Origin of the sequence: Achromobacter sp. EB05 (assembly GCF_044232075.1) — a bacterium.
GTDB classification, from domain to species: domain Bacteria; phylum Pseudomonadota; class Gammaproteobacteria; order Burkholderiales; family Burkholderiaceae_B; genus Achromobacter; species Achromobacter dolens.
Genome location: NZ_CP155917.1, coordinates 5,200,919 through 5,255,785, shown reverse-complemented (window position 1 = coordinate 5,255,785; position 54,867 = coordinate 5,200,919). Strand labels below are relative to the sequence as shown.

Annotated in this window: 52 protein-coding genes (2 of these 52 only partly in view); 28 read left to right on the top strand and 24 right to left on the bottom strand. The window is 70.3% G+C overall.

The window, feature by feature from the left end; all coding sequences use genetic code 11:
- Positions 1-1,045: the 5' portion of a PIG-L family deacetylase gene (locus AAID08_RS24060; protein ID WP_240806434.1), read on the bottom strand. The gene continues 1,013 nt to the left of window position 1, outside the view; only the first 1,045 of its 2,058 coding nucleotides appear in the window; it begins with the start codon at positions 1,043-1,045; the stop codon falls past the left edge of the window.
- Positions 1,046-1,212: 167 nt separating this feature from the next.
- On the opposite strand from AAID08_RS24060, the gene AAID08_RS24055 reads away from it, so the two are divergent.
- The 5 genes from AAID08_RS24055 to pdeM all read left to right on the top strand — a co-directional run bounded on the left by AAID08_RS24055 (position 1,213) and on the right by pdeM (position 8,708).
- Positions 1,213-2,850, top strand: a complete 1,638-nt coding sequence (locus tag AAID08_RS24055) for an ABC transporter ATP-binding protein (protein WP_144655450.1) — start codon at positions 1,213-1,215, stop codon at positions 2,848-2,850.
- Positions 2,851-2,951: 101 nt separating this feature from the next.
- Positions 2,952-3,956 carry a ligase-associated DNA damage response exonuclease gene (locus AAID08_RS24050; protein WP_054500796.1) on the top strand — a complete coding sequence of 335 codons (1,005 nt, stop codon included), beginning with the start codon at positions 2,952-2,954 and terminating at the stop codon, positions 3,954-3,956.
- A 48-nt stretch (positions 3,957-4,004) separates the two neighbouring features.
- The gene (locus tag AAID08_RS24045) at positions 4,005-5,609 is read left to right on the top strand and encodes an ATP-dependent DNA ligase (protein WP_336234873.1); all 1,605 of its coding nucleotides are present in this window, start codon (positions 4,005-4,007) and stop codon (positions 5,607-5,609) included.
- A complete protein-coding gene (locus tag AAID08_RS24040; RefSeq protein WP_395756976.1) occupies positions 5,606-8,062 on the top strand; it encodes a ligase-associated DNA damage response DEXH box helicase in 2,457 nt (818 codons plus the stop codon). The genes AAID08_RS24045 and AAID08_RS24040 overlap by 4 nt, the downstream gene beginning before the upstream one ends.
- Positions 8,046-8,708 carry a ligase-associated DNA damage response endonuclease PdeM gene (gene pdeM, locus AAID08_RS24035; protein WP_395756975.1) on the top strand — a complete coding sequence of 221 codons (663 nt, stop codon included), beginning with the start codon at positions 8,046-8,048 and terminating at the stop codon, positions 8,706-8,708. Before AAID08_RS24040 ends, pdeM begins: the two co-directional genes overlap by 17 nt.
- Positions 8,709-8,748: 40 nt before the next feature.
- On the opposite strand, the gene AAID08_RS24030 is transcribed toward pdeM, so the two are convergent.
- From AAID08_RS24030 to AAID08_RS24020, 3 genes are read right to left on the bottom strand one after another with little or no spacing between them, the layout of a single operon-like run.
- A complete protein-coding gene (locus AAID08_RS24030) occupies positions 8,749-10,491 on the bottom strand; it encodes an ABC transporter ATP-binding protein (protein ID WP_395756974.1) in 1,743 nt (580 codons plus the stop codon).
- Entirely contained in the window at positions 10,488-12,203 is a 1,716-nt protein-coding gene (locus tag AAID08_RS24025) for an ABC transporter ATP-binding protein (protein WP_395757841.1), read from the bottom strand. The genes AAID08_RS24030 and AAID08_RS24025 overlap by 4 nt, the downstream gene beginning before the upstream one ends.
- A 17-nt stretch (positions 12,204-12,220) precedes the next feature.
- A complete protein-coding gene (locus tag AAID08_RS24020; protein WP_175144950.1) occupies positions 12,221-13,411 on the bottom strand; it encodes an MFS transporter in 1,191 nt (396 codons plus the stop codon).
- A gap of 343 nt (positions 13,412-13,754) precedes the next feature.
- Between AAID08_RS24020 and AAID08_RS24015 the strand changes: the two genes are divergently transcribed.
- Positions 13,755-14,027 carry a metal/formaldehyde-sensitive transcriptional repressor gene (locus AAID08_RS24015; protein WP_054415202.1) on the top strand — a complete coding sequence of 91 codons (273 nt, stop codon included), beginning with the start codon at positions 13,755-13,757 and terminating at the stop codon, positions 14,025-14,027.
- Positions 14,028-14,084: 57 nt separating this feature from the next.
- Entirely contained in the window at positions 14,085-15,116 is a 1,032-nt protein-coding gene (dmeF, locus tag AAID08_RS24010) for a CDF family Co(II)/Ni(II) efflux transporter DmeF (RefSeq protein ID WP_175142642.1), read from the top strand.
- A gap of 18 nt (positions 15,117-15,134) precedes the next feature.
- On the opposite strand, the gene AAID08_RS24005 is transcribed toward dmeF, so the two are convergent.
- Both AAID08_RS24005 and AAID08_RS24000 read right to left on the bottom strand, forming a co-directional pair.
- On the bottom strand, positions 15,135-16,244 hold the full coding sequence (locus AAID08_RS24005; protein ID WP_395756973.1) for a hypothetical protein: 1,110 nt from the start codon (positions 16,242-16,244) through the stop codon (positions 15,135-15,137).
- Positions 16,237-16,836 (bottom strand): hypothetical protein, encoded by a 600-nt coding sequence (locus AAID08_RS24000; protein WP_395756972.1) that lies wholly within the window; start codon positions 16,834-16,836, stop codon positions 16,237-16,239. The genes AAID08_RS24005 and AAID08_RS24000 overlap by 8 nt, the downstream gene beginning before the upstream one ends.
- Before the next feature lie 340 nt (positions 16,837-17,176).
- Between AAID08_RS24000 and AAID08_RS23995 the strand changes: the two genes are divergently transcribed.
- The 4 genes from AAID08_RS23995 to AAID08_RS23980 all read left to right on the top strand — a co-directional run bounded on the left by AAID08_RS23995 (position 17,177) and on the right by AAID08_RS23980 (position 20,488).
- Positions 17,177-17,656 (top strand): VOC family protein, encoded by a 480-nt coding sequence (locus tag AAID08_RS23995; RefSeq protein ID WP_054501211.1) that lies wholly within the window; start codon positions 17,177-17,179, stop codon positions 17,654-17,656.
- Positions 17,657-17,859: 203 nt separating this feature from the next.
- The gene (locus tag AAID08_RS23990; protein ID WP_395756971.1) at positions 17,860-19,629 is read left to right on the top strand and encodes a thiamine pyrophosphate-requiring protein; all 1,770 of its coding nucleotides are present in this window, start codon (positions 17,860-17,862) and stop codon (positions 19,627-19,629) included.
- Positions 19,630-19,721: 92 nt separating this feature from the next.
- Positions 19,722-20,027 (top strand): YqjD family protein, encoded by a 306-nt coding sequence (locus AAID08_RS23985; protein WP_054500807.1) that lies wholly within the window; start codon positions 19,722-19,724, stop codon positions 20,025-20,027.
- 62 nt (positions 20,028-20,089) lie between these two features.
- Positions 20,090-20,488: a PRC-barrel domain-containing protein gene (locus AAID08_RS23980; RefSeq protein WP_054500808.1), complete on the top strand. Its 399-nt coding sequence runs from the start codon at positions 20,090-20,092 to the stop codon at positions 20,486-20,488.
- Here AAID08_RS23980 and AAID08_RS23975 read toward each other — a convergent pair.
- Positions 20,479-20,919 (bottom strand): MarR family winged helix-turn-helix transcriptional regulator, encoded by a 441-nt coding sequence (locus tag AAID08_RS23975; RefSeq protein ID WP_240806433.1) that lies wholly within the window; start codon positions 20,917-20,919, stop codon positions 20,479-20,481. The two genes, AAID08_RS23980 and AAID08_RS23975, sit on opposite strands and share 10 nt — an antisense overlap.
- A 72-nt stretch (positions 20,920-20,991) precedes the next feature.
- Between AAID08_RS23975 and AAID08_RS23970 the strand changes: the two genes are divergently transcribed.
- Complete coding sequence (locus tag AAID08_RS23970; protein WP_064525895.1) at positions 20,992-22,146, top strand: NAD(P)/FAD-dependent oxidoreductase; 1,155 nt, start codon at positions 20,992-20,994, stop codon at positions 22,144-22,146.
- A gap of 4 nt (positions 22,147-22,150) precedes the next feature.
- Here the strand turns inward: AAID08_RS23970 and AAID08_RS23965 are convergent, their stop codons facing one another.
- The 3 genes from AAID08_RS23965 to AAID08_RS23955 all read right to left on the bottom strand — a co-directional run bounded on the left by AAID08_RS23965 (position 22,151) and on the right by AAID08_RS23955 (position 24,606).
- Entirely contained in the window at positions 22,151-22,867 is a 717-nt protein-coding gene (locus tag AAID08_RS23965; protein ID WP_175188971.1) for a hypothetical protein, read from the bottom strand.
- A gap of 30 nt (positions 22,868-22,897) precedes the next feature.
- Positions 22,898-23,767, bottom strand: a complete 870-nt coding sequence (locus AAID08_RS23960) for a hypothetical protein (protein ID WP_064525898.1) — start codon at positions 23,765-23,767, stop codon at positions 22,898-22,900.
- A 110-nt stretch (positions 23,768-23,877) separates the two neighbouring features.
- Positions 23,878-24,606, bottom strand: coding sequence for a sulfite exporter TauE/SafE family protein (locus AAID08_RS23955; protein WP_395756970.1), 729 nt, complete (start codon positions 24,604-24,606; stop codon positions 23,878-23,880).
- Positions 24,607-24,769: 163 nt separating this feature from the next.
- On the opposite strand from AAID08_RS23955, the gene AAID08_RS23950 reads away from it, so the two are divergent.
- Together AAID08_RS23950 and AAID08_RS23945 are read left to right on the top strand one after the other, a co-directional pair.
- The gene (locus AAID08_RS23950; protein WP_395756969.1) at positions 24,770-26,188 is read left to right on the top strand and encodes a PLP-dependent aminotransferase family protein; all 1,419 of its coding nucleotides are present in this window, start codon (positions 24,770-24,772) and stop codon (positions 26,186-26,188) included.
- Positions 26,189-26,314: 126 nt separating this feature from the next.
- A complete protein-coding gene (locus AAID08_RS23945) occupies positions 26,315-27,079 on the top strand; it encodes a class II aldolase/adducin family protein (protein WP_116793682.1) in 765 nt (254 codons plus the stop codon).
- A 66-nt stretch (positions 27,080-27,145) separates the two neighbouring features.
- Here AAID08_RS23945 and AAID08_RS23940 read toward each other — a convergent pair whose 3' ends face one another.
- Together AAID08_RS23940 and AAID08_RS23935 are read right to left on the bottom strand one after the other, a co-directional pair.
- On the bottom strand, positions 27,146-27,934 hold the full coding sequence (locus AAID08_RS23940) for a hypothetical protein (RefSeq protein WP_064527710.1): 789 nt from the start codon (positions 27,932-27,934) through the stop codon (positions 27,146-27,148).
- Positions 27,935-28,057: 123 nt separating this feature from the next.
- Positions 28,058-28,957, bottom strand: a complete 900-nt coding sequence (locus tag AAID08_RS23935; RefSeq protein WP_006386038.1) for a LysR family transcriptional regulator — start codon at positions 28,955-28,957, stop codon at positions 28,058-28,060.
- A gap of 89 nt (positions 28,958-29,046) precedes the next feature.
- On the opposite strand from AAID08_RS23935, the gene AAID08_RS23930 reads away from it, so the two are divergent.
- Entirely contained in the window at positions 29,047-30,018 is a 972-nt protein-coding gene (locus AAID08_RS23930; RefSeq protein WP_054500817.1) for a D-2-hydroxyacid dehydrogenase family protein, read from the top strand.
- Positions 30,019-30,120: 102 nt separating this feature from the next.
- On the opposite strand, the gene AAID08_RS23925 is transcribed toward AAID08_RS23930, so the two are convergent.
- On the bottom strand, positions 30,121-31,542 hold the full coding sequence (locus AAID08_RS23925) for an MFS transporter (protein ID WP_395756968.1): 1,422 nt from the start codon (positions 31,540-31,542) through the stop codon (positions 30,121-30,123).
- Positions 31,543-31,639: 97 nt separating this feature from the next.
- On the opposite strand from AAID08_RS23925, the gene AAID08_RS23920 reads away from it, so the two are divergent.
- The 4 genes from AAID08_RS23920 to AAID08_RS23905 are packed head-to-tail and all read left to right on the top strand — an operon-like array spanning position 31,640 to position 34,533.
- On the top strand, positions 31,640-32,299 hold the full coding sequence (locus tag AAID08_RS23920; RefSeq protein ID WP_064527745.1) for a metalloregulator ArsR/SmtB family transcription factor: 660 nt from the start codon (positions 31,640-31,642) through the stop codon (positions 32,297-32,299).
- A 23-nt stretch (positions 32,300-32,322) separates the two neighbouring features.
- Positions 32,323-33,198: an NAD(P)-dependent oxidoreductase gene (locus tag AAID08_RS23915; protein ID WP_395756967.1), complete on the top strand. Its 876-nt coding sequence runs from the start codon at positions 32,323-32,325 to the stop codon at positions 33,196-33,198.
- A 37-nt stretch (positions 33,199-33,235) separates the two neighbouring features.
- On the top strand, positions 33,236-33,685 hold the full coding sequence (locus tag AAID08_RS23910) for an acetyltransferase (RefSeq protein ID WP_054500819.1): 450 nt from the start codon (positions 33,236-33,238) through the stop codon (positions 33,683-33,685).
- Positions 33,682-34,533, top strand: coding sequence for an alpha/beta fold hydrolase (locus tag AAID08_RS23905; protein ID WP_372414273.1), 852 nt, complete (start codon positions 33,682-33,684; stop codon positions 34,531-34,533). The genes AAID08_RS23910 and AAID08_RS23905 overlap by 4 nt, the downstream gene beginning before the upstream one ends.
- Before the next feature lie 83 nt (positions 34,534-34,616).
- On the opposite strand, the gene AAID08_RS23900 is transcribed toward AAID08_RS23905, so the two are convergent.
- Positions 34,617-36,935 carry a molybdopterin-dependent oxidoreductase gene (locus AAID08_RS23900; RefSeq protein WP_064527719.1) on the bottom strand — a complete coding sequence of 773 codons (2,319 nt, stop codon included), beginning with the start codon at positions 36,933-36,935 and terminating at the stop codon, positions 34,617-34,619.
- A 235-nt stretch (positions 36,936-37,170) separates the two neighbouring features.
- Here AAID08_RS23900 and AAID08_RS23895 point away from each other — a divergent pair, with 235 nt between their 5' ends.
- Together AAID08_RS23895 and AAID08_RS23890 are read left to right on the top strand one after the other, a co-directional pair.
- Complete coding sequence (locus AAID08_RS23895; RefSeq protein ID WP_054500822.1) at positions 37,171-38,106, top strand: 4-hydroxy-tetrahydrodipicolinate synthase; 936 nt, start codon at positions 37,171-37,173, stop codon at positions 38,104-38,106.
- A 137-nt stretch (positions 38,107-38,243) separates the two neighbouring features.
- Positions 38,244-39,257, top strand: a complete 1,014-nt coding sequence (locus tag AAID08_RS23890) for a tripartite tricarboxylate transporter substrate binding protein (protein ID WP_054500823.1) — start codon at positions 38,244-38,246, stop codon at positions 39,255-39,257.
- Between the two features lie 43 nt (positions 39,258-39,300).
- On the opposite strand, the gene AAID08_RS23885 is transcribed toward AAID08_RS23890, so the two are convergent.
- Positions 39,301-40,503 (bottom strand): MFS transporter, encoded by a 1,203-nt coding sequence (locus AAID08_RS23885; protein ID WP_054500824.1) that lies wholly within the window; start codon positions 40,501-40,503, stop codon positions 39,301-39,303.
- 93 nt (positions 40,504-40,596) lie between these two features.
- On the opposite strand from AAID08_RS23885, the gene AAID08_RS23880 reads away from it, so the two are divergent.
- Together AAID08_RS23880 and AAID08_RS23875 are read left to right on the top strand one after the other, a co-directional pair.
- Positions 40,597-41,550 (top strand): AraC family transcriptional regulator, encoded by a 954-nt coding sequence (locus AAID08_RS23880; protein WP_054500825.1) that lies wholly within the window; start codon positions 40,597-40,599, stop codon positions 41,548-41,550.
- A 119-nt stretch (positions 41,551-41,669) separates the two neighbouring features.
- Positions 41,670-42,926, top strand: coding sequence for an MFS transporter (locus AAID08_RS23875; protein WP_395756966.1), 1,257 nt, complete (start codon positions 41,670-41,672; stop codon positions 42,924-42,926).
- Positions 42,927-42,983: 57 nt separating this feature from the next.
- Here AAID08_RS23875 and AAID08_RS23870 read toward each other — a convergent pair whose 3' ends face one another.
- The 4 genes from AAID08_RS23870 to AAID08_RS23855 form a co-directional block, all read right to left on the bottom strand.
- Positions 42,984-43,589 (bottom strand): ATP-dependent Clp protease proteolytic subunit, encoded by a 606-nt coding sequence (locus AAID08_RS23870; protein WP_054500827.1) that lies wholly within the window; start codon positions 43,587-43,589, stop codon positions 42,984-42,986.
- 39 nt (positions 43,590-43,628) lie between these two features.
- A complete protein-coding gene (locus AAID08_RS23865) occupies positions 43,629-43,988 on the bottom strand; it encodes an SRPBCC domain-containing protein (protein ID WP_144655434.1) in 360 nt (119 codons plus the stop codon).
- A complete protein-coding gene (locus AAID08_RS23860; RefSeq protein WP_054500829.1) occupies positions 43,985-44,299 on the bottom strand; it encodes a helix-turn-helix transcriptional regulator in 315 nt (104 codons plus the stop codon). The genes AAID08_RS23865 and AAID08_RS23860 overlap by 4 nt, the downstream gene beginning before the upstream one ends.
- Before the next feature lie 77 nt (positions 44,300-44,376).
- A complete protein-coding gene (locus AAID08_RS23855; RefSeq protein ID WP_081273626.1) occupies positions 44,377-45,432 on the bottom strand; it encodes a sensor domain-containing diguanylate cyclase in 1,056 nt (351 codons plus the stop codon).
- Between the two features lie 205 nt (positions 45,433-45,637).
- Here AAID08_RS23855 and AAID08_RS23850 point away from each other — a divergent pair, with 205 nt between their 5' ends.
- From AAID08_RS23850 to AAID08_RS23840, 3 genes are all read left to right on the top strand, one after another.
- The gene (locus AAID08_RS23850; protein WP_064527727.1) at positions 45,638-47,482 is read left to right on the top strand and encodes a methyl-accepting chemotaxis protein; all 1,845 of its coding nucleotides are present in this window, start codon (positions 45,638-45,640) and stop codon (positions 47,480-47,482) included.
- Between the two features lie 582 nt (positions 47,483-48,064).
- Entirely contained in the window at positions 48,065-48,454 is a 390-nt protein-coding gene (locus AAID08_RS23845) for a tripartite tricarboxylate transporter TctB family protein (protein WP_231133048.1), read from the top strand.
- A 16-nt stretch (positions 48,455-48,470) separates the two neighbouring features.
- Positions 48,471-49,982, top strand: coding sequence for a tripartite tricarboxylate transporter permease (locus tag AAID08_RS23840; RefSeq protein WP_054415478.1), 1,512 nt, complete (start codon positions 48,471-48,473; stop codon positions 49,980-49,982).
- Between the two features lie 50 nt (positions 49,983-50,032).
- Here the strand turns inward: AAID08_RS23840 and AAID08_RS23835 are convergent, their stop codons facing one another.
- A complete protein-coding gene (locus tag AAID08_RS23835; protein WP_395756965.1) occupies positions 50,033-51,229 on the bottom strand; it encodes an FAD-dependent oxidoreductase in 1,197 nt (398 codons plus the stop codon).
- A 90-nt stretch (positions 51,230-51,319) separates the two neighbouring features.
- On the opposite strand from AAID08_RS23835, the gene AAID08_RS23830 reads away from it, so the two are divergent.
- The gene (locus tag AAID08_RS23830) at positions 51,320-52,153 is read left to right on the top strand and encodes an AraC family transcriptional regulator (RefSeq protein ID WP_395757840.1); all 834 of its coding nucleotides are present in this window, start codon (positions 51,320-51,322) and stop codon (positions 52,151-52,153) included.
- Between the two features lie 12 nt (positions 52,154-52,165).
- Here the strand turns inward: AAID08_RS23830 and AAID08_RS23825 are convergent, their stop codons facing one another.
- The 4 genes from AAID08_RS23825 to AAID08_RS23810 form a co-directional block, all read right to left on the bottom strand.
- Entirely contained in the window at positions 52,166-52,636 is a 471-nt protein-coding gene (locus tag AAID08_RS23825; protein ID WP_395756964.1) for a GNAT family N-acetyltransferase, read from the bottom strand.
- Between the two features lie 115 nt (positions 52,637-52,751).
- On the bottom strand, positions 52,752-53,102 hold the full coding sequence (locus AAID08_RS23820; RefSeq protein WP_064527734.1) for a DOPA 4,5-dioxygenase family protein: 351 nt from the start codon (positions 53,100-53,102) through the stop codon (positions 52,752-52,754).
- Positions 53,103-53,107: 5 nt separating this feature from the next.
- A complete protein-coding gene (locus tag AAID08_RS23815) occupies positions 53,108-53,467 on the bottom strand; it encodes a translation initiation factor Sui1 (protein WP_395756963.1) in 360 nt (119 codons plus the stop codon).
- Between the two features lie 74 nt (positions 53,468-53,541).
- Positions 53,542-54,444, bottom strand: coding sequence for a LysR substrate-binding domain-containing protein (locus AAID08_RS23810; RefSeq protein WP_395756962.1), 903 nt, complete (start codon positions 54,442-54,444; stop codon positions 53,542-53,544).
- Between the two features lie 101 nt (positions 54,445-54,545).
- Here AAID08_RS23810 and dkgB point away from each other — a divergent pair, with 101 nt between their 5' ends.
- Positions 54,546-54,867, top strand: the 5' end (the start) of a protein-coding gene (dkgB, locus tag AAID08_RS23805; protein WP_064527739.1) for a 2,5-didehydrogluconate reductase DkgB. The gene runs 482 nt beyond the window's last position; 322 of the gene's 804 nt are visible here — the first part of the coding sequence; its start codon is at positions 54,546-54,548; the stop codon falls past the right edge of the window.

Genomic DNA, 54,867 nt, shown 5'->3' with positions numbered 1-54,867 from the left:
GCCCGAATGTCACCAGCGGGCCGCTGGTGCGCCCGCCCAGGCTCTGCCAGCGGCGCTGGCCCGCGTCCCAGCGGTTGGCGGCCGCGTTGGTCTCGCCGGCGGCGAATACCACCAGGCCGTTGCGGCCGTCCGGATAGATCTGCGGCGGCATGTCCTGGCGCGAGACGTAATACGCGCGCTGCACCCAGGCGGCCGCGGGCCCGGCGGGCTCCTTGCAGCCGGTGGGGCCTGCGCAATAGTGATAGTCGTTCCAGGCGTAGTGCTGGAAGATCACCGATTTGCTGGCGATCTCGTTGTCGGCGAGGTTGCTGGCGCGTTCCTGGCTGGGGTAGTCGATGTAGCCGGTCTCGGCGTAGTTGCCGGGCGCGCGCAGCATGGCGGCGCGGACCAGCCGCGCGCTGGCGATATGGTCGGGATGCCCGTGGCCGGCGCAGCGCCAGCACAGTTGCGTGTATGGCACGCTGATGGTGTCGTCCAGGTGCCGCACCGTGGTCGGCTGGTACTGGCGGATCAGTTCGGCCAGGGTGTCGATCAGTTGTTCGCGCGAGTAGACCTCCGGATACGGCCCCAGCGTGTCCACCGTCTGTCCCGGTTCCGATTCCGTGCGGCTCAGCGGCGTGAGGCTGCCCCAGCCCTTGCCCAGCCACGGGTCCTTCAGCCGCAGATGCCACAGTTGCACGCGCGGATTGCCGGACAGGGTGAAACGCGCGATCTGGCGCGGGCCCGCATGGCCGGCGCTTTCCTTCCACAGGTCGGGCTGGCGCGCCATGTAGGCATAGGCCGCGCGCACGCCGCGCTCCCGGCCCAGCATGTAGGTGTCGCCCTCGCCGGCATCGCTGGCGGTCAGGTAGACCACCCGCACGCAGCCGCCCGCCGCGATGTTGGAGGCGATGTCCGGATTCATGAACAGCAGGTCGTCATCCAGGTGGGCGACGAAGGCCAGGTCCTTGATGCCATTGCACTGCGCCAGGGTGGGCGGGGCGGCGAACGCGGCGGAGCAGGCCAGGCAGGCGAGCAGCAGCGCCTGGCCGAAAAAGGAAAGCAAGGTCGTGAGGGTCCGCGTCAAAGGGGCGTCGCTCCGATAGGCCGGGGTATGAAACCACCGATTGCGGGCATCTTAGCAAGTTCGGCCCGCAGGATCACGCCTGCGGTCATTTGCTAATCGCCGATCTGTCGTTAGCCATCGCCCCGCGCCGGCTTAGCATCGGCGCCATGACCGAACTCCTGCGCATCCAGAACCTCACCGTCGACCTGCCGGCGGGCGCCGACCGGCGCCACGCGATTCACGACCTGTCCCTGTCCGTCAACGCCGGCGAGATCGTTTGCGTCGTCGGCGAGAGCGGATCCGGGAAATCGCTGACCGCCGGCGCCATCCTGGGCCTGCTGCCGCAGGGCGTGCGCGCCAGCGGCGGGCAGGTGCTGTGGGAAGGCGAGGACCTGCTGCGCCTGTCCCCGGCCGCCATGCGCCGCCTGCGCGGCCAGCGCATCGGCATGATCTTCCAGGAGCCGATGACGGCGCTCAATCCGCTGCGCACCATCGGCGACCAGATCGGCGAGGTCTTCCGCACCCACACGCGCCTGCCAGGCGGCGAAATCCGGCGGCGAACGCTCGGGTTGCTCGACTCGGTGCGCCTGCCTGATCCCGCCCATGCGTTCAGCGCCTATCCGCACGAACTGTCCGGCGGCCAGCGCCAGCGCGCCATGATCGCCATGGCGCTGGCGCTGGAGCCGGCGCTGCTGATCGCCGACGAGCCGACCACGGCGCTCGATGTCACCACGCAGGCGCAGATCCTGAGCCTGATACACGACCTGCAACGCCGCCGCGGCACCGCGGTGCTGTTCATTACCCACGACTTCGGCGTGGTGGCGGAGATCGCCGACCGCGTCGCGGTCATGCAGCGCGGCGAGCTGGTGGAGAGCGGCCGCGCCGAGGAGGTGCTCAGGCATCCGCGCCATCCCTATACCCGGGCCCTGATCGCGGCCGTGCCGCCCTTGGCGCCGGCAGCCGCGCGCGCCCCGGGCGCCCCGGAAAAGCCCGCCATTCTCACCACGGACGGATTGTCCAAGACCTATCGCAAGCGCGGCTGGTTCGGCCAGCCCGGGCGGGTGACCCACGCGCTGGACGGGGTGTCATTGACGTTGCGCGAAGGCGGCACGCTCGGCATCGTCGGCGAAAGCGGTTCGGGCAAATCCACCCTGGCGCGTACCCTGCTGGGGCTCTTGCCGCCGGATGCCGGCGCCATCACGCTGGCCGGGGAACCGCTGGCGTTCAAGGGCGCCGCCGCGCGGCGCGCGCACGCCCGGCGGGTGCAGATGGTGTTCCAGGACCCCTATGGCTCGCTCAACCCGCGCCAGCGCGTCGGCGAGATCGTCGCGCGCGGCCCCATCGTGCATGGCGCGCCTCGGCGCGAGGCCTGGGCCCAGGCGCGGGAGTTGTTCGAACTGGTCGGCCTGTCGCCGGACGCGATCAATCGCTATCCGCACGAGTTCTCGGGCGGACAGCGCCAGCGCGTGGGACTGGCGCGGGCCCTGGCGATGCGGCCGCGCGTACTGATCGCCGACGAGCCGGTGTCGGCGCTGGACGTGTCGGTCCAGGCCCAGGTGCTGGCGCTGCTGGCGCGCCTGCGCGAGCAACTGGGCCTGTCGATCCTGTTCATCACCCACGACCTGCGGGTCGCGGCGCAGGTGTGCGACCACGTCGCGGTGATGAAGGACGGCAAGGTGGTGGAAGCGGGGCCTTGCGCCGAGGTCTTCGGCCAGCCGTCGCATTCCTATACCCAGGCATTGCTGGCGGCGGTGCCGGGCCGGGGTTGGGATCCCGCCGGGGCCGCCGCGCGGCGGGCAGCATAGCGGCTTTGGCCGGATACGGCATTCGCGGTATAACCGACTGATGCCGTGCCGCGTTTCACGCGCCTCGCGCGAGACGCTCCCTCCACGGCGGGAGATTGCCCATGCCCGACATCGTCCAATTGCGTCCGGAGGGTCTGTACTGCGCCGCGGGCCAGTTCTACATCGACCCCTGGCGCCCCGTGGACGTCGCCGTTCTCACGCATGGCCATGGCGACCACGCGCGCGCCGGCATGGGTTGCTACCACACCAGCGCCGAAGGCCTGCCGATCCTGCAATGGCGCCTGCGCGAACAGGATTACCGCGCCCACGCCTACGGCGAGCCGTTCACGCTGGGCCGGGCGCGGGTTTCGCTGCATTCCGCGGGCCACGTGCTGGGCTCCGCGCAAGTGCGCATCGAAGTTGACGGCCAGGTCTGGGTCGTGTCGGGCGACTACAAGCGGCAGCCCGATCCCACCTGTGCGCCGTTCGAGGTGGTGCCGTGCGACACCTTCATCACCGAAGCCACCTTCGGCCTGCCGATCTATCGCTGGCCGGACACCGCGGAAGTGGCGCGCGACATCGTGCAGTGGCGCGACCATTGCGCCGCGCGCGGCGAGGCGGCCATTCTCTACTGCTACGCGCTGGGCAAGGCGCAGCGGGTGCTGGCCGAGTTGATGCCGTTCGTCGACCGGCCCGTCTACCTGCATGGCGCGATTGCCGCGGGCGTGGACGTCTACCGCGAGGCCGGCATCGCGCTGCCCGACACGCGCCTGGTCATCGAGGCGGACGGCGCGCCGGCGGCCGCGGGCACGGGATTTGCTGGCGAGCTGGTGCTGGCGCCGCCGTCGGCGGCCGGCAGCGCGTGGCTGCGGCGCTTCCGCAAGGCGCAGCACGGTTTCGCGTCTGGCTGGATGCGGTTGCGCGGCAACCGGCGCCGGCGCAACATGGACCGGGGCTTCGTCGTTTCTGACCACGCCGACTGGCCCGACCTGCTGCGCACGATCCGCCAGACGGGCGCGCGCCGCGTCATCGCCACGCATGGCGACACCGACGCGCTGGTGCGCACGTTGAATGAATCGGGCATCGCCGCCGAGACGCTGGCCACGCAATATGGCGAAGACGACTAGCACGGCGCGCCGCGCCATTTTCGTAGCGACAGGGGAACGGATCCAGGAATGAAGCGATTCGCGGCGTTGTATCAGGAACTGGACCGCAGCACCGCCACCTTGGACAAGCGCGCGGCGCTGGTGGCGTACTTCCGCGATGCGCCGCCGCGCGACGCGGCCTGGGCCTTGTACCTGCTGGCGGGCGGTAAGATCACCAGCGCGCGCCGCAAGATCGCCGCCGTCGGCGAGTTGCGCGCCTGGGCCGCGACCGCCTCCGATACCGCGCCCTGGCTGGTGGACGCCTGCTACGACCAGGTCGGCGACCTGGCCGAGACGCTGGCGCTGCTGGTGCCCGACCCGCGCACCGCCGCGCCCGAGCGCGGCCTGGCCGATTGGATCGAGGAGATCCTGGTGCCGGTCGCCAACCGCGACGAGGCCGAGCGCCGCGAAGTCATCGTCGCGGCCTGGCTGGGGCTGTCCTACATCGAGCGCCTGGTCTTCAACAAGCTGCTGACCGGCGCGCTGCGCGTCGGCGTGTCGCAACGCATGGTGCAGCAGGCGCTGGCGGAGTTGTCGGGCGTGCCCATCGCCCGCATCGCGCAGCGCATGCTGGGCGCATGGTCGCCCAGCCCCGCGTTCCTGCGCGACCTGCTCAGCGCCGACGAACTGCCCGGCGACCGCCAGCAGCCCTATCCCTTTTTCCTGGCCTCGCCGCTCGAAGGCGACCCGGCGCTGCTGGGGCCGATCGACGACTGGCTGCTGGAGTGGAAGTGGGACGGCATCCGCGCGCAACTGATCCGGCGGCGCGGCGAGGTGGCGCTGTGGTCGCGCGGCGAAGAGCGCCTGGACGGCCGCTTTCCGGAAGTCGAAGCGGCCGCGGCCGCCTTGGCGGTGGACTGCGTCGTCGACGGCGAACTGCTGGCCTGGCAGGAAGACAGCGTCGATCCCATGCCGTTCTCGGCCCTGCAGACACGCATCCAGCGGCTCAAGCCCGGACCCAAGTGGCTGGCTGAGGCGCCGGTGCGGCTGCTCGCCTACGACCTGCTGGAGCTGGACGGCGCCGATCTGCGCGACGAGCCGCAGGCCGCGCGCCGCGCGCGGCTGGAAGCGCTGCTGCGCGAGCGCGCCGACCCGCGCCTGGGACTGTCGCCGCTGGTGGCGCCGGCGAGCTGGGACGAAGCCCACGTGCTGCGCGCGCAATCGCGCGAGCGCGGCGTGGAGGGCTTCATGCTCAAGCGCCGCGGCGCGCCCTACCAGAGCGGCCGGCGGCGCGGCGACTGGTGGAAGTGGAAGATCGATCCGCTCACCATCGACGCGGTGCTGCTGTATGCGCAGTCCGGCCACGGCCGCCGCAGCACGCTCTACACCGATTACACCTTCGGCGTATGGGACGGCGACGCGCTGGTGCCCATCGCCAAGGCCTACTCGGGCCTGGACGACAAGGAGATCCTTGAACTGGACCGCTGGCTGCGCGCCCACACGCGCGAGCGCTTCGGCCCGGTGCGCTCGGTCGACCCGGTGCAGGTGTTCGAGCTGGGCTTCGAGGGCGTCAACCTGTCCAAACGGCACAAGTCCGGCGTGGCGGTGCGCTTTCCGCGCATCCTGCGCTGGCGTCACGACAAGCGCGCCGACCAGGCCGACCGGCTCGATACCCTGAAGGCCCTGGCGCGATGAGCGCCGCGCGGCGGGACGGCCCCTTGCTGGCGTGGTTTGCGGCGCGCGGCTGGAAGCCCGCCGCGTTCCAGCGCGAAACCTGGCGGCGCTATCTGGCCGGCGAATCCGGCCTGCTGCATACGCCCACCGGCAGCGGCAAGACGCTGGCCGCATTCGGCGGCCCGCTGCTGGAGGCGCTGGCCGATCCGGCGCCGGCGCGCGCGGCGGCGGGCGAGGGGCCGCGCGTGCTGTGGGTGACGCCGTTGCGGGCGCTGGCCGCCGACACCACGCGCGCCCTGGCACAGACAGCGGCCGAGCTGGGCCTGGCGTGGACGGTGGCGCTGCGCACCGGCGACGCCAGCGCGCGCGACAAGCGCCTGGCGCGCCAGGGCAAGGCGGATGTGCTGGTCATCACGCCCGAGTCCCTGGCGCTGCTGCTGTCCTACGCCGATGCGTCGCAGCGCTTTCGCGCCCTGCGCGGCATCGTGGTGGACGAATGGCACGAGCTGCTGGGCAACAAGCGCGGCGTGCTGCTGCAGTTGTGCCTGGCGCGCCTGCGCTGCCTGTCGCCCGGCGCCCGCACCTGGGGCCTGTCGGCCACGCTGGGCAACCTGGACCAGGCCCGCGCGGTGCTGCTGCCGCATGCGCCCGACAGCGCCCTGGTGTCGGGCGCGCGGCCGCGCAAGATACAGATATCGACCCTGTTGCCCGAGCGCAGCCGCGCCCTGCCGTGGGCGGGACACCTGGGACTGTCGCAGCTCGAACGGGTCTTCAAGCGCCTGTTCGACGTGCGCGCGACCCTGCTGTTCACCAACACCCGCGCGCAGGCCGAGCTCTGGCATCGCGCGCTGGAATCGATCTGGCCAGAGGCCCCGGGCACCCTGGCGCTGCATCACGGCTCGCTCGATCCCAAGCTGCGCGCGGCGGTGGAGCAGGGCCTGCGCGACGGGACGATGCGCTGCGTGGTGGCCACCTCCAGCCTGGACCTGGGCGTGGATTTTCCGGCGGTGGACCAGGTGCTGCAGATCGGCAGCCCCAAGGGCGTGGCGCGCCTGCTGCAACGCGCCGGCCGCGCCCGCCATCGGCCGGGCGAGTCCGGCAACGTGGTGTGCGTGCCGGCGCAGGCGCTCGAACTGATCGAGTACGCCGCCGCCCGGCAGGCCATCGCGCGCGGCGAGATCGAATCCCGGCCGCCGCCGGTCGGCAGCCTGGACGTGCTGGCCCAGCATGCCGTCACGCTGGCGCTGGGCGGCGGCTTCGACGCCGACGCGCTGTACCAGGAAGTGCGCGGCACGCATGCCTATGCCGCGCTCGATCGCGCCACCTGGCAGGCGGTGCTGGACTTCATCGTGCAGGGCGGCCGCGCGCTGGCCAAGTATCCGGACTATCAACGCGTGGTGCGCGACGACGACGGCCGCTATCGCGTGCACGACCGGCGCGTCGCGTTCCGCCATCGTTTGTCCATCGGCACCATCACCGCCGACGGCGCCGTGGCCGTCAAATACCTGCGCGGGGGCAGCCTGGGCTCGGTGGAGGAAGGCTTCCTGGCGCGCCTGCGGCGTGGCGACCGCTTCCAGTTCGCCGGCCGCACGCTGGAACTGGTGCGGCTGGAAGGCATGGTGGCCTATGTGCGCCGCGCCAAGGGCGGCGATGGCCCGGTGGCCACCTGGCAGGGCGGGCGCATGCCCCTGTCGACGCAACTGGCCAGCGAAGTGGAAAGCCTGTATTCGCATCCCGGCACGCATCCGGAGATGCGCGCCGTCGCGCCGCTGCTGCGGATCCAGGCGCAGGCCAGCGCATTGCCGGACCGGGGGCGGCTGGTGGCAGAACGCATCGGCACGCGGCGCGGCATGCATCTGTTCCTGTTTCCGTTCGCCGGCCGCGCCGTGCACGAAGGCATCGCGGCAATGATCGCGCTGCGCTGGGGCCGGCGGCAGGCCAACACGATCTCCTATACGGTCAACGACTACGGGCTGATGCTGACGCTGGCCGAGCCGGCCGCGCTGGACGCGGCGCTGCTGCGCCAGTTGCTCAGCCCCGAACACATGGCCGAAGACCTGCGCGACGGCGTCAACCTGGGCGAAATGGCGCGCCGCCAGTTCCGCGAGATCGCGCGCGTGGCGGGCCTGTTGACGCCTTCATTGCCCGGCCAGGCGGCACGCTCGCTGCGGCAGGTGCAGGCCTCCAGCGGGCTGCTCTACGATGTGCTGCGCCGCTACGATCCGGACCACCTGCTGCTGGCGCAAGCCGAGCGCGAGGTGTTCGAATTGCAACTGGAGGCGCCGCGCCTGCTGGCGGCGTTGCACGACTGCCAGCGGCGCGAACTGGCGCTGTGCGAACCGCGCGCGCTGACGCCCCTGTCGTTCCCGCTGTGGACCGAAAGCATGCGCGGGCAACTCAGCACCGAAACCTGGCAGGCGCGCGTCAGGCGCGCCGCGCAGCAACTGGAGAAGCGCTATGAGCGCCTTGCCTGACGGCGCGTTGCAGGCGTTGCTGGGCGGCGAGCCCCTGTGGCTGTTGGGAACCCGTGCCCTGTTCTGGCCGGCGCGTTCGCGCCTGGTGATCGCCGACCTGCACCTGGGCAAGAGCCATGTGTTCCGGCGCGCGGGCATCGCGGTGCCCAGCGGCGCCACGCGCGGCGACCTGGATCGCCTGGCGGATGTGATCGCGCGCACCGCTGCCCGCGAGCTGTGGATCGTGGGCGACCTGTTGCACGGGCCCGCCGGGCAGGCGGGGTGGCGCGATACCTGGATGGCGTGGCGGCGTGACCATGCGGCGCTGGATGTCGCGGTGCTGGCGGGCAATCATGACCGCGCCCTGGATGGCCCGGCGTTCGGCGTGCGGCAGTTGGGCGAGACGCACATTGACGGCCCGTTCCTGTTCAGCCATGTCCCGCGGGCGGACCCAGACGGCCGGCACGTCATCGCCGGCCACATGCATCCGAAGACATCCGTGCGCGGCGTGCCGCGCAGTTGGCCGGCGTTCTGGCTGCGTTCCGGTCTCACGATCCTGCCGGCCTTTTCGGACTTCACCGGCGGCTATCCGGCCGATCGCGACGACGGGCGCGTCGTCGCCTGCGTGGAAGGCGTCGCGATCGAGGTCGGCGCACGCGCGCGATGAGGGCGCCGGACAAGGAATCGCCAAGGGGGGCGGCCGCGGGTTACCCCTGCTGCGCCTGCCACATCCGCCGATAACGCCCCGGCTGCGCCAGCAGCTCAGCGTGCGTGCCCCGCTGGATGATGCGGCCGTCCTCGAACACCAGGATGCGATCGGCCGCGACGATGGTCGACAGGCGATGGGCGATGACGATGACGCTGCGCTCGGCCACCAGGGTGTCGATGGCCGCCTGCACCGCCAGTTCGCTTTCGGTGTCGAGCGCGGCGGTGGGTTCGTCCAGGATCACGATCGGCGCATCCTTGAGGATGGCGCGCGCGATCGACAGGCGCTGGCGTTCCCCGCCCGACAGCTTGCCGCCCGCCTCGCCCAGGCGGGTCTGCCAGCCTTGCGGCAGGCGCTCGATGAAGTCCAGGCAATGGGCGGCGCGCGCCGCCGCCCGCACCTCGGCCTCGCCGGCCTCGGGCCGCGCCATGCCGATGTTGCCGATCACGCTGTCGTCGAACAGGTGCACGTCCTGGAACACGGTCGATATCAGGCGGTTCAGGTCCGCGGGCGGCAGGCCGCGGATGTCCACGCCGCCGATCCGGATCGCGCCGCGCTGCGGGTCGGCGTGGCGCATCAGCAGGCGCGTCAGCGTGGTCTTGCCGGAACCGGACGGCCCCACCAGCGCGGTCAGGCCGCGCGCCGGCAGGTCCAGGTCGATGTCGCGCAGCGCCGGGGCAGTGCCGCCGGCGTAGCGGAACTCCAGGCCTTCGATGCGGATGTCCGCCGGCCCGACCGGGCCGCCCTGCGAGGGCCATTGCGGCAGCGGCGCCACCGCGCGCAGCTCCTCGATGCGGGCCAGCGCGGCTTCGATCAGCGCCAGGACCGTGGTGAAGTTCACAAAGGTCGCCAGCGGTTCGGCAAAGCGCGCCACCAGCACCAGCACCGCGCCAAGCGCCGCGGGCGCCAGGCTGCCCTGCGTGACCCACAGCATGCCGCAGCCCAGGATCGCCAGCATGCCGGATTCGACGACGGCGGCCACCATCAGCGACGGCTTGGCGCCGCGCCGGTGGTGTTCGCGCTGCAATTGCTCGAGCTGCTCGAAGCCGGCGCGCAGGCGTTCGTTGGCGGCGCCGGCGCGGCCCGTCGCCAGGCACACGGGCAGCCCTTGCATGTATTCGAGCAGTTCGGCGTTCAGGGCCTCGTTGGCGCGCCCGGTGGCGTCGTGGCCTCGGTCCAGCGCCGGCCGGCGCCAGCGGTAGAGCGGCACGATGGCGGGGAACACCAGCATCAGCGCCACGCCCAGCCGCCAGTCCCAGGCCAGCAGCGCCACGGCGGCCGCGGCCGGCGTGACGATGGCGCCCAGGATCAGGTTGATCACCGTCAGCGCGTAGTTCATCTGTTCGTCGACGCCGCCCAGCAGCTTGGCGGCGATGCCGCCGGTGCGGTGGGCCTGCAGCGCCTCCAGCGGCATGCGCCGCAACTGTTCTCCCAGCAGCACGCGCAGTTCGTGCGTGGCGCGCGCCATGTGGCCGCGATAATCGAAGCCCTGCGCCCGCCAGCGCAGGACGATGGCGGCCGCCGCCAGCAGGGTGAAGCCCGCCAGCCAGACCAGCGCGGCGCGCCAGGGATCGCCGCGGGTCACATGGACGAACAGGGGCACGATGCAGGCCAGTGACAGGCCCTGGCAGACGGCGGCGAGCAGTAGCAGGCACAGGCTGGCGCGCAGGCGGCCGGCCTGGCTGCCGGCGCTGCGGAGAAGGCGTCGATAGGTGTCGCGCCAGGGAGCGGGAGGTGTGGTCATGAGGCTTGCTCGCCCAGGGTCCAGCGACGGGCGCGTTGATGGTTGTGCCACAACTGGGCGTAGAGGCCGCCGGCCGCGACCAGGGTGTCGTGCGTGCCGCATTCGGCCAGCCGGCCACGGTCCAGCACCAGGATCTGGTCGGCGTGGCGGATGCTGGCGAGCCGGTGCGCGACCATGATGACGGTGCGGCCGCGCATCAGCGCGGCCAGCGCCGCGCCGACCGCGCGTTCGTTCTCGGGATCGGTGGCGGCGGTGGCCTCGTCCAGCACCAGGATCGGGCGGTCCATCAGCACGGCGCGGGCGATCGTCAGGCGCTGGCGCTGGCCGCCGGACAGGTCCTTGCCGCCCTCGCGCAGCACGGTGGCGTAGCCGTCGGGCAGCGCCAGGATGAAGTCGTGCGCCTGCGCGGCCCGGGCGGCGGCCTCGATCTCGGCCGGGCTGGCGTCGGGACGGCCCATGGCGATGTTCTCGGCCACGCTGCCGGAGAACAGGAAGTTGTCCTGGAACACGAAGGCGACGTGCTCGAACAGGGTCTCGCGTTCCAGGTCGCGCACGTCGACGCCGCCCACCAGCAGGCGCCCGGCGTCGATGTCCCAGAAGCGCGCGATCAGCCGCGCCACGGTGCTCTTGCCGGCGCCGGAGCGGCCCACCAGCGCCGTCAACTGGCCGGCGTGCGCGGTGAAGCTCAGGCCGTCCAGTGCGGGGGCGCCGCCATAGCCGAAGCGCACGTCCTTGAAGCGCACGCTGGCGTCGGCAGGACGACGCGCCGGCGCGCGCGCCGGCGGCAGCGGCGTGATCGCCAGCACCTGCTGGATGCGCGCCACGCTCAGCTTGGCCTGGTCGATCATGTGCGCCAGCGACATCATCGGGAACATGGCCTCGGCCATGCCCATGCCAAACAGCAGCAAGGCCAGCCAGACGGGAAAATCGAGCTGGCCCTGCGCCGTCCACCAGGCGCCCAGCCACAGCAGCGCCGCCAGCGTCGGCAGCGGGCCCAGCACGGCGATCGCGAAGCGCGAACTGAAGCTGGCGCTGCGATACCAATCGGTCAGCACGACCAGGTAGCGCTCCAGGGCGCGATGGTAGCGGCCGAAGGTGGTCTGGCCGGTATCGAAGGTGCGCACCACCGGCATCGCCTGCACGTATTCGATGACCGCCGCGCTGACCTGTTCGCGCGCCTGGTGGTAGCGCCGCGTCATGGTTTCGCGCCCGCGCATCGCCAGCGACAGCCCGCCGGCGCCCACCGCCAGCACGCCCACGGCGGCCAGCGCCATGCGCCAGTCCAGCGCGAACAGCAGCGCCGCGCTGAATACCGGCATGGCGTAGGCGCGGGCGAACAGCGGCGTGCTGTCGGCCACGAACACGTGCAGCGCCTGCACGTCGTTCTGCACCACCTTGGCCAGCGGACCGCTGCCCAGCGCCTGCAATTCGCCGAACGACAGCCGGGACAAGTGCCGGACCAGGTCGTTGCGCAGGATCACTTCCAGGCGGAAGGCGGCATAGTGCGACTGGTTGAAGGCCTGCAGCCGCAGGAAGCAGGCCAGCAGGGTGCAGGCCAGCGCGCCCAGGAACGCGGGCCAGGGGTAGGCGGCCGAGGCCCGCAGCAGGTCGCGCATGGCCAGGGCCAGGCAGCCCAGGCTCGCCAGGCTGCACAGCACGCCGGCCACCGCCAGGCCCATGGCCAGGCGGATCCGGCCGCGCACCGGCCGCATGATTTCCCAGGGCTTGTTCATGCCGCCTCCCGGGGAACCCAGCGCATGGCGGCGAGCAGGCCGAGCACCGCCAGCGCGATCGCCGCGCCGACCACGCCGCCATAGCCGATGCGGCCGGCCAGCATGGTGCCGGCCGAGGTCAGCAGCATCGCGAAGAAATGGCTCACGCTCATCTGCAGGGTGTAGTCGGTGGCGGGGCTTTGCGGCGACGATTGATCCATGATCAGCGTGCACAGCACCGTGGCGGCCGGCGTGTACAGCATGTAGTACAGCACCACCGCCACGCCCGCCGTGGCATGCGACCCCCAGGCCATGGCGGGCAGCGCCAGGCCGGCGATGCCCGCCACCTGCAACAGCGCCGCCGACAGGGTGGCGCCGCGCCGCGACCAGCGCTTGAGCAGGCGGCCGTAGGCCAGCGCCACGAGCAGGCCGGCGCTGGCGCCGACTACGTTGAGGACCAGCCCGATGTCGGCGAGCGACCAGCCGGTGTCGATCAGCGAGGGCATGATGACGGCATACCCCAGCGACGCGGAGGCCGGATAGAGCACCAGCAACAGCAACCAGCGCTTGCGTTGCGGTCCGCGCCAGAAGGCCAGCAGGCGCGCATGGCTGGCGGGGCCGGCGCTGCGGGGCCATTGCGGTTCGCGGTAACCCAGAAGCTGGATCCACGACACCGCCGTGAGCGCGGCCAGCAACAGGCAGCAGCCGCGCCAACCCAGCCGTGGATACAACATCAGCATCATGCCGCCGCCGACCAGGTTGCCGATCAGGCCGCCGGCGATCTGCAGGCCGTTGCCGAAACCGCGATCGGCCGGACGGGTCAGCAGCCGGCAGGCCAGGCCGTCGAGCGCCACGTCCTGGGCGCCCGAGAACAAGGCGGTGGCCCAGCACAACAGGTAGATCGCCGTGAAGTCGGTCCGCAGGTCAAGCATGCCGATCAGCGCCAGGCACAGCACCAGCCCTGCCTGGGTCACCAGCAGCCAGCCGCGGTAGTGGCCGCGCAGGCCGGTGGCGTGGCGGTCGATCCAGGGGGCGTACAGTGCCTTCAGCGGCCAGGCCATGCCTATCAGGTAGACCAGGCCGAGGGTGTCCAGGCTGGCCCCGCCGTCGCGCAGGATGGCCACCATGGCGATGACGAAGAACATCAGCCCCAGGAACTGGGTGCTGTAGAGGCTGGCCAGCAAGGCCCAGGCGCGGCGCGATGGCACGGGGAAGATTCTCCGGAGGAATGAGCAGGCGGATGCCGGGCGTGCCGCTCGGGGGCGGCGCGGGGCGAACGCGGCAAGCCCGGGAGGGAATGCGCCGCGAATTCATTGATGATAATGATTGTTATTGTTATTTCTACCCGAATCGGGTCATTTCAGCCTGAATCGGATAGACGCACCGTGTCATTGCCGGCCGTCTCGCCCCGCGGCGCCGGGGTATCCGTGGGCTTTCGGGCAGGGGCGGCTTGCCTTCGTCCGCTTTTCGGGAGCGGTGGCAGGGGCATTCCTTTTGCGTCGTGGTATTTATAATATAGTCCCCTAGACTATATTCAGGCATTCATCCGCCATGGCCCACACCATCCGCCAGAAAGAAAAACTCATCGCCCGCGTGCGCCGCATCCGCGGCCAGCTCGATGGCCTGGAGCGCGCGCTGGAGGCCGAGACGCCCTGCGGCGAGGTATTGCGCCAACTGGCTTCCGCGCGCGGCGCGCTCAGCGGCTTGACCGCCGAGGTGATGCAGGGCCATCTGGACGAGCACGTGGTGCACGCGCCGTCCGAATCCGAGCGGGTCCAGGCGGCGCGGGAAATGATGGATGTCATCCGGGCCTACATGAAATAACCGCCCGCCGGCGCCGGGCCGTCGGTCACGGGCCTGGCGGGCAGCAGGAGCAACCCCATGAATCATTCCCCGTCCCACGATCATGTCTTCCTCGGCCAGGACCATCGGCGCAACGAGCGCCAGGTATGGTGGGTCATCGCCCTGACCGCCAGCATGATGGTCGTCGAAATCATCGCCGGCAATCTCTACGGGTCGATGGCCCTGGTGGCCGATGGCTGGCACATGTCGACCCATGCCGGCGCCATGCTGATCACCGCGCTGGCCTACGGCTATGCGCGCCGCCAGGCCCGCAATCCGCGCTTCACCTTCGGCACGGGCAAGCTGGGCGAGCTGGCGGGGTTCGCCAGCGCCATCGTGCTGGCGCTGATCGCCCTGATCATCGGCTGGGACAGCCTGGCGCGGCTGGTCGATCCGGTGCCCATCCGTTTCGACGAGGCCATCGCCATCGCGGTCGCCGGGCTGCTGGTCAACCTGGTATCGGCCTGGCTGCTGAAGGATGACCATGGCCATGCGCACGGCCATGGCGGCCATGGGCATGACCATGATCATGGCCGTCATGTCGATGGCGCCCATGATCGCGGCCATCACGACCACGACCACGACCACGACCACGGCCACGACCACGGCCGCGCGCCAGCCGCCGGTCATGGCCATCCCGCGCGGGTCCGTGACAACAACCTGCGCTCCGCCTACGTCCACGTGCTGGCCGATGCCTTGACCTCGGTTCTCGCCATCGCGGCCTTGCTGCTGGGCCGCAGCTACGGCTGGCTATGGGCCGATCCGGCGATGGGGGTGGTCGGCGCGCTGGTCATCGCGCGCTGGTCGTGGGGTTTGATCCGCGACTCGGGCACCGTGCTGCTCGACGCCGCGCCGCAGAGCGGAAAAATGCGGCGCGACATCGAACAGGCCCTGGATGCCGGCGACGGCGAGATCGCCGACCTGCATGTGTGGCAGGTCGGTCCGGGCCACTATGCCGCGATCGTGTCGCTGGTTACGCGCCATCCGCGCGACAGCGCCTTCTACAAGGCCAAGCTGGCGCATATCGCCGGCCTGTCGCATCTGACGGTCGAGACGCAAGCCAGCCCCTGAACGAGACGGCCCGCGGGCTCAGTCGCAGGCGCCGGCGTCACCCCGGGCCGGGTCGACGCAGCGGCCCCAGGCCTTGGCATCCAGCGCCGTGACGGGCAGTAAGCGGGTCATGTCGTGCACATACAGGAACACCCGGCCCGGGGTCTCGCGCAAGGCCCGGTGGAACGGCGCGATCTGCGCGGACGCCAGCACCACACGGCCCTGGGCATTGCTGACGCCCTTGAGCAGCACCGTCTGCACCTTCGAATCCCACGACGGCAGGCCGTCGCCCTCGACCGTGTCGGCCGGCACGCGCACCACGCGCCAGGGCTCGTCGGGAATCACGGTGATGACGATCGGCGAGGCGCCGGGCGCCACCGGCAGGATCCGGTCCTGCGGATTGGCCGGCAGGGCATAGGCGATCATCGCGCCGTCCCGGTCGGGATCGGGACGCGACCGGTAGACCGCGCGCGTCGTGCCATCGGCGTTCAAGCGCTGCACCCGCGCGCCGAGCGGCCCGGCGCGCAGGTCGATGATGCGCAGCAGGGCGCCGGCATCGTCGCGCACGTAGTACACCGGCCGCGATGGCGTGCCGCCGCAATCGTCCAGGAACACGGCCGTGACGCGGCCCTGGGCGTCGCGGGCGACGCAAGCCTGCTGCAGCGCGCCCTTGCCACTGCGCGCCGACGTGAATTCGGCGTAGGCCGCCAGCCGGCCCTGGGCATCGTAGGCGAGCCGGTAGCCGCCATCCTCGACCTGGCGTCCGCGCACCTGCCGGTAGCGGTCGATGCGGCACAGCCGGCCGTCGGCATCGCGCTGCAACACGGTCGCGCCGGGCTCGCCGGCGCGACTGGCGTAGACGCTCCAGTCCACCGCGTCGGGCCAGAGGCGCGGCGTGAGATCGCCGTCCTCGGCCACGGTGATCAGCCGGGTGTCGGCTTGCACGCGTTCGCCGTGCAGGCCCAGCAGCACGCGCGGGCCGTCCAGCGCCAGCGCCAGCGGCTGGGGGCGCAGCGCGGCGCCCGCCGGCTCGGCGCCGAACGGCGTGTCGATGGGCGCGCAGGCGGCCCAGCCCAGCGTCGGCGCCGCGGCCAGCAGCGCGGCGCCGAGACGGCGCGGCCAGCGGCGGGACATCGTCGCGTCAGCCATGTTGCAGCCCGTCCAGAAAGCGCACCACGTCCCAGTATTCCCGCGTCATGGCGCCCAGTCGCAGGCGTGGCCCGTCGTCGAACACCAGGAAGGGATAGGCGTCGCGCTCGAGCTTGCCGTCGGGCGGCAGGCGATAGGGCTTGTAGGCGTCGGGGTCGTTGAAATGGGGCTCCAGCCGGCCGCCGCCGTCGATATGCAGATACCAGGCGCGCAACTGTAGGGGCGCCTTGCCCGGCGGCGTGTCGGTGTAGGGGCCGCCGTCGCCCGCCACCACCGATTGCCGCAACAGGCCAAGCAGCAGGCGAGTCCGGCCCTGGTAGGCAATCTCTCCCGACACCGTGCCGGCCGGCTGCGCGGCCAATTGGCGCACGAGGGCCAACGCGCGCGATGACGGCACCACGGTGTCGGCGAAAATGCGCTCGACGTCGGCGTCGGTGGGGGTGGGCACGGCGGCCAGCCGGAGCAGGTCGCGCTCGAAATCGGCCAGCCATTGCTGGTAGCGCTGCGTCTGGGCCTGTCGGTCGAAGGCCTGGGCGGGGGCCGCGCAGGCCAGCCACAAGAGTGCGGCGGCGCAGCAAAGCGCGTAGCGCATGCGAAGGACGGCAAGACGCGCAGAAGCCAGCGTAGGGGAGGACATGCCGGTGGGCCCCTGCGGAAGGACGGAATGCCCGGGATTATGCGCAGAGCGGCGACGGTCTGTCACCTCGGTGGGAGGATCGCCGTGGCGGGGCACGGCGAGATTGCCAACGCTTCGTAACGTCTGCGCGCCAGGGCCGGCGTTATGCTCGACCGGGCAGCATTCTTCAGCGCGCGGCGCGCGGACTTCGCCGGCGCGTGTCGAGCTCGCGCGTTGCGCGCGGGTTCGCGCGGCGCGTGTTTCGTTTCGCGCGCGTTTCGTTTCGTGTGTCGCTTCTCATCGCAGGAGACCGATGATGATCAGCAAGAATACGATTTGCCTCTGGTACGACCGTGACGCGCTGGACGCGGCCCGGTTCTACGCGCAGACATTTCCCGACAGCGCCGTGGGCCGCGTGATGCATGCGCCCGCCGACTATCCGTCCGGGCGCGAGGGCGATGTCCTGACGGTGGAGTTCACGGTGGCCGGCATTCCCTGTCTCGGCTTGAATGGCGGCCCCGGCATCCTGCACAACCAGGCTTTCTCGTTCCAGGTCGCCACCGATGACCAGGCGGAGACCGATCGCCTGTGGAACGCGATCGTCGGCAACGGCGGCCAGGAAAACGTGTGCGGCTGGTGCCAGGACCGCTGGGGCTTGTCCTGGCAGATCACCCCGCGGGTGCTGACCGAGGCGCTGGTGTCGCCGGACCGCGCCGCCGCCAGGCGTGCCTTCGAGGCCATGATGCAGATGGGCAAGATCGACGTCGCCGGCATCGAGTCGGCGGTGCGCGGTTGAAGGCCGCGCCAACCTCCCGGTGACGCTCAAGCCGCCGGCAGCCCGAACGAAGCGTTGGTCGGGCCCTGCGCGGGGGCCGTTAATTACCGGTCCTTGTAAGGGATGCCATGGGAGGCGTGTCCGCCGCCACCGCGCCAGGGGGGGGAGGGAACGGCAATTGCGCAGGCGGGTGATTGCATCATCGCAATCGCAAGGAGAACCCCGTGCAAACCGTATCCGACTTCGTGCTGGACCGCCTCGGCCAGTGGGGCGTGCAACGCATCTATGGCTATCCAGGGGACGGCATCAATGGACTGATCGGCGCCTTCGGCCGCAACCAGGCGCTGCAATTCGTGCAGGCCCGGCACGAGGAAGCCGCGGCCTTCATGGCGTGTGCCCACGCCAAGTTCACCGGGCAGGTCGGGGTCTGCATGGCCACCTCCGGACCCGGAGCGATCCACCTGCTCAACGGCCTGTACGACGCCAAGATGGACCATCAGCCGGTGGTGGCGATCGTGGGCCAGCAGGCTCGCAGCGCGCTGGGCGGCGACTACCAGCAGGAGGTGGACCTCGCCAATCTGTTCAAGGACGTGGCGCACGATTTCGTGCACATGGTGACCTCGCCGCTGCAGGCGCGGCACATGGTCGACCGCGCCATGCGCATCGCCATGGAACGGCGCAGCGTCACCTGCCTGATCTTTCCGAACGACGTGCAGGATCTCGAAGCCGTGCCCGCGCCGCCGCGCGAGCACGGCACGGTGCACACCGGCATCGGCGTCACCTCGCACGCGTCCGTGCCCCCGGCTGCCGCGCTCGAGAACGCGGCGGACATCCTCAATCGCGGCGAGCGGGTGGCGATGTTGGTGGGCGCGGGCGCGCTGGCGGCAGGCAACGAAGTCCGGGCGGTGGCCGAGCGCCTGGGCGCGGGCGTGGCCAAGGCGCTGCTGGGCAAGGCGGTGCTGCCGGATGCATTGCCATACGTTACCGGCGCCATCGGCCTGCTGGGCACCCAGCCCAGTTGGGAAATGATGAACGAATGCGACACCCTGCTGATGGTGGGCACCTCGTTTCCCTACGCCGAATTCCTGCCGCGCGAAGGGCAGGCGCGTTGCGTGCAGATCGACCTGGACGGACGCCAGTTGAGCCTGCGCTATCCCGCCGAGGTCGGGCTGGTCGGCGACGCCCGGCTGACGCTGGAAGCGCTGCTGCCCCTGCTGCGGCCCAAGGCCGCCGACCAATGGCGCGGCCACATCGAAAAGCGGGTGGAACGGTGGCGCGAAAAGGTGCACGCGCGCGCGGCGGTCGCGGCCAATCCGGTCAACCCGCAGTTGCCTTTCCTGGAATTGTCCGAGCGTCTGCCAACGGACTGCATTGTCACCTGCGACTCCGGCTCGGCGGCCAATTGGTACGCGCGCGACGTGCAGTTGCGTGAAGGCATGATGGGCTCGGTATCGGGAGGCCTGGCGAGCATGGGCTGCGGCGTGCCATACGCCGTGGCGGCCAAGCTGGCCTATCCCAGCCGTCCGGTGATCGCGCTGGTGGGCGACGGCGCGATGCAGATGCTGGGCATCAACGAGCTCATCACCATCGCCCACCGCTGGCATGAATGGAGCAATCCAACGCTGGTGGTGATGGTGCTCAACAACGGCGATCTCAATCTGGTGACGTGGGAGCAGCGTGTCATGGGCGGAGATCCGCGCTTTGCCGATTCGCAGTGGCTGCCGCAGTTCTCCTATGCCGACTATGGCCGCCTGCTTGGCCTGGAAGGCATTCGCGTGACCGCGCCGGATCAGGTCAGACCGGCCTGGGACCAGGCCCTGGCGGCGGGGCGGCCGGTCGTGCTGGAAGTGGTGACCGATCCGGAGATACCGCCGCTGCCGCCCCACGTGTCGCTCAAGCAGGCGCGCGCCTACCTGGCCGCGCTGGGCAAGGAAAGCGATGGCGCCGGCGCCGCGGCGCTGCGCGCCACGCTCAAGCAATGGTGGGCTGGCTGAGCGCGCGGCACGCGACTTGCTAACGGTTTAGAGGGGCGCGGCCGCCGCCTGAACCGGCCGACGTCCGGCAGTCATTTTTTCAAGGAGAGGTCATGGCTACACAAAATGGCAGCAACACGCTGCGTGAACTGGTATCGGGAACCGAGAATCTGCTGCGCAGCACCGCCAGCTACGGCGGCGCGGAGATCGAAGCGGCGCGTGATCGGCTCAAGCACCAGCTCGACGCCGCGCGCGCCGAGGCCCGCGAGCGGGGCCGGCATGCCTGGCGGCGGGCCCGCGAGGTATCGGCCGCCACCGATGGCTATGTGCATGAAAACGCCTGGAAGACCATCGCCGGCGCCGTGCTGGTGGGCGCGCTGGCCGGCGCCTGCCTGATGGCGGAATCGCGCCGTCGCTGAGCGATCCTTTTTTATCGATTCATTTCACGACATGCCGCGGGAAACCGCGCGGGAGCGACACCATGGAACATCAATCGAATATCGTCGGCGGGCCGAAAACCAAGGCGCTGGGCCCTGGACCGGAAGTCATGGCCGCCAATACCCTGGAAGGCAACGACGTCTACAACGCGGCCGGCGAGAGCCTGGGGGACGTGAAGGCCATCATGATCGACGTGCCGCGCGGCCGGGTGGCTTATGCGGTGCTGGCGCGCGGCGGCGTGCTGGGAATGGGCGAAAAACTGTTCGCCATTCCCTGGAACGCGTTGACGCTGGACACCGACCGCAAGTGCTTCGTGCTCAACGTCGACAAGGAGACGCTCAAGAACGCGCCGGGGTTCGACAAGGACAACTGGCCCAGCATGGCCGACGAGACCTGGGCGCGTGACCTGCACAAGTACTACAACCAGGACATCTACTGGTAGGCGTCTTCCAGGAGCCGCAGCATCATGCCGGCCAGCGCTTCGCGCTCGGCCGGCGTCAGCACGGCGCAGGCCCGCTCGTCGATCCGGCGCAGGATGGCGCGCCCCGGCTCCAGCTTGCGCCGGGCGGCGGCGGTCAGTGACAGCAGGCTGCTGCGGCCATCGGTCGGCGAAGGTTCGCGTTGCACCAGTCCATCGCGTTCCATGCGCGTCAGCAACTGCGCCATGCTGGGTTGCTCCACGTCGCAGGCTTGCGCCAGTTCTTTCTGCGTCAGCCGCGCGCCGTCCTTCAGGGCCACCAGCACCGGCAGTTGCGAGGCGGTGATGCCGATGGGCTTGAGTTCCTCGTCCACCCGCCGAGCCATCAGCCGCGCATAGCGGTGGATCAACAGCGTGGGCATCCGTCCTGGCTGCCAGTCGGGGGGAGTGGCCATACGTCCTCTTTTAAATTAATAGGCACCTATGTACTATGCATAGGTGCCTATTAAATTAAGGGAAAGGCCGTCATGCCGCAAGTCCCCACCATCGCGATCATCGGCGCCGGCCCGGCCGGCCTTACCCTCGCCAATATCCTGCAACGCCATGGCTGGCGCGCCGATGTGTTCGAGGCCGACGCCGCGATCGACGCGCGCGACCAGGGCGGATCGCTCGATCTGCATCCGGGGCAGGGGCAGCGGGCCCTGGCGCAGGCGGGCCTGCTGGATGCGTTCATGGCGGTGGCGCGCCACGAGGACCAGGAAACACGGCTGGTGCATCACGCCACTGGCGCGGTCCTGCGCGAGGAGATTCCAGCAGCGGGGATGGGAGAGCGGCCTGAGATCGACCGCCTGGCGCTGCGCCAGTTGCTGCTGCGGCCGCTGGACGCCGGCACCGTGCGTTGGGGGCGGCGGCTAGAGGACGTCATCCCTCGCGCCGACGGGCGCCATGGCTTGCGCTGCGCCGGCGGCGAGATGGGACCCTATGACCTGGTGATCGGCGCCGATGGGGCCTGGTCGCGGGTGCGCGCGGCGCTGACGCCGGCGCAGCCGGTGTACTGCGGCGTCACTTTCGTCGAGTTGTGGCTGCACGATGTGGACCGCCGCCATCCCGAGGCGGCCGCCCGGGTCGGGCACGGCACGATGTTCTCCCGGCATCGCGGCAACGGCATCGTGGCGCAGCGCAACGGCAACGCGACCGTGCGCGTCTACGCGGCCTTGCGCACCGGGCCGCAGGCGGGCAGCCGTCCGGACCCGGCCCTGGCGGGCATCGGCAAGGACGCGCTGCTGGCGCGCTTTGCCGGCTGGTCGCCGTCATTGTTGGCGCTGATTGCCGAGGCGGACCGGATCGCGGCGGTGCGGCCCATCGTGTCGTTGCCCGCGGGCACGCGCTGGCCCCATCGGACGGGGTTGACCGCGGTGGGCGATGCCGCGCATGTGATGCCGCCTTTAGGGGTCGGCGTGAACCTGGCGATGCAGGATGCGGCGGAGCTGGCCGAGGCGCTGGTCAGTGGCGACGATTGGCGCGCCGCGCAGCGCCGCAGCGAGGCCGCGATGCTGGACCGCGCGGCGGCTGTGGCGACGCAATGCATCGAGTCGCTCGACGAGCTGTTCGACAACCCGCAGGCGCAGGCCCCGTGGCACGGACACGAGGCGCATCACGATGACGCCCGGCCCGGTCCATGATCCGTCAGGCGGCGGCTTCCCAATCGCCGCTGCCGGGCCGCACGGCCAGGCGCGCGCCGCCGCGCCGCACCTGCTCCCCAGCGAGCCCGGCTGCGCCAGCCGGGTCTGTGTCAAAACGGATGTCCAGCGCGGCGGCCACGCGCGGGTCCTCGATGGGCAATTCCCAGGTCAGGAATAGTTGCGACAGGTCTGGTCGCGGCGCGAAGTCGCTTTCGCGGAACGCGCGAGCGCCGCGCGGCACCACGCCATGCGGCTGGCAGGTGTCGAACAGCACGGCGGTGCCGCGGGTCAGCGCGATGCGCTGGCCGGTCTGCGCAAAAAACAGGTCCAGTTCCTTGTCTTCGCTCAGGAAAAGATTGCAGAAGGCCGCGCCGCCGTATTGATTGCCGTCGTGATGGTAGCGGGCGCCGCGGCAGGCCATCAGCGCGATGTCGCAGTCGGCCAGCAGGTCGCCCAGCCCGAGCGCGGCGCTCCAGTCGCGCATGGCCCGCACGCAGGCGCCGTATTCGGGCCAGCGGGCCATGGTGCGCGCCAGCGGCATCTGCTCGACGTCGCCGGGTTCGAGTTCGAGCCGGGTGTCGATTTCCCGCGCCCAGTCGGCGACCAGGCGCGCCGGCGGCGCGGGCAGGGTGAGCGTGGCGGTGCGCACGGCGGCGCCGACGCTGCGGCTGCGCAGCGCGTCGCCGCTCCAGAAATACGAAACGAGGGGGGCGGTGGGCATGGCCCTATTAGAGCCCAAACCCGCCCGGCTTCAACTGCCCAGCGCGCTGGCCCACAGCCGCTGCACCCACGAGCGGCGCGCCGGACGCGGCCGGTTGCCGGTGTAGTTCTTCTGCGAGGCCTTGACCACGTTGCCGAACGGCGCGTCGTTGCGGTAGTCGTCGGGCGAATGGCCGGCGGCCAGCGCTTCCTGGTAGTAGCGATCGAACAGCTCGGCCAGGTCGGCACGGGCGTGCGTCACCACTTCGCCGTCGAACCAGTGCTGGCGGCCCTCTGCGCGCAGGCGCGGCATCGCGTAGCGGTGCGAGAACTGCGTGCCCATGTCGGAATAGTGGAGGATGCCGATCTCGTCGCGCGCCAGGTTTTCGCCATCGATGCTGTTGTAGCGGGCGTCCAGGTGCTGGACCAGGTGCGGCCGGTCGGCGAAGTAATGCTTCATCTCGCGATTGGCGTGGCGCTTGGCGCGCAGGACCTCGAGCGTGGGCAGATGGGCGCGCGCACGGGCGCAGTCCCACAGCGCCACGCATGAGCGCCAGCCGTCGCCGTCGCGACGGCCCGCGACGATGGCTTCGCCGTCCAGCGGCAGGTCCCAGATCTCGGCCAGGTCGCACAGCACCAGCATATCGGCGTCCATGTACAAGGCGCGGCCCTGGAAGCCGGCCGCGGCGGGGACGGCCCAGCGGAAAGCCGAGAATGGCGTCGACCATTTTTCGGTGCGCCAGCCGCGGCCACGCTCCGGATCGCAGTACCAGGGGCTGGCCGGGTCGCGCGACAGGCGCATCCAGGTGATCTCGACGGGGCGCGAGGCATGCTTGCGGGCACTGTAGTCCAGCACCATCATCTGCTCGAGATCGCAATCGTTGGGGTCGCAACCGACAAAGATCCTGATGGGGTCTTGCATGGTGTCTCCGTCTTCACAGGTCGTCGTGGCACGCCGAGCCCCGCTCTTCGGCGAACCTGAATTATTCCTGAATTGTAGACGGACTTGCCCGTGAACAACGGGTTTGCGCGTCAGAACACCTGGATCAGCATGTGGATGCCGGCAACCAGCAACACCAGCAGCACGATGCGGTTGAACACCTCGACATTGACGCGGTGGTACAGGCGCCGGCCGAGCCAGGCGCCCACGAGCGTGCCGGGCAGCGCGCGCCAGACCAGCGACATGACTTCGCCGGTGAGATAGCCCGATACCGCCTGCGACACTAGCGCCACCGCCAGGATCGACAGGTTGAAGGACTGGAACACCGCGCGCCGCTCGTCCTTGCCCCAGCCCTGCAACCCGGCCCACAGGGTCGGCAGCGGGCCGGACAGCCCGGCGATGCCGCCCAGCAGGCCGCCGCCCAGGCCCACCAGGCCGTCGGCGAGGCGGCTGGTGCGTGGCAGGCGATAGTGGCCGTTCAGCAGCAGCACGGTGCACAGCGTCATCAGCAGCAGTCCCAGGCCGCCCTGGAACAACCGCGGCGGCACGTGGGGCAGGATGGCCACGCCGACCGGGACGCCCAGCAGGCCGCCGGCGACGAAGGGCGCGGTCCGGCGCAGGTCGATGGCGTGCCAGATCGACGGCAGGGTCTGTCCCTGCGAGACCACCGAACAGAGGATGACCAGCGGCGAGGCCAGCGCGGGCGGCAGCGTCAGCAGCCAGATCGGCAGGGCCGTCAGGCCGGTGCCGAAGCCGGTCAGGCCGGAGACCAGGCCGCCGGCCAGGGCGCCGCCGGTGATGAGAAGCGGGTCGTAGGACATGCGAAGCGGTGAGGGCGGGGGGGGGGCGCATACTTGTAGCGCCGATCGCCGCCGCCGCAACCGTCCGCTTTGCCGATGTCCGCCCTACCAGTGTGGCGCGCGGGCGGCGCGGCGGGCGCCGATGCCACTAAAATTCCGGCAGACCCGTTCCGCGCTTTCCGCCATGACATCCGCCGCCGTCACCTGGCTGGTGCTGGACCGGCCCCAGGGCGATCTCGAAGGGCAGTTGTGCCGGGCCATTCGCGAACGCGTGCTGGCGGGCCGGCTCGGCGCTGGCGAAAAATTGCCGTCGACCCGCGCCCTGGCGCTGGCGTTGCGGGTCGCCCGATCGACCGTGGTGCAGGCCTATGACCGCCTGCGCGCGGAGGGCTATATCGAGACCGTGCGCGGCTCCGGCACCCGGGTCGCGGCGCGGCAGCCGCGGCCGCTGGCGGGGCCGCTCGACGCCCCGCCGCCGTCACCTCCGGCGCCGGCCGCGCGCAGCCTGCCGTTCCAGCCCGGCATTCCCGACCTCAGGAGCTTTCCGGCGGCGGCCTGGTCGCGCTGCGTCGCCGGCCGCATCAAGTCGCTGCGCGTGCATGACCTGGGCTACGGACCGGTGGCCGGCCTGCCGGCCCTGCGCAGCGCGATCCTGGCGCACGTCGGCGCGGCGCGCGGCGTGGTGGCGCAGGTTGACCAGGTGGTGATCCTGCCCTCGGTGGCGGCCGCGATCGATCTGCTGGCCCGTGTCGCGCTGACGCCGCAGGCGCCCGTGGCGTGGATCGAGGACCCGGGCTACCCGAAAGCGCGCGCCCTGCTGCAGCGGGCCGGGGCGCGGCTGGCGCCGGTGCCTTGCGATGACGCCGGCATCGATCCGGCCCGCGCCGCCGACGGCCCGCCGCGCCTGATCTACGTGACCCCGTCGCACCAGTGTCCCACCGGCGCCAACATGACCCTGCCGCGGCGCCTGGCGCTGCTGGAGGCGGCGCAACGCCACGACGCCTTCATCATCGAGGACGACTACGACAGCGAGTTCCGCTACGCCACGCGGCCGATCGCCGCGCTGCAGGGCATCGACAGCGGCCAGCGCGTGGCCTACATCGGCACGTTCTCCAAGACCCTGGCGCCAGGGTTGCGGGTGGCCTACGCCATCCTGCCGCCGGCGCTGGTGGCGCCGTGCCTGGCCGACATGGCGCTGCGGCAGGGCGAGGTCTCGATCCACATCCAGGCCGGCCTGGCGGATTTCCTGGACGACGGCCATTTCCGCGGCCACATCCGCCGCATGCGCGCCGTCTACGCCGAACGCATGGACAACCTGGTGGGCGCGCTGACGCGCCATTGCGGGCGCTGGCTGCGGGTGGCGGACGGCGTCGGCGGCCTGAAGCTGGCGGTTCGGTTCCGCAACCCCGCCATCGACGACCGCCTGGTGGTGCAGGCGCTGGCGCGGGCCGGCTACGGCGCCCGCACCTATTCGGAATTCTGCATGGTTGCGCCAGAGCCTGGACTGGTCTTCGGCATCGGCCAGGCCACGCCGGCGCGCGCCGACGCGCTGGGGCTTTGCCTGGCCGCCATTCTGCGCCAGGCGGCGGCCGACACCCGCTGACCGGGCAGCGTTGCACGCTGCGGACGCTTGCCGTCGCCGCGCCGCCGCCGGCGCCCAAACCGAATACAGTGCGCAACAGACCCCGCCGCGTCCTTGCGGCGGGAGAACACCACAAAGGGAGACAGCATGGATACGGCAGGGCAGACGGGCGCCAGCGTGCGCGAACGGGTCGGCGAGACGGAATGGCAGGTGCGCAAGGACCTGGCGGCGCTCTACCGGCTGGTGGCGTTGTTCGGTTGGGACGACCTGATCTTCACGCACATCACCGCCAAGGTGCCGGGCACCGAGCATTTCCTCATCAACCCCTACGGCATGATGTTCGACGAGATCACGGCGTCCAGCCTGGTCAAGATCGATCTGCACGGGCGCAAGGTGATGGAATCGGAGTACGACATCAACCCGGCGGGCTTCACCATCCACAGCTGTATCCACGCGGCCCGCAAGGACGCCATGTGCGTGCTGCACACGCACTCGATCAACGGCGTGGCGGTGTCGGCGCAGAAGGAAGGCCTGCTGCCGCTGTCGCAGTTCGCGTTCATCGTGCTGCGTTCGCTCGGCTATCACGACTACGAGGGCCTGGCGCTCAATCCCGAAGAGCAGCCGCGGCTGGTGCGCGACCTGGGCAGCAACAACTACCTGATCCTGCGCAATCACGGCCTGCTGACGGTGGGGCAGAGCATGGCCGAAGCGTTCCAGGCCATGCACCGGCTGGAAGCGGCCTGCATGGTGCAGGTGCGGGCGCAGGCGGGCGGCGAACTGACGTTCATTCCGCCCGAGGTGCTGGCGCGCGCCGCGGTGGAATCCCCGGCCGACCGCGCCCACAAGGCCGCGCTGGCCTGGCCGGGGCTGCTGCGCCGGCTGGACCGGCGCAATCCGGGCTACGCCGACTGAGGCGTCCGCAGCCGGGCGCGTTACGCCCGCGCGGCGGGGCTGCGCCTGGGCGGCCGGGCCCGCGCCTTACTTCTTCCGGGGCTGCGGTTCCAGGAACTCGGCGCAGTCCGGCACCGGCGTGGCCGGCTGGTAGACCGAGCCGTCTTCCTTCCACTTGTAGGTCACCGTGTAGCTGCACTGCTTGTCGGCCAGGGGCTGCAACTGCGCGGCCGTCGGCGCGGGCCGCTTGCTCGCGTCGGCGTAGCGGCTGGCGTCGGCCGGGCTGCGCGTGGCCTGGGTGGTGACCTGCAGGTCCGGGTACGGCTGCTGGCTGGGCAGGGCCTTCACCGTGGCGTCATAGCGGTAATAGTCCATGCAGTTGCCCGCGCGGCGCTTCTCGTCGGCCTCGTTGGCGCAGGCGCGGATGCCGGCCTTGGCGGAGTAGGGCAGCAGGTGCGCCAGGGCCGAGGACTTGTCGCCCAGGTCGACCATGAACAGGTACAGGTCGCGGCGCGAGAAGCTGCCGCCGGGGAACTGGATCTCTTCCTTGTAGTCCGGCTCGTTGGGGCCGATCACGCCGACCAGCGCGCGTTCCTCGCTCAGGCGGATGAGGTGCGGCCAGACCGTGAAGCGCGTGAAGTTCGGGATGTCGGGCAGGTCCCAGAAGCGGTAGTCGGCGCGCAGGGTGCGGCTGGTGGCGAACGGGCCGTTATCCTCGAAGCCGCCGTCGACCTTGATCCCCACGCACCAGTCGGCCTGCTTGTTGCAGTAAAGCTGGTTTTGCGGGTTGAGCGTCAGGGGCTCGACATCTGGCTGCACCGCGGACGCGGCGGCGGGCAGGACGGCGCAGAGCAGCGCCGCAAGGGCTTTGTTCATCGTGGTTCCTAATGGGTCGGGAAAAGCGGTCGGGAAAAGCGCCGACGCATTGTGGCCCGATTCCTCCGGCAAAGCGTCACCAATTGTATAAGGCGGTGCGAAAGTTCCGCGTCGGGCGGCGCGTCAGCGCGGCCCCTGCGCGCGGTGCCGCAGGATCAGGTCGTGCAAGGCCTGGGCGGCCGGCGACAGGTGCGCGCCCTTGCGGCTGATGAGCGAAAAGGTGCGTCTCACCACCGGCGTGTGCAGCGACACCACGCGCAGCCCCGGATACGAACCGGCCTGCCAGGCCAGCCGCGGCGCCACGGCGATGCCGGCGCCGGCCGCCACCAGCCCGACGGCGGTCGAGCTGCGCTGCACTTCATAGAAGGCCGTCAGCCGCGGCGCCAGCTCGGCCAGCGCGTGATCGAGCAGCGGCCGGTTGTTGCTGCTGGCGCCGGGAAAGATCAGCCGGTGGCCCTCCAGCTTTTCCCAGGGCAGCGTGCGGCGGCGCGCCAGCGGATGGTCCTCGCGGCAGATCAGCACGAAGTCGTCCTGCAGCAGCGGGATGCTTCGCAGCGTGGGGGCGTGGGTCTCGGCGATGTTGATGCCGAACTCGGCCTCGCGCGTGAGCACCGCCTGGGCCACCGCGCCGGAAGAATGGTCCAGCACCTTGACGCGGTTCTGCGGATGCTCGGCGCTGTAGCGCTGCAGGATGTGCGGCAGGTAGTGCACGCCGATGGTCGGCACACAGGCCAGCGTCACGTCGCCGCGCTGGGCCTTGCCGGTTTCCCGGATCTCGGTGAGCGCCGCGGCCAGGTCGGCCAGCAGCCGCCGCGCCTGCGGCAGGAAGCTGTCGCCCGGCGGCGTCAGCGCCACCGAGCGGGTGGTGCGTTCCACCAGCCGCACGCCCAGGAACGATTCCAGGTTCTGCAGCCGGCGGCTCAGCGCGGTCTGGGTGATGCTGAGCTCGCCGGCGGCGCGGCGAAAGCTCTTGTGATCCGCGATCGCCACGAAGGCCTGCACGCCGAGCACGTCGATTTTCATGAGAAAAACGCATCAATTGACTAATTAATATCATTTTACGGTCGGCAAGGCGGCGCTCACAATGCCCGCATCCTGGCAGGAGACAGACCATGAACATCACGATTCTGGACGACTATTTCGACACGCTGCGGGGCTTGCCCTGTTTTCGCAAACTCGACGGCCATGCCGTCACGGTCTGGAACGACCATGTGCAGGACGTGGACGCGCTGGCCGAGCGCCTGCGCGACACCGAGGCGCTGGTGCTGATCCGCGAACGCACCCAGATCCGCGCGCCGCTCATCGCGCGCCTGCCCAAGCTGCGGCTGATCAGCCAGCGCAGCGTCTATCCGCACATCGACGTCGACGCCTGCACCGCGCACGGCGTCATCCTGTCCTCGAACCAGCACGCCGGCACGCCGTCGTACGCGGCGGCGGAGCTGACCTGGGGCCTGGTGCTGGCCGGCATGCGGCGCATTCCGCAGGCGGTGCAACTGCTCAAGCAGGGCACCTGGCAGACCGGCATGGGCCGCACGCTGCGCGGCCGCACGCTCGGCATCTACGGCTATGGCCGCATCGGCGCCGAAGTGGCGCGCTACGGCGCCGCCTTTGGCATGAAGGTGCTGGTGTGGGCGCGCGAGGCCTCGCGCCAAAGGGCCCGCGACGACGGCTGGGACGTGGCGCCGGACAAGCAGGCGTTCTTCGAGACCTGTGACGTGCTGTCGCTGCACATGCGGCTGGTGCCGGACACGCGCGGCATCGTCACGGCGCAGGACCTGGCGCGCATGAAGCCGTCGGCATTGCTGGTGAACACCAGCCGCGCCGGCCTGATCGAGCCGGGCGCGCTGGCGCAGGCGCTGGCCGCGGGCCGGCCGGGCGCGGCGGCGGTGGACGTGTTCGAATCGGAACCGATGATCGATCCGCAACATCCGCTGCTGCAGTTGCCCAACGCGATCTGCACGCCGCACATCGGCTACGTCACCGAGGACGAATACGAGACCCAGTTCTCCGACGTCTTCGACCAGATCGTTGCCTACGCCGCCGGCAAGCCGATCCACGTGATCAATCCCGCGGTCCTGGCCTGACAGGCGTTTCGCGGGCGCCGCGGCCGGTCCGCCGCGCGTCCTCGGCGGACCGTCGCTCCTGGCATCACGCACGCCCTCGTCGGCGGCCGGCCGCGCCCGGCCTCACGCACGCCGCAGGCGGCCGGTCAGCACGATGGCCGCGGCCGGCGCGATGGCGAACACGCCGAACAGCGCCAGCGCCGCGTTCCTGGCGCCGTCGATGCCGCCTGGCTGGGTCAGGCCGCCGGCATTGGCGACCACGCCGGCCAGCGCCGCGGTCAGGGCGGTGGCGTACAACTGCACCGTGGTGATCGACGACGACGCCAGCGTTTCCTCGCCCGGCGCGGCGGCCGAGAACACCCGCGTCAGCAGGTGCGGCCAGCCCAGGCCGATGCCGAAGCCCACCGCCGTCAGCGCGATGCCGTGCAGCACCGTGCCCAGCGCCGCCGGCTGCCAGGCGATGACCGGCATGGTGGCCGCCAGCGCCGCCAGCGCGGCCAGCACCACGATGGGGCTGGCCCGGATCAGGCGCCAGGCCCGGGCCGGCTCGCGGCCGGCGCTGTAAATCGAGGCCAGCGTCCAGCCGCCCGCCATCAGCGCGGTCATGTAGCCCGCGGCCAGCGGCGTCATCGCGTGCGCCACCTGCAGGAAGTAGGGCACGAAGATCTCGGTGGTCAGGGCCGCCACCAGCAGGCTCATGACGGCGTACAGCAGGCCCAGCTGCGTGCCGAGCGTATAGGCGCCGGTCGGCAGCAGCTTGGCGCGGGCGCGGGTGTCGATGCGCGCGATGGCGGCGGCGATGGCGATGCCCGCGACGATGCCGGCGGCGTTCCAGGCCAGGCGCTGCGACAGGCCGGCGGCCGAGATCGCCAGCACCGACAGCACCAGCAGCATGATGGTCAGCCAGGGCACCGGCCCCGACGTCGCCTCGCCCGCGGCCCTGCCGCGGAACTGGCTGGCCACGATCAGCGCCAGCAACAAGGCCACCGGCACCAGCACCCAGAACGCCGGCCGCCAGTGGCCGCTCTGCGCGAACACGCCGCCGATGGCCGGGCCGCCCAGGGTCGCCACGCCCCACATGCCGGACACCAGCGCCATCGCCCGCGGCCACAGCCGCGCGTCGAACACCACGCGGATCAAGGCATAGCTCAGCGCGAACAGCACGCCGCCGCCCAGACCCTGCACGGTGCGGCCCAGCAGCAGGGCCGGCATCGACGGCGCCAGCGCGCAGCCGATCGCGCCGGCCGAGAACACCGCCAGCGCCAGCAGGTACGCCAGGCGCGGGCCGAGGCGGTCGATGAGCTTGGCCGACAGCGCCGAGCCGACGATCGAGGCGGCCACGAACAGCGTGGTGTTCCAGGCGTAATAGGCCAGCCCGCCGATCTCGCGGATGATGGTGGGCAGGATGGTGGTGACGATGTAGATGTTGATGGCGTGCAGCGCGACGCCGCCGGCCAGCGCAATGGAGCGCAGCCCGTTCCTGCCGCGCAGCAGGTCGGCCCAGGAGGCGGTGGCGGCGCCGGACGGCGGGGGGCTCGATGACATGGGGTCTTCTCTTTGTAAATTATCAATCCAACAAATGATGGAATGATAGGAAGATGATAAGGTCGCGTCAATGAAGACCCTGCCGCCGTCCCCGCCAATGACCGATGCCGCCGCCGATTCCCTCGATGACCTGGCCGATGCCGCCAAGACGCTAGGCCATCCGCATCGCCTGGCTCTATTGCAGGCCGTACTGCAGCGCGAAAGCACGGTCGAGCAGCTGGCCCTGGGGGCGGGGCTGTCGATCACCAATGCCTCGCAGCACCTGCAGCAGCTCAAGCGCGCCGGCTTCATCCAGTCGCGCCGCGACGGCAAGCACGTGCTGTACCGCGGCGGCGCCGGACCGGTGTCGGAAGTGCTGTCGGCGCTGCAGGACTACCTGTCGCACCAGCGCCAGGAAATGCGGCGCGTGGCCGCCGACAGCGTCAGCCGCCCCGAGCAGCTCGAAGCGGTCTCGATCGAACAACTGGTCGCCAAGCTCGACGAAGGCGCGCTACTGCTGGACGTGCGCTCGCGCGAGGACTACGCCGCCGGCCATATTCCAGGCGCGGTCAACATCCCGACCGAGGAGCTGGAGCCGCACCTGGCGCAGCTGCCGCGCGACCAGAACATCGTGGCCTATTGCGGCGGCCGCTACTGCGTGCTGTCGATGCGCGCCGTGGCGCTGCTGCGCGCCCGCGGCTTCCAGGCGCAGCGGCTGGGCGACGGCTTCCCCGCCTGGAAGGCCGCCGGCCTGCGGGTCGAGGCGCGGCGCCACTGATCACAACCAAGCAGGAGACACACATGGATATCGGATTCATCGGCCTGGGCGTCATGGGCACGCCGATGGCGCTCAACCTGGCCCGCGCCGGCGCGCCGCTGGTGGTCTGGAGCCGTTCCCCCGGCGGCTATGACGCGCTGCGCGCCGCGGGCGCGCGCGTGGCCGACGAGGCCGGCCAGGTCTACGCGCAATGCCGCACCGTCATCCTGATGCTGGCCAACGACGCGGCCATCGACACGGTGCTGGCGCGCGGCACGGACGACTTCGAGACGCGCGTGCGCGACCACGTGATCGTCAACATGGGCACCACCTCGGCCGACTATTCGCGCCAACTGGGCGCGGACATCGAGGCGGCCGGCGGGCGCTACGTCGAGGCGCCGGTGTCGGGCTCGCGCAAGCCGGCCGAAGCCGGGCAACTGGTGGTGATGCTGGCCGGCCATGACGACGACGTCGCCGCCGTGCGCGAACTGGTGCGGCCGCTGTGCCGCGACAGTTTCGTCTGTGGCGCGGTGCCGTCCGCGCTGGTCATGAAGCTGTCGGTCAACCTGTTCCTGATCACCATGGTCACGGGCCTGACCGAGTCGGTGCATTTCGCCGAGCGTCACGGCATCGACCTGGCCCTGTTCGCCGAGGTGCTGAACGCCGGACCGATGGCCAGCGACGTGTCGCGCGTCAAGCTTGGCAAGCTGGTGACGCAGGACTTTTCCGTGCAGGCGGCGATCACCGACGTGCTCAAGAACAGCCGCCTGGTGGCCGAGGCCGCGCGCGGCGCCGGCATCGCTTCGCCGCTGCTGGACGCCAGCCATGCGCTGTACGGCGAGACCGAGGCCCAGGGCCTGGGCGCGTCCGACATGGTGGCGGTGATCCGCGCCATCGAGCGGCGCACCGACGCCGGCTGACGGCCGCCAGCCTTTCTTCTTTTTTTTCCGTAGCACCATGATCACCCTGAGAACCTCCACCCCCGCCGACGGCGAACGCGTCGTCGACATCTGGCGCCGCGCCGTCGATGCCACCCACGATTTCCTCTCGCCGCAGGACCGCCATGACATCGAGGCCGAGGTGGTGGGCTTCCTGCCCGCCGCCACGCTCGATCTGGCCGTGGATGCGAACGACCGCGCGCTGGCGTTCATGCTGCTCGACGGCGGCCACATGGAAGCGCTGTTCGTCGATCCCGCCGCGCGCGGCAAGGGCGTCGGGCGCGCGCTGGTCGAGGACGCGCTGCGGCGCCATCCCGGCCTGAGCACCGACGTCAACGAGCAGAACGCGCAGGCGATCGGCTTCTATGAACGGCTGGGCTTCGAGCGCACCGGGCGTTCCGAGCGCGATGGCCAGGGACGGGCGTATCCGCTGATCCATCTGCGTCATCGCGGCGACGCGCCGGCATGAGCCCGGTCTTCAAGTCCGGGCGCCACGCCGAGGCCGTGCGCCAGGCCTATGCCGCGGCGCTGGCCCATTGGCCGGCCGATGTGCGGCGAGTGACGGTGCCGACGCCGGCCGGCGACACCCATGTGCTGGTGTGCGGCCGCGAGGACGCACCGCCCCTGGTGCTGCTGCATGGCGCGCAGAGCACGGCCGCCAGTTGGCAGCGGCAGGCCGCGGCCTGGGCGCCGCATTTCCGCATTTACGCGATCGACCTGATCGGCGAGGCAGGCCCGAGCGCGCCGGCGCGGCTGCCGCTGGCGAGCGATGCGCACGCGGCCTGGCTGGAGGCCGTGCTCGATGGACTGGGCGTGGCGCGCGCGGCGTGCTTCGGCATTTCGCTGGGCGCGTGGCTGGCGCTGGACTTCGCCGTGCGGCGGCCGGCGCGGGTCGAGCGGCTGGCGCTGTTGTGCCCGTCCGGCATCGGCCGGCAGAAGCACATCCTGCCGTGGGTCCTGCCATTGCTGCTGCTGGGACCCGCGGGCCGCGCGCTGGTGCGCCGCCGCATCATCGGGCCGCTGCCGGCCGATCCGGCGCCCGCTGATCGGGCTCAGTTTGGGTTGATGCACGCTATCAATCGCGGTTTCCGCTCGCGCTTCGGCGCCATTCCCGTCTTTGACGATGAGGCGCTGCGTCAGTTGGCGCAGCCGCTGTACGTGGCGGTGGGCGGGCGCGACGTGATGCTCGATTCGCAAGATACCTGCGAACGCCTGCGCCGCCTGGCGCCGCGCGCGCAGGTGACGCTGCTGCCGCGTGAGCGGCATTTCATCCGGGGACAGGACGACGCGGTGCTGGCGTTCCTGCGGGCGGCCTAGGGCCTGTTCACACGATAAGTAGCCTCGCACAGGCCGGCAATCGGGCGCCAGGCGCGGTCGCCGCACCGGGGGCGACCGCGCCGTCAGCGTGGCGCGCCCGGCGTCTCGGCCCGCAGCGGCGGCGGCTCGAAGGCCCGCACCGCCGGCGCCTCGCCGTGCCAGCGTTCCACCTGCACCAGCACCGACAGCGCGCTCGGGCCCTGCGCCAGCCGCGACGTGCCCACGTCCACCGTCAGCACGTTGGGATTGCCATGACGCTCCAGCGCATCGTCCTGTGGATCGAACCAGGCGCCCGTGGGCATCACCACCACGCCGCGCAGCAGGTCGGCGCTGAGTTGCGCGCCGCCGAGGCAGGCGCCGCGATCATTGAAAAGGCGCACCACATCGCCCTGCGCGATGCCGCGTTCGGCGGCATCGTCGGGATGCAGCAGCACCGCCTCGCGCCCGGCGACCTTGTTGGCGCGGGTGGCCGGCGCCGGGTCGAGCTGCGAGTGCAGCCGGTCGGCGGGCTGGCAGGTGACCAGGTGCAGCGGCCAGCGCGCGGCGCGCTCGGCGCCCAGCCATTCCACCGGCGGCAGCCAGGCCGGATGCGGCGGACAGTCGTCGTAGCCGAATTCGGCGATGGCCGCGCTGTGCAGTTCGAGCCGACCGGAACGGGTCTTGAGCGGATGCGCGGCGGGGTCTGCACGGAACTGCTCGAACAGCACGAAGTCGCGCGCCGGCGGCGGCAGCGCGACGTGGCCGCGTTCCCAGAATTCGTCGAAGGCCGGCAGCGTCAGTTGCGCCGCTTCCCAGGCCGGCCGCATCTGTTCGTAGATGTGGCGGATCCAGGTCATTTCGTCGCGGCCTTCGGTGAAGGCGTGCTCGAAGCCGCCGCGCGCGGCCAGTTCGCGGTAGATGTCGAAGTCGTTGCGGCTGTGGCCCACCGGCGCCAGCGCCTGCCGCATCGCCAGCAGGTAACGGTCGCGCGACGAGCCACCGATGTCGTTGCGTTCCAGCGTGGTGGTGGCCGGCAGCACGATGTCGGCGCGGCGCGCGGTCGGCGTCCACCATGGCTCGTGCACGATGATGGTCTCGGGCCGCGCCCAGGCCCGCATCAGCCGGTTCAGGTCCTGGTGGTGATGGAACGGATTGCCGCCGGCCCAGTAGACCAGGCGGATGTCCGGATAGATGCCGGTCCTGCCGTTGAACTCGTACGGCTCGCCCGGCTGCAGCAGCATGTCGGTCAGGCGCGCCACCGGGATCGACACGCCGGCAGGATTGCGGCCCGCGCGCATCTCCGGCGCGGGCAGGTCGGGGCGCGGATTGCCGGCGCCGTTCATCGAGCCATGGCCGAAGGCGAAACCGCCGCCAGGCAGGCCGATCTGGCCCAGCAGGGCGGCCAGCGCCACGCTGCCCCAGTACGGCTGTTCGCCGCGATGGCCGCGCTGCAGCGACCACGAGCACGACAGCAGCGTGCGGGTGCCGGCCGCGTCCCGCGCCAGCGCGCGGATGGTATCGGCCGGCACGCCGCAGATGCGCGCGGCCCAGGCAGCGTCCTTGGGCTGGCCGTCGGCGCGGCCCAGCAGGTAGTTGGCGTACTGCTCGAAGCCATTGCAGCAGCGGGCCAGGAAGTCGCGGTCGTGGCGGCCCTCGGCCAGCAGGGTGTGGGCCATGCCCAGCATCATCGCGGCATCGGTGTTGGGACGGATGGGGATCCATTCGGCCGCCAGCGCCGCCGGCGCGTCGCCGCGCGTGGGGCTGACAACCACGGTGCGTATGCCGGCCTGGCGCGCCCGCGCCAGCCAGCCGGGGGCGCTGTGGTCGCCCGCGCCGCCCGAGGCGATCTGGGTGTTGCGCAGCGGGATGCCGCCGAACGCGATCAGCAGCCGGGTGTGCCCGACCACGCTGTTCCAGTCGGTGATGCGGCCGGTCACGGGCGCGTAGGTGCCGATGATGTGCGGCAGCAGGAATTGCGCCGCGCCCCAACTGTAGTTGCCCGACTGGTCGACGCAGCCGCCGCCGGCGTACAGGAAGCGGTGCGTCAGCGTGCGGGCGTGGTGCAGCCGTCCGGCGGAGGACCAGCCATACGAGCCGCCGAAGATGGCGGTCGGGCCATGCTGCGCGCGCACCCGTTGCAATTCGTCGTGCACCAGCGCCAGCGCGGTGTCCCAATCGACCTCCACATAGCCGTCGACGCCACGCAGCTCGGGCGCGCCGCGATGCCTGAGCCAACTGGCGCGCACGGCGGGGCGGGCGATGCGCAGCGGCGAATGCACCATATCGGGCATCGTGTGGATAAGCGGGGACGGGGCCTGGTCATGCGCGAACGGCTCACAGCCCACGACACGGCCTTCGCGCACCAGCGCGGTGTACGCGCCCCAGTGGGACAGGGACGGATAACGAAAGATCGCTTCGGACATGCGGGGGGCGCCGTGAAAAGCGTATTGTTATGGAAATCTTCATAACTTAACGGCATTGCCTTAGAAATTCTTTGTCTTTCAGGCCCTGCAAAAGTGTGGAAAATAGAAAAATTTTCGGGGCCGCTCTTCCTATACTGCGAAAGCAACAAGGGGAATGGTCAGGTGCAGGCGCCAACGACCGCGCGCCAACCTGGCCTTTTTTGATTGGGCAGTCCTTCCGCATGTGGAGCAGGTCATGAGCAAAATGAAAATCCAGGGGTCCTTCGTCGCCATCGTCACGCCGTTCAATCGCGACGGCAGCGTCGATTTCAGCGCCTTCCGCACTCTGTTGAAGTTCCAGGAAGACAACGGCACCGCCGCCGTGCTGATCATGGGCTCCACGGGAGAGGTCTCGATGCTGTCGCCCGAAGAGCGGCGCCAGGTGATCGTCGAGACGGCCAAGATGAAGACCGGCAAGATGAAGCTGTTCTACGGCTGCACCGGCAACAACACCGACTCCACCATCGACTACCTGAAGTTCGCGCACGCCAACGGCGCCGACGGCGCGATCCTGGCCGCGCCCGCCTACATCTGCGCATCCGAGGCCGACACCGAGGCCTATTTCCTCGAAGTGGCCGACGCCACCGACCTGCCCCTGGGCATCTACAACAACCCGCCGCGGGTCAAGAGCGACCTGCATTGGGACCAACTGCTGCGCATCTTCAAGCACCCCAACTACGTGGTGCACAAGGAATCGACCACCCGCGTCGGCCAGGTGGCGCAGGTGCTGCGCGGCCGTCCCGACGTGTCGGTGATGTGCTGCGACTCGCCCAACCTGGGCCTGGTCGTGCCCACCATGAGCCTGGGCGGCCACGGCACCGCCAACATGACCGGCAACATCGCGCCCGCGGAGATGGCCGACATCTCGCGTCCGTGGGACACGCCGGACGTGTCGGTCAGCTTCCGCGAAGGCTACCTGGGCCTGCTGCCGATGCTGCACTACTCGTATTCAGCCATCAACCCGGTCGCCATCAAGTCGCTGATGAAGGCGGTGGGCCTGCCGGTCGGCGACCTGCGCCGGCCGCTGCGCGGCCTGGAGGGCGACGCGCTGGCCAAGGGCCTGCGCATCGTGCGCGAGCTGGGGCTGGACGCCAAGTACGGCTTCAGCTCCGCCCAGCTCAAGGCGGCCTGATTCCCCTGTTCCGGCGGCAATAGCCGCCGGATGCATTTTGACGATCCACGACATGGCGGCCGCGAGCGTCGCGGCCGGTGGCGTGGTCGGCCCCTGCGCGTCCGGAATGGACGCGCCATCGCCAAGAGAGACCCATCATGTTCCGTTCGCCGTCCCGTCCCGCGCCGTTCACCCGGCTGCTCGCCACCGCCTTGACGGTCGTGGGCGTCACCTGCGGCGCCAGCGCGCTGGCCGCCGATGCCGCCGGCTATCCGCAACGCCCGATCACGCTGGTGGTGCCGCATCCGCCGGGCGGCTCGGTCGACGGCGTGGCCCGCCTGTATGCCGAGCAACTGGGCAAGGAGCTGGGCCAGTCGATCGTGGTGGAAAACCGCGCCGGCGCGTCGGGCATGATCGGCGCGGCCTACGTCGCGCGGGCCGCGCCGGACGGCTACACGCTGTACCTGAACGCGTCCATCCACGCCATCAATCCGCTGCTGTACAAGAAGACCATCAAGTTCGACTCGGTCAAGGATTTCACGCCGATCAGCGAACTGGCGCAGGGCGCGCTGATCTTCAGCGTCTATCCCAAGGTGCCGGCCGAGAACGTGGGCGACCTGGTCAAGCTGCTCAAGGCCGAACCGCAGAAGTACTCCTTCGCCACTTCCGGCTTCGGCTCGGCCGGGCACCTGGCCGCGGCCTCGTTCCTGCATGACAACGGCCTGGACCAGATTCCCATCGTGCTCTATCGCGGCGGCGGTCCGGCGCTGTCCGATCTGGTCGGCGGCCAGGTGCAGGGCCTGATCGATCCGATGCTGTCGTCGCTGCCGATGGTGCGCGCCGGCAAGCTCAAGGCGCTGGCCGTGACCGGCGCCGCGCGCAGTCCGCTGCTGCCCGATCTGGCGACCATGAAGGAGCAGGGCCAGAAGAACTTCGAGTTCTATTCCTGGTATGGCGTGTGGGGCCCGGCCAAGCTGCCCGAGCCGGTGCTGCGCAAGCTGGAGGCGGCTTCGGCCAAGGTGATGGCCAATCCCAGGATCGTCGAGCAGCTCAATGGCCTGGGGTTCGAACCGTCGGTGAAGAATTCGGCGGCCTTTGCCAAGTTCATCGACGCCGAGATGAAGCGCTACCAAGTCATCATCGACCAGGCCAACATCCGCATCACCGAATGACGCGAACCACTGATCCGGCCCCCGCGCCGCGGGGGCCGTGGCGTCAGGGCGCGGCCACGCGCGGCTTGAGCGTCGCGGCCAGCGCCACCAGCAGCAACAGGCTGGCGGCCACCACATAAGGCATCCAGGGGCGCACGCCATACAGCAGCGTGCATACCAGCGGCGCCACCACCATCGCCATGCCCTGCACCGCGACCACCGAGCCGGCGGCGATGCCTTGCTCGTCGGCGGTCACGGCATTGGCCGCCAAGGTCTGGATCGAGGGGAACACCAGGCCCATGCCGGCCGCCATGACGGCGTAGCACGCCACCAGCCCCGCGGTGCCGCCCAGCACCGGCACCAGCAGAAAGCCGATGCCCGACAGCAGCGCGCCGCCCGCCAGGCAGCGCGCCGCGTTCATCCGGCGCGCCTTGGCCAGCCCCACCTGCACCAGGATCAGCATGACGCCGACGGTGGTCATGGCCCAGCCCGCCGTCCGCGCGGCCGGGCCGGGCGCCTGGCGCAGCGCGTCCATGGCGTAGAAGCCGACGATCATCTGCGCGGTGATGACCGCGCTCATGGCCAGCAACATCGCGGCCAGCGGCAGGCGCAAGCGCCTGTCGCTCAGTTTCAGCGGCGGCGTGGCGCGCGGTTCGTGCGCGGCATCGGACGGCAGCTTCGCGGCCAGCCACAGCGTGCCCAGCAGCGGCAGCGCGGCGGCGATGTAGAGCGGCAGGGTCAGGCTGTCCTTGACCAGCAGGCCGCCGATGGCCGGCCCCAGCACCATGCCCAGGCCGTTGGCCGCGCCCAGTCTGGCCATCATGGCGCCGCGTTGGTCCGGCGCGGTGATGTCGGCGATGCGAGCCGCGCTGACGGTGGGCATGGCGGCGTAGAAGGCGCCGATCAGCGCGCGCAGCGCCATCAGGGCCAGCAGCGCCAGCCACACCGGCGGCGGCTCGCGCAGCATCAGGTCCAGGCCCACGGCCAGCAGCAGGTAGCTGACGATATAGCCGGCGGCGGCGCGCAGCAGCACGCGGCGGCGGCCGATGCGGTCGCTGCGGCCGCCCCAATAGCGCGCCATCAGCATCCACAGCACGCCGGCCACGGTGACCACCAGGCCGCCATGCCATTCGGCCAGCCGCAGGCCGCGCACCACCGGGCCGATCACGGGCATGAAGGCCATGATTGCGGTCAGGCACAAGGTGTTGAAGACGAACAGGGCGGCGGCCTCGTTCGGGCGGCGGGCGGTGTCTGGCAAAGGCGGCATGGGAGGCTTGATGCGGATGAAAATTGTTATCATCCAGGCCAGGCGGCGGCCGCGCTAGCGAATCCGCGCCGGAAATTGCGGAATTGGAACAAAATGGCCTCTCAGCCCCGTCCTGCCCCGGACCGCCGCGCGCCCCTTACCGCGCAGGACCTGCTGCGCCTGCTGCCGCCGGATTGGCTCAGGATCCGCACCCAGCACGAGCTGCCGGGCGGCATCTCGATCGGCTGCCTCGACGGCCGGCCCGAGTCCGACTGGGCCGCCAGCGGCGCGGCCGAATCCAGCGTCGGCGTGGCGATCGTGCTGGAAGGCCAGTTCGGGGTGGGCTTCGAGGGCGGCGCGGCCCTGCGCATCCAGCCGGGCAGCGTCATCCTGCACGGCACGGCCGAGCCGGTGCCCGGATGGGACGAATTCAAGGGCCGCCACAATATCCGCGCCGTCGACATCCGTTTTTTCAGCGACACCGTGCGCGCCCTGTGGCGGCGCACCTTGCGACAGGTGCCGCCCGCCGCGTTCGCGGCCGACGGCAGCGTGCCGGCGCGTGACGCGCAGTTGGCGACGCTGCCGCTGTGGCCGGGACTGGCGCGCGTGGCCGGCGAGATCCTGGCCTGGAACCAGGACCGTGGCGAGATCGCCGCCCTATATCTGCAAGGCAAGGCCCAGGAGGCCCTGGCCCTGACCCTGGCGCACCTGGCCGGCCGCGCCGTGGCCGACTTGCCGCCGCCGGCCGACCGCAAGCGGCTGGCCGAGGCCCATCGCCGCATCCAGCACGAATACGCCGATTGCCGCGGCGTTCGGCAACTGGCGCAAGCCGTGGGCCTGAGCGAAAAGCGGCTGCAGGCCGGCTTCATGTCGCTCTACGGACAATCGGTGCATGGCTGCCTGCTGCAAGCGCGGATGGAGGCGGCCGCCGGCCTGTTGCGGCGCGGCTGCTCGGTCACCGAAACCGCCTACAGCATCGGCTTTTCCAGCCTCAGCCATTTCATCAAGGCCTTCAAGGCGCACCGCGGGGCCACCCCCAAGGCCTGGCTGCGCGGCGCCGCGCAGTAGCCGCGCGCCTTGGGGGGTAGCGGCAATACCGGTATCGCGGCTGGCCTTGCTGCGGGGGGCGAGGCTGGCAACAATCCCGGTTCCACGACTTCCCGCCCGACAGCGCAAGGCTTGCCCCCATGACTTCCCCCACGACCCCGGATCGCGTCGGCGCCGCCGCGCCGGCCGAGAACATCCACTGGCGCCGCAACCTGGCCGTCTGTTTCGCCGGCTCGTTCAGCACCATCGTGGCGATGACGCTGCTGCTGCCGTTCCTGCCGCTGTACGTGGAAGAGCTGGGCGTGCAGGGCCATGCCGCCATCGTGCAGTGGTCGGGCGTGGCCTACGGCGCCACCTTCTTCGCCGCGGCATTGGTCGCGCCATTGTGGGGCCGGCTGGGCGACCGCTACGGACGCAAGCTGATGCTGGTGCGCGCCTCGTTCGGCATGGCGGTCTGCATGTCGCTGACCGGCATGGTGCAGAACGCGTGGCAACTGGTGCTGCTGCGGCTGCTGGTGGGCCTGGCCGGCGGCTACGCGTCGGGTTCGACCATCCTGGTGGCAATGCAGGCGCCCAAGGCGCGCTCGGGTTGGGCGCTGGGCGTACTGTCGGCCGGCATCATGGCGGGCAACCTCGTGGGGCCGTTGATTGGCGGCGCGCTGCCGCCGCTGATCGGCATCCGCGCCACGTTCCTGCTGGCGGGCAGCGTCATCTTCCTGGCGTTCCTGGCCACCGTCTTCCTCATCAAGGAAATGCCGCGCCCGCCCAAGGCGGCCGGGCAGGGCGGCCAGCGCCGCGGCGGCTGGGCGCAGATCCCCGACAAGCGGCCGGTGGCCGCGATGCTGGCGACCGGCATGCTGCTGATGTTCGCCACCATGTCGATCGAACCCATCATCACGGTATACGTGGGCCAGTTGGTGGAGGATCCGGCCCGCGTCACGCTGGTGTCCGGGGTGGTCATGTCGGCGGCGGCGCTGGGGGCGATCCTGTCGGCCTCGCGACTGGGCCGGCTGGCCGATCGCGTGGGCCACTGGACGGTGATCGTCGGCGCGCTGGCCGTGGCCGCGCTGCTGCTGATTCCGCAGGCTTTCGTCACCGCCGGGTGGCAACTGGTGGCGCTGCGTTTCCTGATGGGCCTGGCGCTGGGCGGGCTGCTGCCGTGCGTCACCAGCGTGATCCGTCACAACGTGCCCGACGGCGTTGGCGGCAATGTGCTGGGCATGTCGATTTCGGCCCAGTACGCGGGCCAGGTGGCGGGCCCGTTGCTGGGCGGTTTCATCGGCGGGCATTTCGGCATGCCCGCCGTCTTCCTGGGCACCGCGGTGCTGCTGGCGGCGGGCGCCGTGGCCAATGGCGTGTTGCGCGCGCGTCATCAGCGCGCGCTGGCCGAGGCGTAGCCGTCGCGCGGCTTGCGTGCGTCGATGGCATGACGGGACGCAACGCGCTCGGCCGCGTCAGAACCCGGCCGAGCGCGGATCCATGACGTGGTCGATCAAGCCCCATTGCACGGCTTCCTCGGCGCTCATGTAGCGGTCGCGGTCCAGGCTGCGCTCGACGTCGTCGTAGTCGCGCCCGCAGTGCTCGGCATACAGGCGGATGATGCGCTGCTTGGTGCGCTGCATTTCCTCGGCGTGGATCAGCATGTCCGAGGCCTGGCCCTGGAAGCCGCCCAGCGGCTGGTGCACGTGCAGACTGGCGTTGGCCAGCGCGGCGCGATGACCGGGCTCGCCGGCCATCAGCAGGAACGACCCCATCGAGCGCGCGGTGCCCATGCAAAGGGTGTGAACCGGCGACTTGATGAACTGCATGGTGTCGTACATGGCCAGCCCGCTGGTGATGACGCCGCCGGGCGAATTGATGTACAGGTGGATCGGCTTGCCGGGGTTTTCGGCTTCCAGGAACAGCAACTGCGCGCACACCAGGGCCGACACGGCGTCATTGACTTCGCCGCTCAGGAAGATGATGCGTTCGCGCAGCAGGCGCGAATAGATATCGAACGAACGTTCCCCGCGGCCGGACTGTTCCACCACCATCGGGACGAGCTGCATCGTTTCGCTCATGCGCGAACTCCTGTCTTGCATCAAAGGGAAAAAGCGGCGTCAGGCGGCGAGCTTGAGGGCCGGCCAGGCATCGTTGGCCGCCTGCGGCGCGGGCCGCGCCAGCCGCGCATCGTCGGGGGCGTGGACGATGGTCAGGCGGGTGCCGCCGTCGGCGGTGGGGCTGAGCTGGAACGTGACCACGCTTTCCAGGCAGGGCGGCAGCGTGTCGCGCATGCGGTAGCGGACTTCGACGCCGGGTGTCGCGGCCAGCGGCTCAGGATCGGCCAGCGCGCTGGCCGGCAGCCACTGCTCGCGCAAGGCGGGAATGCTGAGGGCGCGCCAGACCTTCTCGGGCGGCGCGTCCAGCTCATAGTCGAGCACGATTGCCGTGTCCTGCGGGGCGGAGGCCGTGTGGGTCATTGGTCCATGTCCTTGAGCAGCGTTTTCAGGGCGTCGACCCGCGCCGGCCACCAGGCGCGGTACTTCGACAGCCAGCCGGCGATCAGCGCCAGCCCGTCCGGGTCGACCTGGTAGTTGACGAAACGTCCCTGGCGTTCCTCGCGCACCAGCCGCGCCTGGCGCAGCACCGCGAGGTGCTGCGAGACCGCGGGCTGGCTGATGTCCAGGCCCTCGCGCAGCGCGCTGGCGTTCATGGCGCCCGCCGCGAGCTTGTCGAACAGCGCGCGGCGGGTCGGGTCGGCCAGGGCCTTGAAGATGTCGTTTTCGATCATGGCAACACATTAGCAGTTGCTTATGTGTTGTGCAAGCCCCGGGGAGCACGGCGGCCAGGATCGCCGCGGCCCGCGTCTCAGTGGAGGGTGCGGGCCGCCTTGCGGGCGCGCTTGATCTCGTACATGCGGGCATCGGCCAGGCGCACGGCTTCCTCGGCCGCCAGGCCGCGCGGATCGAGCGCCACCACGCCGACGCTGGCGCCTTCGTAGGTCAGGGTGATGTCGCCGAACGGGTAGCGGCCGACGGTGGCGGCGGCGGCCCGATCTTCCAGCGAGCGGGCGGCTTCCTCGGCGTCGCCGCGCTCGGCCTCGTGGCCCGGCGCCGCGTCGCCGCGCGCCAGCGCGGGGCCCGGGCCGACCAGCACGAATTCGTCGCCGCCCAATCGCCCGACCATGTCGGAGGCGCGCAGCGCCATCGCCAGGCGCCGCGAGACCTCCTGCAGGAAGGCGTCGCCCGACTGGTGGCCGTAGGTGTCGTTGATGCCCTTGAAGCCGTCCAGGTCCACCACGCCCACCAGCACGCTGCCGCCTTCGCGCAGCGCGCGGCCGCGCAGGCGCTCCAGTTCCTCGTACAGCGCGCGCCGGTTGGGCAGGCCGGTCAGGGGATCGGTCAGCGCGTAGGCCATCAGCTTGGTGTTGGCGGTGCGCAGCTCGGCCACCAGTTGTTCGCGTTCCAGGAAGTTGGCGATCACGCTGGAGAACAGGCGCATGATTTCCTCGGCCTGCGGCGCGATGTCCCGGCGGCGGGCGCTGGCGCCGCACAGGGTGCCCAGCAGCAGGCCGTCGTCGGTGCGGATCGGGGTGCTGACGTAGGTCTGGATGCCAAGCTGGCGCGCCGCGTCGGAGTCGGGCCAGCAGGCGCCGACGTCGCTGGTGGACATGCGGCCTTCTTCCAGCGCGCGCTTGCACAGCGTGTCCGACCAGGGCACCGACAGACCTTCCGGAATCTGCAGCGCGCCGACGTTGCGCGCGTAGCGCACGTGCTGCTGGTCCTGGTCCGGATCGATCGAGGTGAGATAGGTGGATTCCAGGCCGGTGACGGCTCCGAGCATATCCAGAAGGGGGCGCGTCAACTGTTCGACCGACTTGGCCGCCTGTAGAGACGCCGACAGTTCGGCGAGTATCGGGTCCAAAGAAAGCTCCCAGAAAAACACTGACGCATCGACGCCGGCCCCGGGTCCTCGGCCCAGGGAGCGGCCTTGTCGACATTATGCCCGCGCTGTTTCCCTAAAGTCCTATGTTGCACTGCCGTAAGCCAGGATGGCGCGGACGCTTGCGTCGTCGCGTACCTGGATACCCGTGCCCCCCGGCATGGGCAGTTGCAGTAAGAAGACAAGCATGAAAATCACCTCGTTGCGCAACAGGATCCTGTTGATCACCTGTTTCACCGTCATCGGCGCGCTGGTGCTCTCGGGCATTGCGATCTATCACATTGTGCGCGACAACATGATGGCGACCATCTCCGCGGACCTGGACGCCATCGCCGCCGGCAACGCCAGCGCCATCGAACGCTGGTCGGCCGACAAGGCCCTGGCGGTATCGGCCACCGCCGCGGTGGTGGAAAAGGGCGATCCGCGCGGCCTGACCAAGCTCATGGGCGCCACCAACGGCTTTCCCATCACCAGCATAGGCTGGTCCGACAAGAGTTACTTCTCGACCGCGCAGACGCCGCCCGACTACGACCCCACCGCGCGCCCCTGGTACAAGAGCGCGGTGGCCGCCGGCAAGCTGACCGTGACCAAGCCGTATGGCGATTCCGGCACCGGCAAGCCCTACGTGGCCTTCACCGCGCCGATCGTGCGCGCCGGCGAGACCACCGGCGCCATCAGCGGCGCGGTGGCGCTGGACGGCATCAAGGACGTCATCAAGGCAATCCGGCCCACGCCCTCCAGCACCGCGTTCGTGCTGGCCACCGACGGCCAGGTGATTTCGCACGTCGATGACAAGCTGGCGCTCAAGCCGTCCACCGACGTGGCCGCCGGCCTGACGCCGGCCGTGCTGGCGAGCATGGCGCAAGAGGGCGCGACGCCGCTGGCGCTGCGCCTGGGCGGCGTGCCCAAGCTGCTCAAGGCGCGTCCCATCGCCGGCACCGACTGGTTCCTGGTGATCGCGCTGGACGAGGCCGAGGCCACCGCCGGCCTGTCGCAGGTCTTCAATGCCACGCTGATCTCGATGGTGGTGCTGACGCTGGTCGCGGCGCTGCTCGCGAGCGTGGTGACTTCGCGCGCCTTCAAGCGCCTGTCGGCGGTGCGCGACGCCATGGACACCATCGGCTCGGGCGACGGCGACATGACGCATCGGCTGGCGGTTGTCGGGCACGACGAAGTGGCGCAGATCTCTTCCTCGTTCAACGCCTTCGTCGACAAGATCAGCCATGTCATGCTGGACGTGCGCAACGGCGTGCACTCGATGACCTCGGCCACGCGCGAGATCGAGATGGGCAACCGCGACCTGTCGCAACGCACCGAAGTGTCCGCCGGCTCGTTGCAGGAGACCTCGTCGGCGCTGACCGAGCTGACCTCCAGCGTGCGCCAGACCGAAGAGGCCGCCGAGCACGCCACGCGCCTGGCAACCGAAGCCAGCCAGGCGGCCGAGCGCGGCGGCCAGGTGGTGACCGACGCGGTCAGCACCATGGGCGCGATCGCGCAGTCGTCCGAGCGCATCACCGAGATCATCAGTGTCATCGACGGCATCGCTTTCCAGACCAACATCCTGGCGCTGAACGCGGCGGTCGAGGCGGCGCGCGCGGGCGAGCAGGGCCGCGGCTTCGCCGTGGTGGCCGGCGAGGTGCGCACGTTGGCGCAACGCAGCGCGGCCTCGGCGCAGGAGATCCGCGCGCTCATCCAGGCGTCGGTGCAGAACGTGCGCAGCGGCACCGAACGGGTCCAGGCGGCCGGCTCGACCATGCAGGAGATCGTTGAAGGCGTGTCGCGCGTTCAGCGTCTTGTCAGCGAGATCCACGGCGCCATGGCCGAGCAGAGCGTGGGCATCAGCCAGATCGACCGCAGCGTGTCGGAGATGGACCAGGCCACGCAACAGAACGCGGCGCTGGTGGAGCAGTCGGCGGCGGCTTCGGCAATGCTGAGCGACCAGGCCGGCGCGCTGGCCGGCACCGTGGCCCTGTTCAAGCTGCGCGGTGATGCGCACGGCGCCGCGCCGCGCATGGCGGCCCTGCCGGCCTGATCCGGCTCGAGCGGCGTGGCGGCGCGTGACGCGCCGTGCGTCCGGGCGCATGGCGGTCCGTCATCCCGAGGGGTGACGGGCCGCGCCGACGTCGCGCAATGCGGCGCGGGTGGCGCCTGCCATGGGGGTGGATACGGCGCTCGCCGTGGCGGACATGGATGCATTGCGCCGACCATTCTTCGTCCCGTTCGCGGACGGCTTTCCTGATCTTTTCGCTGACTCGATCCGCCTTGCCGGAGCCGGCCGCGCACGCGGCTTTCGTCTCTCGAAATAGGGGGTGAGGCCGCGGGCCGTCTTCATTTTGACATCAATTCAGGAACCAGTCAGCTTCATGTCGCTGGACCTACGGGAAAGCGATAACGCATTCACGCGTTCCGGCGCAAAAAGCGAAAGCAGATTGGAAGTGTCGCTCTCTACTATCTGCCGAACTCGTCCGCAGCACCGAAATTTTCAGCGGGAAGACAGGCGGGTAACCAGACCGGTTCGAGAAGCCGGGTGGCAATAACAAGCGAAAAAAACGCAATGCCTGGGAGGGCGCGTCTTATGTACTTTGGCAATAGAAACTTTGTCGCGGGGCTCTTCATGATCGCCTTCGCCCTGCTGTTCGGGCTGGCGGCGTTGAAGTATCAACTGGGTTCGTTCAGCCGGTCGGGGCCTGGCCTGTTCCCGCTCATGGTCAGCTCGCTGCTGGGCGTGATCGGGGTGATCTCGGTGGTGCGTTCGCGCTTCGTGCCGCCCGTGCCGCTGAGCTACAGCATCAAGAACATCGCCATCATCATGCTGAGCCTGTGCGGCTTCGCGGTGGTGTCCGGCCTGATCAACATGATCGTCGGCATCGTCTTCCTGGTGTTCTGCTCGACCTTGGCGGGCACCTCGTATTCGCTGGTGCGCAACGTCAAGATCTCGCTGGGCCTGATTGCGGTGGCGTTCGCCTTCCGCAACCTGCTCGGCCTGAACCTGCCGCTGTTCTGAGGGGAGAGACGCCATGATGGAGATGTTCAACAACCTTGCGTTCGGGTTCGAGCACGCGCTGACGCTGCAGAACCTGATGTATTGCGCCATCGGCTGCGTGGTCGGCACGCTGGTCGGCCTGCTGCCTGGCCTGGGCCCGCTCTCGACCATCAGCCTGCTGCTGCCGCTGACCTATTCCATTCCCACCGGCGGCGCGCTGATCATGCTGGCCGGCATCTACTACGGCGCGCAGTACGGCGACAGCGTCAGCGCCATCACCATGAAGATCCCGCATGCGAGCAGTATCGTCGCCTGCATCGACGGGTATCAGATGAACCTGAAGGGCAAGACCGGCCTGGCCTTGTTCACCGCGGGCGTGTCGAGCTTCATCGGCGGCACCGTGGCGATCGTGGTGCTGTCGACGATGGCGCCGGCGCTGGGCGAAGTCGGTCTGCTGTTTGGCCCGGCCGACTATTGCGCGCTGATGCTGCTGGGCTTTTTCTGCGTCAGCTTCGTCAGCAGCGGCAGCCTGCTCAATGGCCTGGCGATGGCCATGATCGGCATCCTGCTGGGCGTGATCGGCACCGACGTCAACAGCGGCGTGGCGCGCTACACCATGGACCTGGCCTTCCTGCAGGACGGCGTGGGCCTGATCAGCATCGCGCTGGGCTGCTTCGGCATCGCCGAGATCGTCAAGAACCTGGACAACCGCAACACGCTGACGCCGTTCAACGGCAAGATCAAGCTGATCCCGACGTGGCCCGAGTTCAAGCGCATCCTGCCCAGCGCGCTGCGCGGCAGCGTGGTCGGTTCGGTGCTGGGCATCCTGCCCGGCGGCGGCCCGACCATCGCGCAGTTCGCCGCCTACGCGGCCGACAAGCGCTTCAGCAAGTACCGCCACGAGATCGGCAGCGGCGCCATCGAGGGCGTCGCGGGCCAGGCGGCGGCCGACGAAGCGGCCGCGCGCACCAGCTTCATCCCGCTGATGGCCATCGGCATCCCCGAGAACGCCGTCATGGCGCTGATGCTGGCCGCGTTCATCGTCAAGGGCATCCAGCCCGGCCCCAACATGATCGGCACCCACCCCGACCTGTTCTGGGGCCTGGTGGCCAGCATGTGGGTGGGCAACTGCTTCCTGCTGATCCTGAACGTGCCGCTGGTGCGCTACTGGCTGTCGGTGTTCAAGATTCCGTACACGGTGCTGTTCCCGGCGATCCTGTTCTTCTGCTGCATCGGCACGTTCAGCATCAACAACAACCTGGACGACATCTACATCACGGCGATCTTCGGCCTGATCGGCTACCTGTTCCTGCGCCTGGGCATGGAAGCCGCGCCGCTGATGCTGGGCTTCATCCTCGGCCCGATGCTGGAAGAGAACTTCCGCCGCGCCATGCTGCTCAGCCGCGGCGAGTTCAGCATCTTCCTGACGCGGCCGATCAGCGGCACGCTGCTGGCGCTGATCGGCGCGGCCGTGGTGTGGCAACTGGTGTCGTTCCTGCGCAAGGCGCGCAAGGCGCCCGCGCTGGAGCAGGCGCCGGCCGAGCCCTGAGGTGGCGGGGTTGCGGGCCTGCGCGGCGTTGCTTCTCGCGCGAGCAGGCCCTAGCCCCTGCCGGTGACGCGGGCGGCGGCCTCGGCCGATTGCTGGACGGCATGGTCGCCGCGAGCGCGCAGATCCGCTTCATAGTCTTGCAAGGCCTGCCCCAGCGGCAGGCCTTTGCACACCTGCGCCAGCCGCGTCGCCAGCGATTGCGCATCGGCCAGGGCGGTGTTGGCGCCCAGGCCGCCCGCCGGGCTCATCGCATGCACCGCGTCGCCCAGGAACGTCAGCCCGGCTTGCGTCCATCGCGGCAGGGGCGGCGCCTGGTAGACGGTCTTGAGCGCGATGCCGCGCGGATCGCCGGCGGCCACCATGGCGGCCAGCGCGGGATGCACCGGCGCCAGCAGGCGCTGCGCGGCTTGCTGCCAGCGCGCGCCCGTCGCGGTGTCGTCCCGCTGGCTCGCGCTGATCGCGGCGTCGTCCGCGCCTAGCACCGCGCGGCGCTCGCCGATGATGGCCCAGTACTGGTAGCCGGGCACCGCCGTCAGCGTGCAACCTGGCGCGAGGCGTTGCGCCAGGGACGGCAGCGCCGCCAGTTTCATGGCGTCCAGCACCAGCGCGTAGCCGGCGCCGAACACCACGCCGGCGCCGTCGCGCAGGGCCGGCGGCAGGCCATCGGGCGTGAGGCAGCCGGCCGGCGCCATGCCGAAGATCGTCACCGTGCCGCTGTCCTCGGGCGCCGCTTGCGGCAGGTGCTGGCGCCGCAGCGCCGAGTGCACGCCGTCGGCGGCCACCACCAGCGTGCCGGGCCGCGCGCGGATGCCTTCCAGGCGCGGGCCGCTGTCATCCATGCCCGCGCAGCCGTGGCCGAAATGCACGCGCCCGTCCAGGCCGGCCAGCAGGATTTCGCGCAGCGTCTGCCGGTGCGCCGAGCGGTCGGGCGGGGTGTCGGCGTCGTCCAGGCGCCACGTGGCCGAGGCGCGTTGCGGCAGCGGCCGCAGTTGCGCGTCGAGCATGGCGCCGGGGTGGTCGTGGGTCGAGCAGCTTTGCTGGAACAGGGCGTACAGGTCCGGCGGCAGGCAGTGCGCCAGCGCCGCCTGGCCCGTGGCGTCGATGCGCAGGCGGTAGCCCTGCACCCGGCTGTCGGTGCGCGCGTCGCGCTCGTAGACGTCGAAATCGATGCCGGCGCGCGCCAGCCCCTGCGCCAGGCACAGGCCGCCCAGGCCGGCGCCGATGATGGAAACGTGGAGATTCTGCATAATGTCCTCGAAGCAAGCCGGCGTTGCCGGCACCCCCACAGCTTGCGCGCAAGCGCGCCCGCGCCGGTAATGCCGGCGCGCCAACAAATGATGCGAACCCGCCAGACCGCTGCCCCCGCGCCCGACTACAGCGAATTGCTCGACGGCCCGGCCGTGTGCGTGTTCCATGGCGCCGACGCGCCCGGCAGCGAATTCCGCCTGGGCTCGCGCGAATACGATTGGCATGCCCATGCCCGCGGGCAGTTGTTCGGGGTGGACAGCGGCGCGATGCGGGTGCGCACCGAGGCCGGCTCGTGGCTGCTGCCGCCGCAGCGCGCGGGCTGGATCCCGCCGGGGCTGCGGCATCGGGTCAGCGTGGCCGGGGCGGCCAGCGGCTGGGTGGCACTGGTGCATCCGCAGGCCGCCGCGGCGTTGCCGGTGGCGCCCTGCGTGCTGGGGGTGGACGGGGTGTTGCGCGCCATGGTGCTGCGCGCGGCCGATTGGCCGGACAAGCTGGCGCTGGACCCGGCGCGCGCGCGCTTCGCGGCCGTGCTGCTCGACGAGATCGGGGCGGCGCCGCGCGAGCGTTTGCACCTGCCGTGGCCGCGCGACCGCCGCCTGGCCCGACTGGCGCAAGTCCTGGCGGAAAACCCGGCCGACAATCGGCCGCTGGAAATTCTGGCCGCGCAGGCCGGGCTGGCGCCGCGCACCGCGCAGCGCCTTTTCCGCAAGGAAACGGGATTGGGCTTCGCGCAGTGGCGCCAGCAACTGCGCCTGATCCATGCGCTGGAGCGCCTGAGCGCCGGCCAGCCGGTGGCGCAGGTGGCCGACGCGCTGGGCTATGCCACGCCCGGCAATTTCATCGCCATGTTCAAGCGCGCCTTCGGCATGACGCCAGGGCGGTACCTGCGGACGCCCCAGGGCGACTTGCCTGACGCGGATTGAACCGCGTGCGCGCTACGCCGCCGACGCGTCCGGGTCGAATCGGTAGGCCAGCACTTCATCACCGGCCGCGTCGATCTCGCCCGTGGGGGTCCAGCCCAGGTGCCGGTAGAAGCCGTGGGACCGCACGCGGGGGTCGGCCGCGCAACTCAGGAACAGGCGCTCATGGCCGAGCCCGCGCAGCGTCCGCATGACCTTGCCCAGCAGCTCGCTGCCGATGCCGCGGCCCTCGTAGGCCGGCAGCAGCGCCAGCACCACGATCTCGCCGCTGTCGCGATCGCCGAAGCAGTAGCCGGCCAGCTCGCCGTCCGCCAGCACCACCACGCCGGGCAGCGAGCCATCGCGGATGCCGCCGCTCCAGCCTTCACAGGTGATGCCGAGCGCGCGCAGGTCTTCGGCGGAGAAGGCGTTCTCGCGGGTGCGGCCGCGCAGGTCGATGCAGGCGGCGGCGTCGTCGGGATGGGCTGGGCCGTAGTGCAGGTTCATGTCGGGTGCAGTCTCACGGAAGCAGGCGCGGCCGGCGCGCCGTGCAAGGCTGGCGCGGCCGGCGCGCCGTGCAAGGCTGGCGCGGCCGGCGCGCCGCGCAAGGCTGGCGCGGCGTTCAACCGCCGAGCGCCGCCAGGTTCAGCGTGTGGCTGCGGCCGATCCACACCGCGCAGTCGCGGTGGTCGCGCAGCGACTCGCCGGTGTTCGGATGCAGGAACACGTCCAGCGCGCCATGGTTGAGCGTCAGCCAGGTGAGCACGCGCGGCAACGCGGCTGGCGCGAAGGCGAGCTGGTAGCTCCATTGCGGGTGCGGGCCGACCGGGCGCTCGTGGAAGCGGCCCATCTGGATGCTGTCGCCGAAGGCGTCCAGCGCCTGTTCGCGCAGCGCCCAGGCCGCGTCGCGGCTGTCGGCGTTGAAGTAGACGTGGGCGTGCCAGCTATCGACGATGGCGGGGTCCAGGATCATGAGGGTCAACCTCCGGCGCGCTTGGCGCAATGGCCGAGTTTGTCGAGCGCGGCCAGGATGCGGTCGCAGTGATCGCCCTGCACCTCGATGACGCCGTCCTTGACGGTGCCGCCGGAGCCGCAGGCGGTACGCAACTGCTTGCCCAGCGCGGCCAGGGCGCCGTCGTCCAGCGGCAGGCCCTTGACCACGGTCACGGCCTTGCCGCCGCGGCCCTTGGTTTCGCGCGAGACGCGCACGCCGCCGGGCGCCGGCACGGGCCGGGCCGCTGCCTTGCACTGGCAATCGGCGAGCGGGCGGCGGCATTGGGGACACATCCGGCCGCCGTCGGTGGAGTAGACGAGTCCGCCTGGGGAGCTGCTTTTCATGGGTAATGCGTGAGGTTGCGGTTCAGGCAGCCATTATGCCGGAGCCGCCGCCGCGAGCCCGGCGTGGGTGGCGCTCACTCGTCGAAGCCGCGATGCCCCAGCGATTCGACCAGGTAGTCGATGAAGGACTTGATGCGCGAGGAGATCGCGGTGTTGCGGTAATAGACCGCATTGACCGGCTGGCGCACGTCCAGCGTCTGGCGCGGGAAAAGCTGGCGCAGCGCGCCGGACTGGCGGTCGGCGCGCGTCATGAAGTCGGAAAGGCAGACGATGCCGGCGTCGTTCAGCGCCAGTTGCCGCAGCGTTTCGCCGCTGAACGAGCGGATCGACGGCTGGATGTGCAGCGGTTGGCCGTCGGCGTCCTCCAGCGGCCATTCGTTCAGCGATTCCAGTTGCGAGAAGCCGAGCAGGGTGTGCTCGCGCAGATCGGCTACCCGCTTGGGCGTGCCGTGCGCCGCCAGGTAGCCGGGGCTGGCCAGCACCCGCACGCGGCTGCGGCCGATCGGCACCGCGTGCAGCGACGAATCCTTCAGGCTGCCGATGCGCAGCGCCAGGTCGGTGCGGCGTTCCAGCAGGTCGATGTTGCCCTCGTTGCTGTTCAGTTCCAGCTCGACCTTGGGATAGCGCTTGCGATAGCCCGGCACCAGCGGAACGATGACGTGCAGCATGAAGGGCGAGGCGGCGTCGACCCGCAGCCGCCCGGCCGGCTGGTTGCGGCGCGCGCGCATCTGTTCCTCGGTCTCTTCGACCGCGGCGATGATCTTGCGGGCCTGCTCCAGGTAGGCGCTGCCTTCCTCGGTCAGTTCCAGCCGCCGGGTGGTGCGGCGCATCAGCGTGGTCTGCAGCTTTTCCTCCAGCCGCGTCATGGTGCGGCTGGTGGCGGAAATGGTCTGCTGCAGCGCATCGGCGGCGGCGGTGATCGAACCGCAGTCCACGATGGCGATAAAGACCTGCATTTCGTCGAGGGTCGTTTTCATATTTGACGTTATATCAAAAGTCTTTCGCCGATACAGGGCTTATTCCGCAAGGATCGCGCGGGCACACTGGGTGCATTCCAACACCTACCCCGGAGTTTTACATGAGCATTCCGTCTTTTGGCGTCGGCACCTTCCGCCTGCAGGGCCAGGTCGTCATCGATTCCGTGCGCAACGCGCTGGACGTCGGCTACCGCGCCGTCGACACCGCCCAGATCTATGAAAACGAAGCCGAAGTGGGCCAGGCCATCGAGGCCAGCGGCATCGCCCGCGCCGACCTGTTCCTGACCACCAAGATCTGGGTGCCGAACTATGGCCGCGCCAAGCTGGTGCCCAGCCTGAAGGACAGCCTGGCCAAGCTGCGCACCGACTACGTCGACCTGACGCTGATCCACTGGCCCGCGCCGGGCAACGGCGTCGCCATCG

What these genes read in the sequence shown, in the direction of transcription:
- AAID08_RS24055 (WP_144655450.1), top strand. Translation starts at nt 1,213, where the DNA reads ATGACCGAACTCCTGCGCATCCAGAACCTCACCGTCGACCTGCCGGCG.
- AAID08_RS24050 (WP_054500796.1), top strand. Translation starts at nt 2,952, where the DNA reads ATGCCCGACATCGTCCAATTGCGTCCGGAGGGTCTGTACTGCGCCGCG.
- AAID08_RS24045 (WP_336234873.1), top strand. Translation starts at nt 4,005, where the DNA reads ATGAAGCGATTCGCGGCGTTGTATCAGGAACTGGACCGCAGCACCGCC.
- AAID08_RS24040 (WP_395756976.1), top strand. Translation starts at nt 5,606, where the DNA reads ATGAGCGCCGCGCGGCGGGACGGCCCCTTGCTGGCGTGGTTTGCGGCG.
- pdeM (WP_395756975.1), top strand. Translation starts at nt 8,046, where the DNA reads ATGAGCGCCTTGCCTGACGGCGCGTTGCAGGCGTTGCTGGGCGGCGAG.
- AAID08_RS24030 (WP_395756974.1), bottom strand. Translation starts at nt 10,491, where the DNA reads ATGACCACACCTCCCGCTCCCTGGCGCGACACCTATCGACGCCTTCTC.
- AAID08_RS24025 (WP_395757841.1), bottom strand. Translation starts at nt 12,203, where the DNA reads ATGCGGCCGGTGCGCGGCCGGATCCGCCTGGCCATGGGCCTGGCGGTG.
- AAID08_RS24015 (WP_054415202.1), top strand. Translation starts at nt 13,755, where the DNA reads ATGGCCCACACCATCCGCCAGAAAGAAAAACTCATCGCCCGCGTGCGC.
- dmeF (WP_175142642.1), top strand. Translation starts at nt 14,085, where the DNA reads ATGAATCATTCCCCGTCCCACGATCATGTCTTCCTCGGCCAGGACCAT.
- AAID08_RS24005 (WP_395756973.1), bottom strand. Translation starts at nt 16,244, where the DNA reads ATGGCTGACGCGACGATGTCCCGCCGCTGGCCGCGCCGTCTCGGCGCC.
- AAID08_RS24000 (WP_395756972.1), bottom strand. Translation starts at nt 16,836, where the DNA reads ATGCGCTACGCGCTTTGCTGCGCCGCCGCACTCTTGTGGCTGGCCTGC.
- AAID08_RS23995 (WP_054501211.1), top strand. Translation starts at nt 17,177, where the DNA reads ATGATCAGCAAGAATACGATTTGCCTCTGGTACGACCGTGACGCGCTG.
- AAID08_RS23985 (WP_054500807.1), top strand. Translation starts at nt 19,722, where the DNA reads ATGGCTACACAAAATGGCAGCAACACGCTGCGTGAACTGGTATCGGGA.
- AAID08_RS23980 (WP_054500808.1), top strand. Translation starts at nt 20,090, where the DNA reads ATGGAACATCAATCGAATATCGTCGGCGGGCCGAAAACCAAGGCGCTG.
- AAID08_RS23975 (WP_240806433.1), bottom strand. Translation starts at nt 20,919, where the DNA reads ATGGCCACTCCCCCCGACTGGCAGCCAGGACGGATGCCCACGCTGTTG.
- AAID08_RS23970 (WP_064525895.1), top strand. Translation starts at nt 20,992, where the DNA reads ATGCCGCAAGTCCCCACCATCGCGATCATCGGCGCCGGCCCGGCCGGC.
- AAID08_RS23965 (WP_175188971.1), bottom strand. Translation starts at nt 22,867, where the DNA reads ATGCCCACCGCCCCCCTCGTTTCGTATTTCTGGAGCGGCGACGCGCTG.
- AAID08_RS23960 (WP_064525898.1), bottom strand. Translation starts at nt 23,767, where the DNA reads ATGCAAGACCCCATCAGGATCTTTGTCGGTTGCGACCCCAACGATTGC.
- AAID08_RS23955 (WP_395756970.1), bottom strand. Translation starts at nt 24,606, where the DNA reads ATGTCCTACGACCCGCTTCTCATCACCGGCGGCGCCCTGGCCGGCGGC.
- AAID08_RS23950 (WP_395756969.1), top strand. Translation starts at nt 24,770, where the DNA reads ATGACATCCGCCGCCGTCACCTGGCTGGTGCTGGACCGGCCCCAGGGC.
- AAID08_RS23945 (WP_116793682.1), top strand. Translation starts at nt 26,315, where the DNA reads ATGGATACGGCAGGGCAGACGGGCGCCAGCGTGCGCGAACGGGTCGGC.
- AAID08_RS23940 (WP_064527710.1), bottom strand. Translation starts at nt 27,934, where the DNA reads ATGAACAAAGCCCTTGCGGCGCTGCTCTGCGCCGTCCTGCCCGCCGCC.
- AAID08_RS23935 (WP_006386038.1), bottom strand. Translation starts at nt 28,957, where the DNA reads ATGAAAATCGACGTGCTCGGCGTGCAGGCCTTCGTGGCGATCGCGGAT.
- AAID08_RS23930 (WP_054500817.1), top strand. Translation starts at nt 29,047, where the DNA reads ATGAACATCACGATTCTGGACGACTATTTCGACACGCTGCGGGGCTTG.
- AAID08_RS23925 (WP_395756968.1), bottom strand. Translation starts at nt 31,542, where the DNA reads ATGTCATCGAGCCCCCCGCCGTCCGGCGCCGCCACCGCCTCCTGGGCC.
- AAID08_RS23920 (WP_064527745.1), top strand. Translation starts at nt 31,640, where the DNA reads ATGACCGATGCCGCCGCCGATTCCCTCGATGACCTGGCCGATGCCGCC.
- AAID08_RS23915 (WP_395756967.1), top strand. Translation starts at nt 32,323, where the DNA reads ATGGATATCGGATTCATCGGCCTGGGCGTCATGGGCACGCCGATGGCG.
- AAID08_RS23910 (WP_054500819.1), top strand. Translation starts at nt 33,236, where the DNA reads ATGATCACCCTGAGAACCTCCACCCCCGCCGACGGCGAACGCGTCGTC.
- AAID08_RS23905 (WP_372414273.1), top strand. Translation starts at nt 33,682, where the DNA reads ATGAGCCCGGTCTTCAAGTCCGGGCGCCACGCCGAGGCCGTGCGCCAG.
- AAID08_RS23900 (WP_064527719.1), bottom strand. Translation starts at nt 36,935, where the DNA reads ATGTCCGAAGCGATCTTTCGTTATCCGTCCCTGTCCCACTGGGGCGCG.
- AAID08_RS23895 (WP_054500822.1), top strand. Translation starts at nt 37,171, where the DNA reads ATGAGCAAAATGAAAATCCAGGGGTCCTTCGTCGCCATCGTCACGCCG.
- AAID08_RS23890 (WP_054500823.1), top strand. Translation starts at nt 38,244, where the DNA reads ATGTTCCGTTCGCCGTCCCGTCCCGCGCCGTTCACCCGGCTGCTCGCC.
- AAID08_RS23885 (WP_054500824.1), bottom strand. Translation starts at nt 40,503, where the DNA reads ATGCCGCCTTTGCCAGACACCGCCCGCCGCCCGAACGAGGCCGCCGCC.
- AAID08_RS23880 (WP_054500825.1), top strand. Translation starts at nt 40,597, where the DNA reads ATGGCCTCTCAGCCCCGTCCTGCCCCGGACCGCCGCGCGCCCCTTACC.
- AAID08_RS23875 (WP_395756966.1), top strand. Translation starts at nt 41,670, where the DNA reads ATGACTTCCCCCACGACCCCGGATCGCGTCGGCGCCGCCGCGCCGGCC.
- AAID08_RS23870 (WP_054500827.1), bottom strand. Translation starts at nt 43,589, where the DNA reads ATGAGCGAAACGATGCAGCTCGTCCCGATGGTGGTGGAACAGTCCGGC.
- AAID08_RS23865 (WP_144655434.1), bottom strand. Translation starts at nt 43,988, where the DNA reads ATGACCCACACGGCCTCCGCCCCGCAGGACACGGCAATCGTGCTCGAC.
- AAID08_RS23860 (WP_054500829.1), bottom strand. Translation starts at nt 44,299, where the DNA reads ATGATCGAAAACGACATCTTCAAGGCCCTGGCCGACCCGACCCGCCGC.
- AAID08_RS23850 (WP_064527727.1), top strand. Translation starts at nt 45,638, where the DNA reads ATGAAAATCACCTCGTTGCGCAACAGGATCCTGTTGATCACCTGTTTC.
- AAID08_RS23845 (WP_231133048.1), top strand. Translation starts at nt 48,065, where the DNA reads ATGATCGCCTTCGCCCTGCTGTTCGGGCTGGCGGCGTTGAAGTATCAA.
- AAID08_RS23840 (WP_054415478.1), top strand. Translation starts at nt 48,471, where the DNA reads ATGGAGATGTTCAACAACCTTGCGTTCGGGTTCGAGCACGCGCTGACG.
- AAID08_RS23835 (WP_395756965.1), bottom strand. Translation starts at nt 51,229, where the DNA reads ATGCAGAATCTCCACGTTTCCATCATCGGCGCCGGCCTGGGCGGCCTG.
- AAID08_RS23830 (WP_395757840.1), top strand. Translation starts at nt 51,320, where the DNA reads ATGCGAACCCGCCAGACCGCTGCCCCCGCGCCCGACTACAGCGAATTG.
- AAID08_RS23825 (WP_395756964.1), bottom strand. Translation starts at nt 52,636, where the DNA reads ATGAACCTGCACTACGGCCCAGCCCATCCCGACGACGCCGCCGCCTGC.
- AAID08_RS23820 (WP_064527734.1), bottom strand. Translation starts at nt 53,102, where the DNA reads ATGATCCTGGACCCCGCCATCGTCGATAGCTGGCACGCCCACGTCTAC.
- AAID08_RS23815 (WP_395756963.1), bottom strand. Translation starts at nt 53,467, where the DNA reads ATGAAAAGCAGCTCCCCAGGCGGACTCGTCTACTCCACCGACGGCGGC.
- AAID08_RS23810 (WP_395756962.1), bottom strand. Translation starts at nt 54,444, where the DNA reads ATGAAAACGACCCTCGACGAAATGCAGGTCTTTATCGCCATCGTGGAC.